The 57,671-nt window shown below is 70.2% G+C and carries 42 protein-coding genes and 1 tRNA gene (1 of these 43 running past the window's edge); 26 read left to right on the top strand and 17 right to left on the bottom strand.

Going from position 1 to position 57,671, the window contains the following annotated elements:
• From EGM46_RS10070 to EGM46_RS10060, 3 genes are all read left to right on the top strand, one after another.
• Positions 1–704 carry the 3' portion of a multidrug effflux MFS transporter gene (locus tag EGM46_RS10070; RefSeq protein ID WP_125100023.1) on the top strand. The gene continues 484 nt to the left of window position 1, outside the view, so the window shows 704 of its 1,188 coding nt (coding positions 485–1,188); the start codon falls outside the window, past its left edge; its stop codon occupies positions 702–704.
• Positions 705–880: 176 nt separating this feature from the next.
• Positions 881–2,293, top strand: coding sequence for an aldehyde dehydrogenase family protein (locus tag EGM46_RS10065; protein ID WP_125100022.1), 1,413 nt, complete (start codon positions 881–883; stop codon positions 2,291–2,293).
• A 69-nt stretch (positions 2,294–2,362) separates the two neighbouring features.
• The gene (locus EGM46_RS10060) at positions 2,363–2,749 is read left to right on the top strand and encodes a nuclear transport factor 2 family protein (RefSeq protein ID WP_125100021.1); all 387 of its coding nucleotides are present in this window, start codon (positions 2,363–2,365) and stop codon (positions 2,747–2,749) included.
• Between the two features lie 812 nt (positions 2,750–3,561).
• Here EGM46_RS10060 and EGM46_RS10055 read toward each other — a convergent pair.
• The 5 genes from EGM46_RS10055 to EGM46_RS10035 all read right to left on the bottom strand — a co-directional run bounded on the left by EGM46_RS10055 (position 3,562) and on the right by EGM46_RS10035 (position 11,084).
• The gene (locus EGM46_RS10055) at positions 3,562–5,727 is read right to left on the bottom strand and encodes a DEAD/DEAH box helicase (RefSeq protein WP_125100020.1); all 2,166 of its coding nucleotides are present in this window, start codon (positions 5,725–5,727) and stop codon (positions 3,562–3,564) included.
• An 87-nt stretch (positions 5,728–5,814) separates the two neighbouring features.
• The gene (locus EGM46_RS10050) at positions 5,815–6,639 is read right to left on the bottom strand and encodes an ABC transporter ATP-binding protein (RefSeq protein WP_125100019.1); all 825 of its coding nucleotides are present in this window, start codon (positions 6,637–6,639) and stop codon (positions 5,815–5,817) included.
• Complete coding sequence (locus EGM46_RS10045; RefSeq protein WP_125100018.1) at positions 6,636–8,507, bottom strand: dipeptide/oligopeptide/nickel ABC transporter permease/ATP-binding protein; 1,872 nt, start codon at positions 8,505–8,507, stop codon at positions 6,636–6,638. The genes EGM46_RS10050 and EGM46_RS10045 overlap by 4 nt, the downstream gene beginning before the upstream one ends.
• Positions 8,504–9,445, bottom strand: coding sequence for an ABC transporter permease (locus tag EGM46_RS10040; protein WP_125100017.1), 942 nt, complete (start codon positions 9,443–9,445; stop codon positions 8,504–8,506). Before EGM46_RS10040 ends, EGM46_RS10045 begins: the two co-directional genes overlap by 4 nt.
• Before the next feature lie 100 nt (positions 9,446–9,545).
• Entirely contained in the window at positions 9,546–11,084 is a 1,539-nt protein-coding gene (locus EGM46_RS10035) for an ABC transporter substrate-binding protein (RefSeq protein ID WP_125100016.1), read from the bottom strand.
• A 303-nt stretch (positions 11,085–11,387) separates the two neighbouring features.
• Between EGM46_RS10035 and EGM46_RS10030 the strand changes: the two genes are divergently transcribed.
• The 7 genes from EGM46_RS10030 (at position 11,388) to EGM46_RS10000 (ending at position 19,745) form a co-directional block, all read left to right on the top strand.
• Positions 11,388–12,173: a fumarylacetoacetate hydrolase family protein gene (locus tag EGM46_RS10030; protein ID WP_125100015.1), complete on the top strand. Its 786-nt coding sequence runs from the start codon at positions 11,388–11,390 to the stop codon at positions 12,171–12,173.
• Complete coding sequence (locus EGM46_RS10025) at positions 12,158–13,009, top strand: HpcH/HpaI aldolase family protein (protein WP_125100014.1); 852 nt, start codon at positions 12,158–12,160, stop codon at positions 13,007–13,009. The genes EGM46_RS10030 and EGM46_RS10025 overlap by 16 nt, the downstream gene beginning before the upstream one ends.
• A gap of 103 nt (positions 13,010–13,112) precedes the next feature.
• On the top strand, positions 13,113–14,609 hold the full coding sequence (locus tag EGM46_RS10020) for a fumarylacetoacetate hydrolase family protein (RefSeq protein WP_125100031.1): 1,497 nt from the start codon (positions 13,113–13,115) through the stop codon (positions 14,607–14,609).
• Position 14,610: 1 nt separating this feature from the next.
• Positions 14,611–15,285: a GntR family transcriptional regulator gene (locus EGM46_RS10015; protein ID WP_125100013.1), complete on the top strand. Its 675-nt coding sequence runs from the start codon at positions 14,611–14,613 to the stop codon at positions 15,283–15,285.
• Between the two features lie 71 nt (positions 15,286–15,356).
• Complete coding sequence (locus tag EGM46_RS10010) at positions 15,357–16,853, top strand: aldehyde dehydrogenase (protein ID WP_125100012.1); 1,497 nt, start codon at positions 15,357–15,359, stop codon at positions 16,851–16,853.
• 126 nt (positions 16,854–16,979) lie between these two features.
• A complete protein-coding gene (hpaD, locus tag EGM46_RS10005) occupies positions 16,980–18,122 on the top strand; it encodes a 3,4-dihydroxyphenylacetate 2,3-dioxygenase (RefSeq protein ID WP_125100011.1) in 1,143 nt (380 codons plus the stop codon).
• 228 nt (positions 18,123–18,350) lie between these two features.
• Positions 18,351–19,745, top strand: a complete 1,395-nt coding sequence (locus tag EGM46_RS10000) for an HNH endonuclease (protein ID WP_125100010.1) — start codon at positions 18,351–18,353, stop codon at positions 19,743–19,745.
• On the opposite strand, the gene EGM46_RS09995 is transcribed toward EGM46_RS10000, so the two are convergent.
• Both EGM46_RS09995 and EGM46_RS09990 read right to left on the bottom strand, forming a co-directional pair.
• On the bottom strand, positions 19,733–20,407 hold the full coding sequence (locus EGM46_RS09995; RefSeq protein ID WP_241156283.1) for a TetR/AcrR family transcriptional regulator: 675 nt from the start codon (positions 20,405–20,407) through the stop codon (positions 19,733–19,735). The genes EGM46_RS10000 and EGM46_RS09995 overlap by 13 nt on opposite strands.
• 5 nt (positions 20,408–20,412) lie before the next feature.
• Positions 20,413–21,966, bottom strand: a complete 1,554-nt coding sequence (locus EGM46_RS09990) for an APC family permease (protein WP_125100009.1) — start codon at positions 21,964–21,966, stop codon at positions 20,413–20,415.
• 129 nt (positions 21,967–22,095) lie between these two features.
• Between EGM46_RS09990 and EGM46_RS09985 the strand changes: the two genes are divergently transcribed.
• The gene (locus EGM46_RS09985; RefSeq protein WP_125100008.1) at positions 22,096–23,286 is read left to right on the top strand and encodes a P1 family peptidase; all 1,191 of its coding nucleotides are present in this window, start codon (positions 22,096–22,098) and stop codon (positions 23,284–23,286) included.
• 192 nt (positions 23,287–23,478) lie between these two features.
• Entirely contained in the window at positions 23,479–25,017 is a 1,539-nt protein-coding gene (locus EGM46_RS09980; protein ID WP_241156282.1) for an APC family permease, read from the top strand.
• 139 nt (positions 25,018–25,156) lie between these two features.
• On the opposite strand, the gene EGM46_RS09975 is transcribed toward EGM46_RS09980, so the two are convergent.
• The 3 genes from EGM46_RS09975 to EGM46_RS09965 form a co-directional block, all read right to left on the bottom strand.
• Positions 25,157–26,134, bottom strand: a complete 978-nt coding sequence (locus tag EGM46_RS09975; protein ID WP_125100007.1) for a ribose-phosphate diphosphokinase — start codon at positions 26,132–26,134, stop codon at positions 25,157–25,159.
• A 46-nt stretch (positions 26,135–26,180) separates the two neighbouring features.
• The gene (glmU, locus tag EGM46_RS09970) at positions 26,181–27,617 is read right to left on the bottom strand and encodes a bifunctional UDP-N-acetylglucosamine diphosphorylase/glucosamine-1-phosphate N-acetyltransferase GlmU (RefSeq protein ID WP_125100006.1); all 1,437 of its coding nucleotides are present in this window, start codon (positions 27,615–27,617) and stop codon (positions 26,181–26,183) included.
• A gap of 74 nt (positions 27,618–27,691) precedes the next feature.
• Positions 27,692–27,763: transfer RNA gene (locus EGM46_RS09965), tRNA-Gln, on the bottom strand.
• Positions 27,764–27,844: 81 nt separating this feature from the next.
• On the opposite strand from EGM46_RS09965, the gene EGM46_RS09960 reads away from it, so the two are divergent.
• Complete coding sequence (locus EGM46_RS09960; protein WP_125100005.1) at positions 27,845–28,372, top strand: MarR family winged helix-turn-helix transcriptional regulator; 528 nt, start codon at positions 27,845–27,847, stop codon at positions 28,370–28,372.
• 28 nt (positions 28,373–28,400) lie between these two features.
• On the opposite strand, the gene EGM46_RS09955 is transcribed toward EGM46_RS09960, so the two are convergent.
• The 3 genes from EGM46_RS09955 to EGM46_RS09945 all read right to left on the bottom strand — a co-directional run bounded on the left by EGM46_RS09955 (position 28,401) and on the right by EGM46_RS09945 (position 35,177).
• Positions 28,401–31,193: an Ig-like domain repeat protein gene (locus tag EGM46_RS09955; protein WP_125100004.1), complete on the bottom strand. Its 2,793-nt coding sequence runs from the start codon at positions 31,191–31,193 to the stop codon at positions 28,401–28,403.
• 65 nt (positions 31,194–31,258) lie between these two features.
• Positions 31,259–33,229: a hypothetical protein gene (locus EGM46_RS09950; RefSeq protein WP_125100003.1), complete on the bottom strand. Its 1,971-nt coding sequence runs from the start codon at positions 33,227–33,229 to the stop codon at positions 31,259–31,261.
• Positions 33,230–33,476: 247 nt separating this feature from the next.
• Entirely contained in the window at positions 33,477–35,177 is a 1,701-nt protein-coding gene (locus tag EGM46_RS09945) for an amidase (RefSeq protein ID WP_125100002.1), read from the bottom strand.
• A 97-nt stretch (positions 35,178–35,274) separates the two neighbouring features.
• On the opposite strand from EGM46_RS09945, the gene EGM46_RS09940 reads away from it, so the two are divergent.
• From EGM46_RS09940 to EGM46_RS09920, 5 genes are all read left to right on the top strand, one after another.
• Positions 35,275–35,832, top strand: a complete 558-nt coding sequence (locus EGM46_RS09940) for a TetR/AcrR family transcriptional regulator (RefSeq protein WP_125100001.1) — start codon at positions 35,275–35,277, stop codon at positions 35,830–35,832.
• A gap of 265 nt (positions 35,833–36,097) precedes the next feature.
• Positions 36,098–37,531, top strand: a complete 1,434-nt coding sequence (locus EGM46_RS09935; RefSeq protein ID WP_125100000.1) for a hypothetical protein — start codon at positions 36,098–36,100, stop codon at positions 37,529–37,531.
• A 191-nt stretch (positions 37,532–37,722) separates the two neighbouring features.
• Positions 37,723–38,838 (top strand): mandelate racemase/muconate lactonizing enzyme family protein, encoded by a 1,116-nt coding sequence (locus EGM46_RS09930; RefSeq protein WP_125099999.1) that lies wholly within the window; start codon positions 37,723–37,725, stop codon positions 38,836–38,838.
• Entirely contained in the window at positions 38,835–40,256 is a 1,422-nt protein-coding gene (locus EGM46_RS09925; RefSeq protein WP_125099998.1) for a YfcC family protein, read from the top strand. Before EGM46_RS09930 ends, EGM46_RS09925 begins: the two co-directional genes overlap by 4 nt.
• Positions 40,253–41,407, top strand: coding sequence for an amidohydrolase (locus EGM46_RS09920; protein ID WP_125099997.1), 1,155 nt, complete (start codon positions 40,253–40,255; stop codon positions 41,405–41,407). The genes EGM46_RS09925 and EGM46_RS09920 overlap by 4 nt, the downstream gene beginning before the upstream one ends.
• A 190-nt stretch (positions 41,408–41,597) precedes the next feature.
• Here the strand turns inward: EGM46_RS09920 and EGM46_RS09915 are convergent, their stop codons facing one another.
• Positions 41,598–42,503, bottom strand: coding sequence for a LysR family transcriptional regulator (locus EGM46_RS09915; protein ID WP_164512858.1), 906 nt, complete (start codon positions 42,501–42,503; stop codon positions 41,598–41,600).
• Positions 42,504–42,591: 88 nt separating this feature from the next.
• On the opposite strand from EGM46_RS09915, the gene EGM46_RS09910 reads away from it, so the two are divergent.
• From EGM46_RS09910 to EGM46_RS09900, 3 genes are all read left to right on the top strand, one after another.
• Positions 42,592–44,124, top strand: coding sequence for an aminotransferase class I/II-fold pyridoxal phosphate-dependent enzyme (locus EGM46_RS09910; RefSeq protein WP_125099996.1), 1,533 nt, complete (start codon positions 42,592–42,594; stop codon positions 44,122–44,124).
• Positions 44,125–44,205: 81 nt separating this feature from the next.
• Entirely contained in the window at positions 44,206–45,672 is a 1,467-nt protein-coding gene (locus tag EGM46_RS09905) for an amino acid permease (protein WP_125099995.1), read from the top strand.
• Between the two features lie 218 nt (positions 45,673–45,890).
• Positions 45,891–47,321 (top strand): amino acid permease, encoded by a 1,431-nt coding sequence (locus EGM46_RS09900; RefSeq protein WP_125099994.1) that lies wholly within the window; start codon positions 45,891–45,893, stop codon positions 47,319–47,321.
• Between the two features lie 40 nt (positions 47,322–47,361).
• Here EGM46_RS09900 and EGM46_RS09895 read toward each other — a convergent pair whose 3' ends face one another.
• A complete protein-coding gene (locus EGM46_RS09895; protein WP_125099993.1) occupies positions 47,362–48,774 on the bottom strand; it encodes an MFS transporter in 1,413 nt (470 codons plus the stop codon).
• Between the two features lie 60 nt (positions 48,775–48,834).
• On the bottom strand, positions 48,835–49,722 hold the full coding sequence (locus EGM46_RS09890; protein WP_125099992.1) for an arginase family protein: 888 nt from the start codon (positions 49,720–49,722) through the stop codon (positions 48,835–48,837).
• Positions 49,723–49,836: 114 nt separating this feature from the next.
• On the opposite strand from EGM46_RS09890, the gene EGM46_RS09885 reads away from it, so the two are divergent.
• Positions 49,837–51,399 (top strand): PucR family transcriptional regulator, encoded by a 1,563-nt coding sequence (locus EGM46_RS09885; protein WP_125099991.1) that lies wholly within the window; start codon positions 49,837–49,839, stop codon positions 51,397–51,399.
• A 232-nt stretch (positions 51,400–51,631) separates the two neighbouring features.
• Here EGM46_RS09885 and EGM46_RS09880 read toward each other — a convergent pair whose 3' ends face one another.
• Entirely contained in the window at positions 51,632–52,861 is a 1,230-nt protein-coding gene (locus EGM46_RS09880) for an acyl-CoA dehydrogenase family protein (RefSeq protein ID WP_125099990.1), read from the bottom strand.
• A gap of 168 nt (positions 52,862–53,029) precedes the next feature.
• Between EGM46_RS09880 and EGM46_RS09875 the strand changes: the two genes are divergently transcribed.
• The 4 genes from EGM46_RS09875 to EGM46_RS09860 form a co-directional block, all read left to right on the top strand.
• Positions 53,030–53,728: a TetR/AcrR family transcriptional regulator gene (locus EGM46_RS09875; protein ID WP_125099989.1), complete on the top strand. Its 699-nt coding sequence runs from the start codon at positions 53,030–53,032 to the stop codon at positions 53,726–53,728.
• 13 nt (positions 53,729–53,741) lie between these two features.
• Positions 53,742–54,455, top strand: coding sequence for a FadR/GntR family transcriptional regulator (locus EGM46_RS09870; protein WP_125099988.1), 714 nt, complete (start codon positions 53,742–53,744; stop codon positions 54,453–54,455).
• 129 nt (positions 54,456–54,584) lie between these two features.
• Entirely contained in the window at positions 54,585–55,838 is a 1,254-nt protein-coding gene (locus EGM46_RS09865; protein ID WP_125099987.1) for an alpha-hydroxy acid oxidase, read from the top strand.
• Between the two features lie 223 nt (positions 55,839–56,061).
• Positions 56,062–57,671, top strand: a 1,610-nt coding sequence (locus EGM46_RS09860) for a fibronectin type III domain-containing protein (protein ID WP_206427550.1), incomplete at its 3' end; no start/stop codon positions are given.

The raw sequence follows: 57,671 nt of genomic DNA, 5'->3' as shown, positions 1-57,671 counted from the left end.
TCCTCGTGCTCGCCGGGATCGGCGTGGTGCTCGTGGTCGTCGCGCAGTTCGGCCTCCGCGAGACGCTCACCGCGGGCAGGCACTCCGGCGGGGCGCTCCGCACGACCGAGAGCCACGCCGCGGCGGTGCTGCGCGATCCGCTCTTCGTCGCCCTCATGGTCGCCGCGTGCCTCGGCGGCGCGGCGTTCTTCTCCTACCTGTCGATGTCGAGCTTCGTGCTGCAGGGGCAGTTCGGCCTCACCCCGCAGCTCTTCAGCGTCGTGTTCGCGGTGAACGCGCTCGCGCAGCTCGGTGGGGCGCAGCTCAGCCGCGTCTTCGTCGCGCGCGTCGGCCCAGCTCGCATGTACCTCGCCGGGCAGCTCGCCGGCGCGCTCGCCGCGCTCCTGCTCGCGGTGGCGACGATCGCCGGCGCGAGCGCGCTCACCGTGATCGTGCTGCTCGCGCTGTTCCTCGGCGCGGCCGGGCTCGGCGGGCCGAACGGTACGACGCTCGCGCTCGGCGGGCACGGTTCGCGCGCCGGCACAGCGTCGGCGCTGCTCGGCATGGCGACGTTCACGGCCGGCGCCGTCGCGGCGCCCATCGTGTCGGCCCTCGCTGGCACCTCAGCGCTCACCATGGTGCTGAGCATCGCGGTCGGGGCGACCGCGGCCGCCCTCGTCGCCGCGCTGGCCGTGCGCAGGCTGGCCCCGGGGTACGAGGCGTGAGCCGGGGCGCTGGCGCCGCGTGCGCCGAGGTGCCGCGTGCACCGAGGTGCCGCGTGCGCCGAGTGGTCACGCACAGACAACCGGACTACCGTCCGAGTCAAGCCCCCCGATACGGCGCCCCCGTAGCCTGAGAAGACCTAATCGGACGCGAAGTTCGGACTCGAAGTGGAGGAGCAATGGAAACCTACGACAGCTTGCTTGCGGCAATCACCCCGACCGGGGGCGAGACGCGCGAGGTGTTCGACCCGGCGACCGGCGAGAAGATCGGCGACGCCCCGTTCCAGGACGTCGCGGCGCTCGAGGCCGCGATCGACACCGCTGCGGCAGCGCAGCCGGCCTGGGCAGCTCTTCCCGACGCCGAGCGCAGCGCGTACCTCCACAAGGCTGCCGACGCGATCGAGGCCTCGGCCGAGGCGCTCGCCGAGCTCCTCTCACGTGAGCAGGGCAAGCCGCTGAGCGGCCCGAACGCGCGCTTCGAGGTGGGCGGCTGCGTCGCGTGGACGCGCACCCCGGCAGACACCCCGCTCCCCGTCGAGGTGCTCGTCGACGACGAGTCCGGCTACGCGGAGATGCACTACCGCCCCATCGGCGTGGTCGGCGCGATCTCGCCGTGGAACTGGCCCATGATGATCTCGATCTGGCAGATCGTCCCGGCCCTCCGCATGGGCAACACCGTGGTGATCAAGCCGGCGGAGACCACCACACTGTCGGTGGTCGCGCTCGTCGCGGTCATGAACCAGGTGCTCCCCGCAGGCGTGCTGAACGTCGTGCCCGGCCCGGGCAGCACCGTCGGCGACGCGCTGACGCGGAGCCCGAAGATCGGCAAGATCATGTTCACGGGCTCGACCCCCGTCGGCAAGCGGATCATCGAGGCCTCGGCCCCGAACGTCACGCGCCTGACGCTGGAGCTCGGCGGCAACGACGCAGGCATCGTGCTCCCCGACGCCGATCCGAAGGCGATCGCTGAGGATCTGTTCTGGGGCGCGTTCATCAACACCGGGCAGACGTGTGCGGCGCTCAAGCGGCTCTACGTGCACGACTCGATCTACGACGCCGTCGTCGAGGAGCTCGCGGCGGTCGCCGCCGCGGTCCCCATGGGCGTCGGCCTCGACGAGCAGAACGTGCTCGGCCCGCTGCAGAACCGCGCGCAGTTCGACGTGGTGGATCGCCTCGTCGAGTCGGCGAAGGCCTCGGGCGCACGCGTGGTGCTCGGCGGAAACCCGGACCGCGAGGCCGTCGGCAACTTCTACCCCGCGACGCTGATCGCCGACATCGATCCCCACCAGGAGCTCGTGCTGGAGGAGCAGTTCGGCCCCGCGCTGCCGATTATCCGTTACTCGGACGTCGACGAGGCGGTGCGCCTCGCGAACGAGCTCGAGGTGGGCCTCGGCTCCTCGGTGTGGTCGAGCGATCGCGCGCAGGCGCTCGCGGTCGCCGCGCGGCTGCAGGCGGGCACGACCTGGATCAACTCGCACGGCGGGCTGCACCCGATGATCCCCTTCGGCGGCGCGAAGCAGTCGGGCTACGGTCGCGAGTTCGGCGTCGAGGGCCTGAAGGCCGTCGCCGAGCCGCACGTCATCAGCGGCTAGTTCCCCGTCGAGGTGCGGGTGCGGCCGGGTGGCCGCACCCGCACCGAGGTTTTCTACACAGGAGCGGCAATGTCCCCAGAGAATGAGCGCGCGCACGACGCGTCCGTGGACGCCGTGCGCGCCGCCGTGCAGCGCTACGTTGACGGCTGCGTCGCCGCGGATCCCGCCGTCGTGCGCGACGCGTTCACGAGCGACGCCGTCATGTGGGGCTATCTAGGCCCCGACTACGTCACGATGAGCGGTACCGACTTCGCCGCGAACGTGGTCGGCACCGCCCAGCCCGCCGGTGCGGAGTACGCTGCGGAGATCCACGGGATCGTCGTGACGGGCAGCGTCGCCCACGCGGTGCTGGAGGAGCGCCAGTTCCTCGGCGCCAACTTCCGCAACGAGTTCGGGCTGATCCTGCGGGACGGCGCCTGGCGCATCGCGAGCAAGATCTTCACCACGGTCGATTGAGCCGCGCGTGGCAGAGCGCCGGGCGCGCCCCCGCCCGCCGATCGAGTACTCGAGCCGGTAGATCTCCGCGGGCGCGGCGGTGAGCACGCGCTCCTGCATGAGCTCCTCGAGCTCGGCGAGCTGCTCATGCTCAGCGGCCGATCGGTGCGTCCGCTGGCTGAGCTCCAGGTACTCGGGGGCGATGGCGAGATCGGCGCGCAGCACGCACGTCACGTGCGCGTCGCCGGCGCTCACTTCGAAGATGTAGCGCGCAAACGCCGGGCCGAGCTCGGCGCGCGCGAGCTCCGAACGTTCCGCGTAGCGCCCGTCGGACACCGCGCGGGTCACCAGCTCGATGGTGTCTCGCGCGCCGGGGTCCGCGAAGGGAGTGTGCACTCGGATGCTGCGCCGGTCCACCCTGCCGCCCGGGGTGCGCGCCGCGAGCTCGGGCAGCGCGCGAGCGAGCGCGGCGAAGGCGTGCGCGACCCCGCCGGGATGCGCCGGCCCGTGGTAGCGCATGCAGTCGGCGAAGCTGTAGCGCAGTTCGACGTCGCCGTCCCACACGATGAGGACGCGGTGCGGCTTCGGGCTGAGGGTCATGCCGGCCGGCTCCCGCCGCGAGCGCCAGGGCGCCGCGCCGCTGACCCGCAGCACTGCGGCGTCCGAAGACGCCGAGGCGCCCGAAGACGCCGAGGCGCCCGGCGGGAAAGCCCGCCGGGCGCCTCGTCAGCGCACGGAGTGCGCGGGCGGGAGGCTGCACGGAACTCGGCCACGTGCTCCGCATCGTGTCCGGCCCCGTGATGCCCCCGCATCGCCCCCGCACCCCCCATGTGCTACCAGCGCGGCTTGCGCTTCCCGTCCGCCCGGTTGCCGCCCTCGTCGCGGCGGTCCGAGCCGTAGCCCCGGTCGCCGCGGTCGTAGCCCCGGTCGCCGCGATCGTACCCGCGGTCTCCCCGGTCCGAGCGGCCGTAGCCGCCACGGTCGCCGCCCCGGTCACCGCGATCGCCGCGGTATCCGCCGCGATCGCCGCGGTCGTAGCCACCACGGCCGCCACGATCGCCCCCGCGATCGCCGCCGTAGCCGCCGCGATCACCACGGTCACCGCGGTCGTACCCACCGCGGTCACCGCGGTCGTAGCCGCCACGGCCGCCACGATCGCCCCCGCGATCGCCTCGGTCGTAGCCGCCCCGGCCCCCGCGGTCACCGCGGTCGTAGCCGCCACGGCCGCCACGATCGCCCCCGCGATCGCCGCCGCCGCGCGGTCCGCGGTCTTCCTTGAGCTCGATCAGCTTGCCGCTGATCCGGGTCTCCGAGAGCTTCCCGAGCGCCTCGCCGGAGAGATCCGCCGGCAGCTCGACCAGCGAGAAGTCGTCGCGCACCTGGATGCGGCCGAAGTCGTCGCGGGTGAGCCCACCCTCGTTCGCGATCGCACCGATGATTTGGCCCGGGTTGATCTTCTGCCGGTGCCCCACCTCGATGCGGTACGTCTTGAGGTCGGTGCGACGCTCGCGCGGGCCGCGATCCTCACGGGCCGGACGGTCGCCGCGGCCACCGCTCACCCCCTCCTCGAGGAAGCGCGCCGCCTGCTTGCGGTCGCGCTCGAACTTGCGGTCGTCCTCCTCGGTGAGCAGCAGCGGGGTGTCCCCCTGCGCCACGACCGCGAGCGCGGCGGCCACATCGGGCTCCGGCACGTCGTGGTTGCGCACGTAGTGGGCGATGATGTCGCGGAAGCGATCGATGCGCGCGGTCTCGCCGAGCGCGGTGGTGATCGCGTCGTCGAAGCGCGAGAGACGGGTCGCGTTGACCTCGTCGACGCCGGGCAGCGGCATCTGCGTCAGCGGCTGCTTCGTGGCCTTCTCGATCGCGCCGAGCAGGCGGCGCTCGCGCGGGGTGACGAAGCTGATCGCGTCGCCCGTGCGGCCGGCGCGGCCGGTGCGGCCGATGCGGTGCACGTACGACTCGGTGTCGATCGGCAGGTCATAGTTGATGACGTGGCTGATGCGCTCGACGTCGAGGCCGCGGGCCGCGACGTCGGTCGCGACGAGGATGTCGAGACGCCCATCCTTCAGCGACTGCACCGTGCGCTCACGCACGTTCTGGGCGATGTCGCCGTTGATCGCGGCGGCCGAGTAGCCGCGCGCACGCAGCTTCTCGGCGACCTGCTCGGAGTCACCGCGCGTGCGGGTGAAGACGATGAGGCCGTCGAAGTCCTCCACCTCAAGGATGCGGGTGAGCGCGTCGAGCTTCTGCGTGTAGGAGACGACGTTGTAGCGCTGCGTGATGTTCGAGCTCGTCTGCGTCTTCCCGGCGATCTTGATCTCCTGCGGGTCGCGCAGGTGCTGCTGGGAGATGCGCCGGATCTGCGCGGGCATCGTCGCGGAGAACAGGGCGACCTGCTTCTCCGTCGGCGTCTCGGCAAGGATCGTCTCGACGTCCTCCGCGAAGCCCATCTTGAGCATCTCGTCGGCCTCGTCGAGCACGAGGTACTTGATCTCGCTGAGGTCGAGCGAGCCGCGCTTCAGGTGATCCATGATGCGGCCGGGGGTGCCGACCACGATGTCCACGCCGCGGCGCAGCGCCGACAGCTGCTGGCCGTAGGCCTGGCCGCCGTAGACGGGGAGGAGGTGCACCTCGGGGAGGTGGGTGGCGTAGCTCTCGAACGCCTCGCACACCTGGAGCGCAAGCTCACGGGTGGGGGCAAGCACGATGGCCTGGGGCACGCCCTGGCCGGGCTGAATACGGGAAAGGACGGGAAGCGCGAAGGCTGCGGTCTTGCCGGTGCCGGTCTGCGCGAGGCCGACAACGTCGCGCCCCTCCAGCAGTACCGGGATCGTTGCGGCCTGAATGGCCGACGGCGTTTCGTAGCCAACCTCGGTCACGGCGCGGAGCACCTCGGGTGCGAGGCCCAGCTCGGCGAAGGTGATGCGCTCGCCCTCGGTGGTGTCGGGGGTTGCGGTCGCGCCGGCTTCGGGCGCGGCATTCTCAGAAGAGGTCATCATATTAGTCTACCCCGGGAAAACGTGGTAGCGTACCGCCCCGCCGCAGTGACCTGAGACGGGGCGGCGACACCGGCCGTCAGCCGGCGCTCAGCCGGCGCGCAGCTCGAGCCACGCGGCGCGGCGCGCGGCCTGCCTGCCAGGATCCGCCACCGGGGACGCCGCGAGCAGCCGCTTGCTGTACGGGTGCTGCGGGGCGCGGGTCACCTGCTCCCCGTCGCCCACCTCGACGAGCTCGCCGCGCGTCATCACTGCGACGCGGTGGCAGATCCTGCGCACCACCCCGAGGTCGTGCGACACGAAGAGATACGCCACCCCGGTGTCGCGCTGCAGCTCGATGAGCAGTTCGAGCACGGTGGCCTGCGTGGTGAGATCGAGCGCGCTCACCGGCTCGTCGCAGATGATGAGCCGCGGCTCGCGCACGAGCGCACGAGCGATCGCGATGCGCTGCCGCTGACCGCCGGAGAACTCGCGCGGCAGGCGGTCGATGACGCTGCTCGGCAGGCGAACGCGGTCGAGCATCTCGGTGACGGTACGGCGCGCGGCCGCGCGGTCGACGCCGCCGACGGTCAGCGGCTCCGCGAGAATCTCACCGATCGTGAGCTGCGGGTTGAGCGAGCCGTACGGGTCCTGGAACACCACCTGGATGTCGGCGGCGAGGGCGCGGCGCTCCGCGCGGCTCGCGTGGGTGATGTCCCGTCCGGCGAACGTGATCGAGCCGCTCGCGACGGGCGCGAGCCCGAGAATCGCCTTCCCGAGCGTTGACTTGCCCGAGCCAGACTCGCCGACGAGGCCGACGCACTCCCCGGCGCCAACATCGATGGACACCTCGTGGAGCACCGGGTTCGGGCGGCGCTTCGTGCCGTAGTCGACGACCACGTCGCGGGCGGACAGGAGCGGAGCAAACTCGGTCATCGGGAGACCCCCTCGTGCGGCGCGACGTCGACCGTCGCTGCGGGTGAACTGGGTGCTGCGCCAGCGTGGCGCTCCGCCGCGGTCGCCGCGGCGTCGAGCTCCGCGCGGCTCGCGGCGGTGTCGAGCGAGGCGGCGATGAGCTCGCGGGTGTACGGCTGCTCGGCGTGCGCGAAGATCGGGCCGACGTCGTCGATCTCCACGATGCTGCCGCCGCGCATCACGACGACCCGGTCGCAGATGTCCGCGACGACGCCGAAGTTGTGCGTCACGATCACGAGCGCCATATCGCCCTCGCGCTGCAGCTCGCGCAGCAGCTCGAGCACCTCGGCCTGCACCGTGACGTCGAGCGCCGTGGTCGGCTCGTCGGCGACGAGCACGGACGGCCGGCCGGCGATCGCACCCGCGATCAGGACCCGCTGCGCCATGCCGCCGGAGAGCTCGTGCGGGTAGCGCTGCATCACCCGCTCGGGATCCACGATGCCGACCCTGCCGAGCACCTCGAGCGCACGCGCACGCGCCTCGGTCTTGCTCATGCCGTGCACGGCGCGCAGCGGCTCGGTGAGCTGGAATCCGATCGTGTACGAGGGGTCGAGGTTCGTCATCGGCTCCTGCGGGATGTAGCCGATCTCGTGCCCGAGCAACTGCGCGCGCTCTCGCCTGGACAGCGTGGTCACGTCCTCGCCGCCGATCCAGATCGCGTCGGCGGTGTAGTAGCCGGACTTCGGGAGGAGATCCAGCATCGAGAACACGGTCTGCGACTTCCCCGAGCCCGACTCGCCGACGATACCGACCACCTCGCCAGGCGAGACGTCGAGAGTGATGCCGTGCACCACCTCCACCTCGCCGGCCTGGGTCTCGTAGCTGACGCGCAGGTTCTCGATGCGCACGGCCGAGTCGACCGCGGCGACCGAGATCGAACCGGTCGTCGTGGTGGAGGCCCCCGCAGGCAGCTTCGCGGCGTTCTCCGCCGCGATCCTGCGCCGCTCGCGGCGCGAGAGGGTGGGCGTCTGCACGCTGATCACGTCGGCGAGCGTCGAGCCGAGCACCGCGAGCGCCGCGATCGTGATCCCGAGCGCGAGCGACGGCCAGAGCAGCAGCAGCGGATCCGTGCGCATCACCTTGAAGCCCTCGTTCATCGCGGCGCCCCACCCCGGGGTGGTGCCGCCGCCGATGCCGAGGAACTGGAGGCCCGCCTGCATGCCCATCGCCATGCCGGCCGTGAGCGCCGACTGGATCACGATCGGGGCGGTGACCTGGGTGATGATATGCCTGCCCATGATGCGGATGTCGGAGAGGCCGGCGACGCGCGCCGCGTCGATGTATGCCTCGCCGCGCACCGCGCGCACGGTCGAGCGCGTCAGCCGGAAGTAGCCGGGCGCCATGAACACGCCGACGGTGATCATCAGCAGAGTGAAGTTGTTGCCCGTGTTCGCGCCAACGATGAGCAGGATCACCATGCCGGGGATCGACTGCAGACCATCGCTGATCCAGGTGCCGATCCGATCCATGCGGCCGCCGAAGTAGCCGGCAGCGAGCCCGGACGGGACACCGATCGCGAGCGCCGTGCAGATCGCGATGAGCGCACCCCAGAGCGTGATCTGCGTGCCCCAGATGAGGCGACTCGCGACGTCGCGGCCGGTGGTGTCGCCGCCGAGCCAGTGCGCGGCGCTCGGCTTCGCGCGTGTGATCGAGAGGTCGACGAGATTGGGATCGTAGGGCGCGAGCCAGGGCGCCAGCACGCCGACGAGCACCACGAGCGCGAGCACGCCGAGCGCGATGGCGCCGGCCGGGCGCTTCACGAGCCTGAGGAACACGGCCTCGCGGCGGCCGCCGCGCGTATCGATCGGAGCTTCGAACGAGGTGGTCATTTCGCACGCGCTTTCGGGTTGATCCAGCCGAGCAGGATATCGAGCAGGAAGTTGACGATGACGACGAACACGACGGTGATCACCGTGATCCCGAGCAGCATCGGAATGTCGCCGTTCTGGGAGGAGGCCTGCGTGAGCGGGCCGATGCCCGGCAGCGCGAAGATCTGCTCGACGATGATCGCGCCGGAGAGCAGACCGACGAACATGAGCGCGAGCACGGTGAGCGAGGCCGGGGCCGCGTTGCGCAGGAGGTGCAGCACGACGCGCCAGGAGGGGAGGCCGCGGCTGCGGAGCGTCCGCACGTAGTCGTGCGAGTCGGCCTGGATGATGGCGTTGCGCAGTTGCTCGGCGATCATGACGATCGCCCCGAGCGCGAGCGCGATCGCCGGCAGGGTGATCGACTGCACCCAGCCGCCCACCGACTCCGTCGGCGCGACGTAGCCGACGGCGGGGAACCAGCGCAGGTTCACCGCGAACGTCATGACGAGCACGAGCGCCACCCAGAACCCTGGCAGCGCGAACAGGATCACCGCCGCGGCCTTCACGATCTTGTCGAGCCAGGTGTTCGGTCGGAGACCAGCGGCGACGCCGAGCACCGCACCGAGCAGCGCGGAGAGCAGGATCGCGACGGAGACCACCGAGAGCGTGACGGGGAGCTTCAGCGCGAGCTGGGAGCCAACGGGCTGGAAGTTCTTCCAGGAGACGCCGAGGTCGCCGCGGAAGAGCCCGCCGAACCACTCGCCGAACTGGACGAGCAGCGGGCGGTCGGTGCCGATGCGCTGCGCGAGCGTGGCCTGCGCCTCAGGGGTGGCCGCGCTGCCGAGCAGCCCGAGCGTGGGGTCGGGGATCGCGGCGTGCGCGAGGAAGAACGTGCCCGTCGCGACGGCGACGAGGAGGATCACGCCGGACAGCAGCCGTTTGAGGGTGAAGGTGAGCATCGGGTCTCCGAGGGCTGGGATGGCTGGGATCGCTGGGATGGGTGGGCGATGGTGGCTGGGTGGGGCCACCGGTGCGGCACCGGTGGCCCCACCCGAGCGCTTACTTCGAGAGGGAGATCTGTCGAAGCGTGGGGAACATCATGCCGGTGACCGGCGTGACGGTGAACTCCGCCGCGGAGACGTACGTGTTCGTCGACTGCGCCCACACGGAGAAGAACGCGTTCTCGGTGACGAGCTCGTTGAGCTTCTCCACCGCCTTCGTCTGTTCCTCGCCTGGCGCCGCGGTGAACACGGTGTCGACCTGCGCCTTGACCTCGGGGAACGCCTCAAGGCCCGGGGTCGGGTTGTACCACTGCGGCTTCGCGATCTGGCGCTCGACCGTGGCGATCGGGTTCGAGTCCATCGCGATCACGCCGACGAACATGGGGTACTCCGGGGCGACCGACATGTACTGCATGAAGTCGGTCTCCTTCCAGGTGACCCCGATCCCGAGCTCCCCGAAGGTCTGCTCGACGATCGCCTGCCAGGGCTGGAAGGGCGGCGCCATCGGCATCGTGACGTCGAAGCCGTCGGCGTAGCCCGCCTCGGCGAGCAGCTGCTTCGCAGTCTCGATGCTCGGCTTCGTCTTGCCCGTGAGCGCGGGGACGTAGCCCGGCGTCCCCACCGGGAACACCTGGTTCGTCGCCTCGCCGACGCCCTGCGCGATGGTCTCCACCATCTCGGGGCCGTTGAACGCGACGTTGAGCGCCTGGCGCACCTTCAGCTCGCCGAGCGGCTTGCCCATCTCGGTGGCGCCGGCGCGATCGCTGAACTGGAGCCCGACCCACATGGAGAGCCCCGTGGCCACGTTCCACCCGCGATCCGGCGCCAGATCCATGGCGGTCTTGTCGCCGTAGATCACGTTGAACTGACCGCTCTCCATGCCGTTGAGCATTGCCGTCGCGTCAGACAGTGGGCTCACCGAGAGCGGATCGAAGGGGAAGTCTGCTGCCGCCCAGTGATCGGCCACCTTGTCGAAGCGGTACTCGGCACCCGGCACCGAGTCGGCCGAGAGCGTGTACGGCCCCGATCCCACTGGAGTCTCCGCGAGCGTCCCGGCGTCGATCGCGTCGGGCGCCATCATGTAGCTGCGGCCGAGCCCCATGAAGTAGAGGATCGTGTCGTCGCGCTGCGTCAGGTGGATCGCGATCGTGTCCTCGTCGACCGCCTCGAAGCTCTCGACCTTCTGGTAAGCCTCCTGCGAGCGCGCGCCCTGCTGCAGGTACTCGAGGCTCTTCACCGCGGCGGCGGCGTCGAACGTCTCGCCGTCCGAGAACTTCGCGTCGGTGCGGAGGTCCATCGTGATGGTCTTGAAGTCGTCGGAGATCTCCCAGCCCGTTGCGAGCGCTGGCTGCGGCTCCCCCGCGCCGTCGATCGTGACGAGCGGGTCGTAGATGGCCGACAGGTAGGGGCCATCGAAGCCGACGTCGGCGAGCGAGGGATCCCAGGACGTGAGGTCAAGGAAGTTGCCAATGCTGAGCGGCTTGGCGGCGGCATCGTCGCCGCCGCCCGCGGCCGCCCCGCCGCCCCCGCCCGAGCAGGCAGTGAGCGCGAGCGCCGCTGCGGCGAGCGCTGCGATCCCCGTGAGTGTTCTCTTCATCGTGTCTACTTCTCTCGGTAGTCGGAACTGGTGCTGATGGGATGAGGCGCCGTTGCGTTGCCATCGCTTTTCCGCCGTGAACTCGCGTCCCCCGCGTGGTGATGGACGTCACTTCGGCGTGCCGTCGGTTTCATTCTACGAACGTTGACTAAAAAAGCAAACTTTCGTCTACGGTCCGAGAATAACGATTTTGCGACGGGAAAAACACGCGCCGCACCGGCGGTGTTTTCGGGAATCCGAGCGCAGCCATTGGCCGCGACTCCGGGATCGTATACGATTCGATGTACGACCAAAGGAGGCCACGTGCTCGACCAGACCCAGATTGACGCCATCGCCGAGGAGCTTGTCCAGGCGGATCGCGACCGCGCGGTGCTGCCCAAGCTCACCAGTCGCTACCCCGGCATGGTGATCGAAGACTCGTACGCGATCCAGAAGGTGTGGTCGGACCGGCGCATCGCGCAGGGCGCCAAGCTCGTCGGCCACAAGATCGGGCTCACCTCCAAGGTCATGCAGCTCGCGACCGGCATCTCCGAGCCCGACTACGGCGTCATCCACGACGACATGGTGTTCGAGTCCGGCTCCGTCCTCGAGTTCGATCGCTACTCGAACGTGCGCATCGAGGTCGAGCTCGCCTTCGTACTCGACAAGCCGCTCGCCGGCCCGGGCACCACCATCTTCGACGTGCTCGACGCGACCGCGTACGTCGTGCCGGCGCTCGAGGTGCTGAACTCGCACCTCGAACTCGAGGGTCGCACCATCGTCGACACGATCAGCGACAACGCCGCGATGGGCGCCATGGTGCTCGGCGGCCGCCCGGTGAAGGTGGACGAGGTGGATCTCAGCTGGGTCCCCGCCCTCCTTTACCGCAACGAGACCATCGAGGACTCCGGCGTTGCCGGCGCGATCCTCGGCCACCCGGCGATGGGCGTCGCGTGGCTCGCCAACAAGCTCGCACAGCACGGACAGACGCTCGAGGCCGGCGAGATCATCCTGGCCGGCTCGTTCACGAAGCCGATGTGGGTGGAGCGCGGCGACACCGTGCACGCCGACTACCACGAGCTGGGATCGGTGACATGCCGATTCGTGTAGAGCTGCCGGCAACGCTGCGCGCGCGGCTCGACGCCGCCAAGCGCCCGCTCATCGGCCTGTGGGCCTGCGCCGGCAGCCCGGTGACCGCCGAGATCGTGGCCGGCAGCGGCTGCGACTGGGTGCTCCTCGACGCCGAGCACTCCCCCAACGGGCTCGAATCGGTCCTCGCGCAGCTGTACGCGATGTCCGCATACCCGGTGGCCCCGCTCGTTCGCCCGCCGTACGGCGACACGGTGACGATCAAGCAGTTCCTCGATCTCGGCGCGCAGAACCTCCTCATCCCGATGGTGGACTCCGCGGAGCAGGCCGAGCAGATCGTGCGGGCGGTGCGCTACCCGGACGGCACGGCGGGCGGCGGCGTCCGCGGCGTCGGCTCGGCGCTCGCGCGCTCGGCGCGCTGGAACCGCGTCGAGGGCTACCTGGGTCGCGCGAACGAGACGATCAGCCTGACCGTGCAGATCGAGTCGGCCGCGGCGGTCGCCGACGTCGAGCGGATCGTCGCGGTCGACGGGGTCGACGCGATCTTCGTCGGTCCGTCCGACCTCGCGGCGTCCATGGGGCTCCTCGGCCAGCAGGGCCACCCCGACGTCGTCGAGAACGTGCTGCGCGCGATCCGCGCGGGCGTGGCCGCCGGCACGCCGGTGGGCGTGAACGCGTTCGTACCGGCGGACGCCGAGCGATACCTCGCCGCTGGCGCGTCGTTCGTCGCGGTCGGCGCCGACGTTGCGCTCCTCGCGCGGCAGACGGAGGCGCTCGTTGGGCGCTTCGCGGGTGACGCGGGCGCTGGTGGCGCTGGTGACGCTGGCGCGGCGGCCGAGCCACGCGCCTCCTACTAGCAGACCGGGCGGGGACCGAGGCACGAGCCCCCTCCCCGGCGGTCTTCACAAAGCCCACCAGATCGTATACGATAAGAAATATAAAGAGATGAGCGAGGGAGCCATGACCTACGGAATCGAGACCCCAGGCAAGATCATTGCCGTGCACCTCAACTACCCGTCGCGCATCGCGCAGCGCGGCCGCACACCAGCATTCCCGTCCTACTTCTTCAAGCCGGCGTCCTCACTCGCCCCGACCGGCGGCACCATCGAGCGCCCGGCAGGCACCGAGCTCCTCGCGTTCGAGGGCGAGATCGCGCTCGTCATCGGCACGACCGCGCGCTGGGTCTCCCCCGAGGACGGCTGGAGCCACGTCGCGCAGGTCACCGCCGCCAACGACTTCGGTCTCTACGACCTCCGTGCTGCCGATAAGGGCTCCAACGTGCGCAACAAGGGCGGGGACGGCTTCACCCCCATCGGCCCGGCCGCGATCGAGACCGCAGGGATCGGCCAGGACGACTGGCGCGTGCGCACCTGGGTCAACGGCGAGCTCGTGCAGGACGACACGAGCGACACCCTCGCATTCCCGTTCGGCCAGCTCGTCGCCGACCTCTCGCAGCACATGACGCTCGAGCCGGGCGACGTGATCCTCACCGGCACCCCGGCCGGCTCCTCCGTGGTGCTCCCCGGCGACGTCGTCGAGGTCGAGGTCGACGCCCCGAACGCGCCAGGCGCCCCCACCACCGGCCGCCTCGTGACCACGGTCACCCAGGGCACCACCGCGTTCGGCGACTTCGGCAACACCCCGAAGGTCGACGACCTGCAGCGCGTGGAGGCCTGGGGCAGCGAGGCCGAGCACGCCGCCGCGGTGGCCGCAGGCCGCGCGACGCCGCTCGCCGGCGACGGCACGGATCCCGCGCAGATTCTCACCCCCGAGATCCGCGCGCAGCTCTCCGGCGTCGCGGTCGCGACGGTCTCTGCGGCGCTGCGCAAGCGCGGCTACGTCGACATCTTCATCGACGGCGTGCACCCGAACCACGAGGGCGACACGATCCTCGGCACCGCGAAGACCCTTCGCTTCATCCCCTTCCGCCCCGACTTGTTCAAGGCGCACGGGGGCGGCTTCAACGCCCAGAAGCGGGCCTTCGACACCGTGAACGAGGGCGAAGTGCTCGTCGTCGAAGCGCGCGGGATCCCCTCGACCGGCACCGTCGGCGACGTGCTCGCGCTGCGCGCGCAGGTGCGCGGCGCCGCGGGCATCGTCACCGACGGCGGGGTGCGCGACTTCGCCGCAGTGCAAGCCTTCGACATTCCCGTCTTCTCGCAGGGTGCCCACCCGAGCGTGCTCGGCCGCCGCCACGTCCCGTGGGAGACCGACGTCACCATCGCGTGCGGCGGCGCCGCGGTGCAGCCCGGCGACATCATCATGGGCGACCGCGACGGCGTCATCGTGATCCCGCCGTTCCTGCTCGCTGAGGTGGCCGCCGAGGCCGCGGCCCAGGAGCAGGCCGATGCCTGGGTGGCAGACCGCGTCGCGGAGGGCCACGCCGTCGACGGCCTCTTCCCCATGAACGCCGAGTGGCGTGCACGGTACGACGCGTTCCTCGCCGAGGGGGCGTGAAATGACCGCCGAGTCGAAGTCCGAGCGCGCTTACCGCCTGATCCGAGCGAGGATCGACAGCGGTCAGTACGTGCCGGGCTACCGCCTCGTGCTCGCACCGATCGCGGCCGAGCTCGACATGTCGGTCGTGCCGGTGCGTGAGGCGATTCGTCGCCTCGAGGCCGAGCAGCTCGTCACGTTCGAGCGCAACGTCGGCGCGCAGGTCTCGCTCGTCAAGGAGACCGAGTACCTGCACACGATGCAGACGCTCGCGCTCGTCGAGGGATCGGCCACCGGCCTCGCCGCGCCGTTCATCACCGCGGATCAGATCGCTCGCGCGCGCGCCGTCAACGAGACGATGCGCGAATCGCTCAGCGCGTTTGACCCGCAGCGCTTCACCGAGCTGAACCTCGAGTTCCACAGCGTGCTGTTCGAGACGTGCCCCAACCCGCACATCCTCGACCTCGTGCACCGCGGCTGGAACCGCATGAAGGTGCTGCGCAACTCCTCGTTCAGCTTCGTGCCCGGTCGCGCCAGCGAGTCGGTTGCCGAGCACGAACGACTCCTCGAACTGATCGAGCAGGGGGCCTCCCCGCTCGACATCGAGCTCACCGCACGCGAGCACCGCACCGCGACGCTCGACGCGGTGCTCGCCCACTCCGAGGAACAGCACCGGCACGCGGCGCCAGCCGCGTAGCCGCCAGCGGTTCCCCGCCGCTCACCCCACACACTCACCCCATTCCACCCGATTTCACCACTGGAGGAAGCATGACGCACCAGAAGCCCGAGGGCCTGCCCGAGAAGATCCAGCTCTTCATCGACGGCGAATTTGTCGACGCGCAGGACGGCGCGACGTTCGACGTCATCGAGCCCGTGTCCAACGAGGTGTACATCACCGCAGCGTCCGCGAGCAAGGCCGATGTCGACCTCGCCGTCGCCGCAGCGAAGCGCGCCTTCGACGAGGGCCCGTGGCCCAAGATGCTGCCGCGCGAGCGCTCGCGGATCCTGCACAAGGTCGCCGACATCGTCGAGTCGCGTGACGAGCAGCTCGCCCTCATCGAGAGCTGGGACTCCGGCCTCCCGATCACCCAGGCGAAGGGCCAGGCACGCCGCGCCGCGGAGAACTTCCGCTTCTTCGCCGATCTCATCGTCGCCGAGCACGACAACGTCACCAAGGTGCCCGGCCGCCAGATCAACTACGTGAACCGCAAGCCGAAGGGCGTCGCCGGGCTCATCACGCCGTGGAACGTGCCCTTCATGCAGGAGTCGTGGAAGCTGGCCCCCGCCATCGCGACCGGCAACACGGTCGTGCTGAAGCCCGCGAGCTACACCCCGCTGTCGGCGGCGCTGTGGCCCGAGATCTTCCGCGAGGCCGGCGTGCCCGAGGGCGTCTTCAACCTCATCCTCGGCTCCGGCGGCGTCGCGGGCGATGCACTCGTGAAGCACCCGGATGTGCCGCTCATCTCCTTCACCGGCGACAGCTCGACCGGCGCGATGATCTCCACGAACGCCGCGCCGTTCCTGAAGGGCCTCTCGCTCGAGCTCGGCGGGAAGAGCCCGTCGGTCGTGTTCGCCGACGCGGATCTCGACGAGGCACTCGACGCCACCGTGTTCAGCGTGTTCAGCCTGAACGGCGAGCGCTGCACGGCAGGCAGCCGCGTGCTCGTCGAGCGCTCGATCTACGACGACTTCGTTGCACGCTACGCCGAGCGCGCGAAGAACATCGTGATCGGCTTGCCCTCGGATCCCGCGACCGAGGTGGGCGCACTCGTGCACCCGAGCCACTTCGAGAAGGTCATGAGCTACGTCGAGATCGGCAAGGGCGAGGGCCGCCTCGTCGCCGGCGGCGGACGCCCCGAGGGCTTCCCCGAGGGCAACTACGTCGCGCCGACCGTCTTCGCCGACGTGAAGCCCGACGCGCGGATCTTCCAGGAGGAGATCTTCGGCCCGGTCGTCGCGATCACCCCCTTCGACACCGACGAGGAGGCGCTGGAGCTCGCGAACAACACGAAGTACGGCCTCGCCGCATACGTCTGGACCTCGAACCTGAAGCGCGCGCACAACTTCGCGCACGGCATCGAGTCGGGCATGGTGTGGCTGAACTCGAACAATGTGCGAGATCTGCGCACCCCCTTCGGCGGCGTCAAGGCGTCGGGCCTCGGCCGTGAGGGCGGCTACCGCTCGGTCGACTTCTACACGACCGCGCAGTCGATCCAGATCACGCTCAACGAGGCGCACTCGCCCCGTTTCGGCGCAGGCAAGTAGCCACCACCGCGGGATCCGGATCGGCGTGCAGCGCCGCGCTGATCCGGATCCCCAGCAGACCCTTTTCCCCCGCCGCGCTCCGTCGCGTGGCACCACCCGCAAGATTCACGAATGAAGGACAACGACATGTCTGAACTCACCGGTCGCGAAAAGACCTCCTCCGGCTTCTACGTCACCAAGGAAGCCCCGATCAAGACCGACAACCCGATCCTCACCCCCAAGTCGCCCGCGCCCGACATCCTGCGCTGCGCGTACATGGAGCTCGTGGTCACCGACCTCGCGGCGTCGCGCGCGTTCTACGTCGACGTGCTCGGCCTCACCGTGACCGAGGAGGACGAGAACACCGTCTACCTCCGCTCGCTCGAGGAGTTCATCCACCACAACCTCGTGCTGCGACAGGGCCCCATCGCCGCGGTGGCTGCCTTCTCCTACCGCGTGCGCACGCCGGAGGATCTCGACAAGGCGGTCGCCTTCTACACCGAGCTCGGCTGCCGCGTTGAGCGTCGCGCCGATGGCTTCACCAAGGGCATCGGCGACTCCGTGCGCGTCGAGGATCCCCTAGGCTTCCCCTACGAGTTCTTCTACGACGTCGAGCACGTCGAGCGGCTCGCGTGGCGCTACGACCTCTACACGCCTGGCGCGCTCGTGCGCCTCGACCACTTCAACCAGGTCACCCCCGACGTGCCGCGCGCCGTGCGCCACTACCAGGACCTCGGCTTCCGCGTCACCGAGGACATTCAGGACGAGGAGGGCACCGTGTACGCGGCGTGGCTGCGTCGCAAGCCCACCGTGCACGACACCGCTGCGACAGGCGGCGATGGCCCCCGCATGCACCACGTCGCGTTCTCGACGCACGAGAAGCACAACATCCTCGCGATCTGCGACAAGCTCGGAGCCCTGCGCATGTCCGATCGCATCGAGCGCGGCCCCGGCCGCCACGGCGTCTCGAACGCGTTCTACCTCTACATCCTCGATCCGGACGGGCACCGCGTCGAGATCTACACGCAGGACTACTACACGGGCGATCCCGACAACCCGGTCGTCACGTGGGACGTGCACGACAACCAGCGCCGCGACTGGTGGGGCAACCCCGTTGTCCCGTCCTGGTACACGGACGCGTCGCTCGTGCTCGACCTCGACGGCAACCCGCAGCCCGTCGTGGCGCGCACCGACGCCTCGGAGATGGCCGTGACCATCGGCGCCGACGGCTTCTCATACACGCGTGACGAAGAGGGCGAGAAGGGCTTCAAGCTCGGCAACACGCTGTAGCGAGCCTCCGGTGGGAGCGTGCGGCGGGAGCCTGCGCGCTCCCACCGCACGCGGAGCGGGGGTGGATCCCATGGGATCCGCCCCCGCTCCGCGTTGTGTGGGAGCCGGTGGCGGGCTTTGTTGAGGACCCGACAACGTTTCGGTCCAGTTGTTGAAATCTCGGAGAATCCGCGCGATCTCGCCGTTCTCGGGCCTCCGAGTGTCCGAGGTGCATGGTGTGATGGACGCATGTCAGACACCACCCCAGCGGCCTATCTTCGCGCAGCGAATGCTCGGCTCGACACGTCGGTCACGCGTGTCGAAACGCTCGAGCGCCGCAAGCGCGCGCTGGACGCGGATCGAGCGAGAGAGCTCGCACGGGTCCTCGATATTGTCGCGGAGAGCGGGCTGCGCGGTGGTGAGCGGGAGCTCCTGCGCCGCTCCATCGTTGCCGAGTGTGCGACCGCGCTCGGGCTGAGCGAGGAACAGATCCTGTCGGAGATGTCGCGCGCCGCCACCCTCGTGCACCACTTCCCTGAGGCGCTCGCGCGGCTCGCCTCGGGCACCATCGGTGCGGAGCATGCGCGGGTCATCGTTGCTGCCAGCGACATCATCGGCTCCGGCCCCGACGCGGAATCCGCCGCGCGGCGCGCGGCATACGAGCGCGAGGTCATCGTGGTGGCCGAGCGCGAGACCCCCAACCGCCTGCGGCCCACCGCGCGTCGCATCGCCGAGAAGTACGCCGAGTCCGGCATCGACGAGCGCCACACTGCCGCGGCGTCGGCGCGGCGGGTTACCGTGATCGATCGCGAGGACGGCATGGCCGATCTCCTGGCGTTCCTCCCGTCGGCGGAGGCGCACGCCATCTACGACCGGCTCACCCGCATCGCGAAGCACGTGCACGGCGCGGCGGGGCAGGTCGACGGCGCAGCAGGGCAGGGACAGCGCACATCACCGCCCGCCACCGATCACCGGAGCCGCGACGAGGTGCGGGCCGACACGTTCGCAGAGCTCCTGCTGAGCAGCGACCCGGCGACGCTCACCGCGGGCGCACCGGAGGAGTCATTCCGCGCGCGGGTGCAGGTGGTGCTCACCGCCACCAGCTCCCCGGACGGCACGCTCGACGAGGCCTCGTTCGCGGTCGTGACCGGCGAGCTGCAGGGAGCTGGCCCCATCGGCCCGCGCGCCGCCGGCCGCATCGCGGCGAGCGCAGACGCCTGGGAGAACGTCGTCACCACCTTGGGCGGGGTGGTGCGGTCGGTGGACCGCTACCGCCCGAGCCCGGAGATGCGTCGAAGGCTCGGCGCCCGCGATGGGCACTGCAGATTCGCCGGGTGCCGGGTCCCGCTCCCCCGGTGCGATCTCGACCACACCGTCGATGCTGCCCGCGGCGGGCGCACCACCGAGACCAACCTGGCGCACCTCTGTCGCCACCACCACACCCTCAAGCACCACGGTGGCTGGGACCTCACGCAACACCCGTCGAACGGCACGCTCACCCTCGTGAGCCCCACCGGCAGAGTGCACACCGACGTCCCCGAGGGCCTGGCCCGCGGCGCCGCGACGGGTGTGAAGCCCGGGCCGGGTGTGCGATTCGTACCGGCGGACACGGAAGCTCCGTCAGACTCCGATCACCCGTTCTGAGCGTCGGCCTCCGTGACCAGCTCCTGGGCCGCCGGCCCAGGCGTCTCAGCCGCCGGCCCGAGCGTCCCGGCCGCCAGGCCGAGCGCGAGCTCCGCGTAGCTCCGCACCGCCTCCCGGCACTCCTCGCGCGGGGTTCGGTCGCCGATGAGCGGGTACAGGTCGTAGGCGTCCTCCAGGGCGACGAGGTTGCGCGCGATCACGCCGGGCGGAGAGGCGAGCTGGAACTCGCCGGTGCCGGCCCCGATCTCCACGAGCGTGCGGTAGAGCATGATCTGCCGCTCCACGAGCGCTCGGTGCGCCGGCCGGTACTCCGGATGCTCCGTGAGGATCTGCACGCTCTCGTACACGTGCCGCAACTCGTCACTGATCTCATCGGGCACCCCGGCCTCGATCATCGCCGAGATACGGGCCGCCGCGCTCTCCCGGCGATCGAGGATCGCCTGGCGCCGCTCCGCGAACTCCTCCATCGCGCCGGCGAGCGCGGTGAGCTGCAACTCGTCCAGGCTCCCGAAGTAGTGCAGCACGTTCGCCGGGCTCATCGTCGCCTCGGCGGCAACCGCGCGGACGTTGACGCCGCCGCGCGGTCGCGTTCTGGCCACACGCCAGAACGCCCGCACGATCTCGTCTCGGCGTTCCAAGCGGCGGCGCGCGGTCGCATTCATGTCGCTCAGCCTAGAGGATGCGCCCCGCGCTCACCGGGCGGCGCGGCGCTCGGCGCAGTGTTCGCAGACTCCACCGGCACCCGGACGGACTCGGTGAGCCCGGCGTAGTACTCGGGGCGGCGCGCCTTGATGATCAGACCGACAATGATGCCGCCGATGAACAGGATCGGGGTCGGCAGCAGGAGGATCTGATTGATGGGCCCCTCGAGCCCCGTCACCACCTCGAAGTTCGTGACGATCAGCGTGAAGCCGACCACGAGACCGAGCGCGCCGAGAATCGGCGCGATCACCACGCGGAAGACGCTGTGCCCCCGACGATCCCGCAGGAAGTACCAGACCACCGCAATCGCCGCGAGCGCCTGCGCGAATACGAGTCCCTGCACGCCCGTCGCATACGTCCAGAGCGCGAGCCCAAGGAACGGGTCAGCGCCGAGCAGGATCGCGACCAGCACGCCGATCACGGAGAACACCGACAGGGTGAGACTCGCGATCGCCGGCGACTGCGTACGCGCCGTGGTGCGGCCGAGCGCGCGCGGGAGCAGCCCCTCGCGGCCGAGCGCGAAGAGGTACCGTGTGCTCGCGTTGTGGAACGACAGCACACACGCGAAGAAGCTCGTGACGATCAGGATCTTCATCACCCAGCTCGCCCACGCCCCCGCGACCTGACCAGTGCCGTCGATGACCATCGTCTCGAAGGAATCGCTCGCGGCAAGCTGCAGGATCCCGTCGACGCCAAACGCGACGGTCAGGATCCAGAATGTGAAGCCGTAGAACACGGCGAGGAACACGACCGCGATGATCGTGGCGCGCGGCACGGTGCGCTCCGGCTGCTTTGCCTCCTCCGCGTAGATGGCGGTGCTCTCGAAACCGAGGAACGCGCCGAACCCCACCACGAACAGCGCTCCGGCGGTCGGCGCGAAGAACACGTTCTCGAGGCTGAACGGCGCGGCGCTCCAGGGTTCGGGACCGCCGTTGGCCAGGGTGGCCACCGCCAGCACGAGCAGGATCCCCACCTCAAGCGTGAGCAGCACCGCGAGCACCTTCGCACCGACGTCGATCTTGCGATACCCGAGGAACGCGACGATCGCAACCGCGAGGAGCGACCACACGCCCCACGGCAGGTCGATGCCGAGTAGCTCCGCGAACGTGAACTGGGCGAAGAACCCGATGAAACCGTAGAACGAGATCACCAGCGCGACGTAGGCGAAGACGGTGACCGAGGAGGCGCCGAGCCCGAACGGTTTCCCGAGGCCGCGCGACACGTACGCGTAGAACGCACCGGCGTTTCGCACGCTCTTCGACATCGCGGTGAACCCCAGCGCGAACAGGATCAATACGATTCCGCTGAACACCATCGCGCCCGGCGCACCGAGGCCGCCGAGCCGGAACGACGTCGCGGCCCCGCTCACCACCACGGTCAGGGGAGCCGCCGCCGACACCACGAAGAAGATGATGTCCCAGGTGCCGAGGCGGCCGGCGGCGAGCTGGCCTGAGCTCGCCTCCGGTCGCGATGCGCGCGCAGCGCCGCTCTGGGTGGGTGGGGCTGACGAAGCGGACATGGGACTCCTTTGTCTGAACACGCGATCCGGGTATGATTCCAACTACGACCAGGCTCCTTGAACAACGATCAAGGATTGCTCGGTCATCACTGCATTCCGTAGTTTAGACACAAGTGAACGGATGAAACAATGTTCAATGTTGAGCACCCCACGCCCCGCGCCCGGGACCTCGGCGTCCCATTCGACGGCGCACCGGGCACGTGGAACGCCATCACCGACGTGCCGGGCCTCGAGGTGGGCTACGAGACGCTCATCAGCGACACCCCAGCGGTCACGCGCACCGGCGTCACCGCGATCCTGCCGCGCGGACGAGAACTGGCCGGCAGCCCGTGCGCCGCTGGCATCGCGGTACTGAACGGCAACGGCGAGCTCACCGGGCGCAGCTGGATCGAGGAGTCCGGGCAGCTCCAGACCCCCATTGCGATCACGAACTCGCACGCGGTCGGCGCGGTGCATCGCGGCGTCGACGCGTGGCTCGCGGAGCACCACCCCACCAGCGCCGCGGCCTGGATGCTGCCCGTCGTCGGAGAGACCTGGGACGGCTACCTGAACTCCATCAACGCCGACACGGTGCAGCCGACCCACGCGCGCGAGGCGCTCGACGGGGCACGATCCGGCCCGCTCGCGGAGGGAAACGTCGGCGGCGGCACCGGCATGAACTGCTACGGCTTCAAGGGCGGCACCGGCACCGCGTCCCGGGTGGTGCGCTCGGGCGACGCAGCCTGGACCGTCGGCGTGCTCCTGCAGGCCAACTTCGGCGGCCGCGCCGAACTGCGCGTGCAGGGCCGGCCGCTCGGGCGCGACTCTGCGGCGCCGAACCCCATGGAGACTGAGCCCTGGTTTGCGGCGGACCTCGCCGCTGCGGGATCCGGGGCGGGCACGGGATCCGGGGCAAGCGCGGGACCCGGTGCAGGTGCGGGATCCGGGGCTCACGCGGTCCCCGGCGCCGGGAGTGTCATCGTCATCGTCGCGACCGACGCCCCGCTGCTGCCGGACCAGTGCCGGGCGCTCGCGCGGCGCGTCCCACTCGGCCTCGCGCGCACCGGCACTACGGGGAGCCACTTCTCCGGCGACATCTTCCTCGCTTTCTCGACCGCGAACACCGGCAGCCTGAAATCGGCCATGGGCCGCGGCGAGGTGCGCACCGAAACCATCGAGCACATCGCGTGGGGCAGCATCGACCCGTTCTTCGAGGCCGTGGTGCAGGCCACCGAGGAGGCCGTGGTGAACGCGCTCGTCGCGGCGCGCGACATGACCGGCCGCGATGGGCACGTGAGCTATGCGCTCCCGCACGAGGAGGTGCGCGCGGCCTTCCACTGACCGGGAAAGCCCTGATCACGCGGCTCGGGACTATCCAATTGGAAAGCCGTGCGCTCGCGGTCATGCCCCGTGCGCGCAGTGCACAGCTTTTCGCTACTGATCACGGATTCTCGAACCTAGACTCGCTCACATGTGCCGCCAGCGCCGAAGCTGGCTTGGTCGGCAAGGAAGCGAGACCGGGAGGGAACCCACATGACCACCACCGCACCGACGCCCGAAACGGCGCACGATCCGGGACTGAGCCGCAGAACGCTCGGCGTGCCCGCGATCACGCTCATGATCATTGCGGCGTCCGCGCCGCTCACTGTCGTCGCCGGCGGCGTCACCACGTCGTTCGCCGTGACCGAGTCGCTCGGCGTGCCGCTCGGCTTCCTTCTGATCGCCGTGATCCTCACCGTCTTCGCAGTGGGGTACACCGCGATGGGTCGGAACATCACGAACGCCGGCGCCTTCTACGCATACATCGCGCAGGGCCTCGGCCGCCCGCTCGGCGTCGGCGCCTCCCTCGTCGCGCTCGTCTCGTACAACGCGATGCAGATCGGCATCTACGGCTTGTTCGGCTTCCAGCTCTCCATGTTCCTTGAGGCGAAGTTCGGCTTCGCCTCACCGTGGTGGCTCTGGATCCTGCTCTGCATCGTGCTCGTCGGCGTGCTCGGCGTGAACCGCGTCGACCTCTCGGCGAAGGTGCTCGGGGTGCTCGTCGGCCTCGAGTTCCTCGTCGTGATCATCTTCGACATCGTCGCGATCGCCGCCGCCCCGGAGGGCGTGTCCACCGCGACCCTCAACCCCGGCGCGCTTTTCGGGCCAGCGCTCGGAATCATCCTCGTGTTCGGCGTCGCTGCGTTCATGGGCTTCGAGGGCGCCGCCATCTACGGCGAGGAAGCGAAGGATCCCAAGCGCACGGTCCCCCGCGCCACCTACGCCGCCGTCGCGATCATCGGCGTCTTCTACGCGTTCAGCGCGTGGGCGTTCTCCGTGGGCATCGGCCCGGGCCAGATCGTCGGGGCCTCGCAGGAGTTCGGCCCGGACCTCATGTTCGTCTTCATGACCGACCAGGTGGGCGTGCTCTTCGCCGACATCATGACGCTGCTGTTCCTCACGAGCCTGTTCGCGGCGCAGCAGTCGTTCCACAACGCCGTCGCGCGCTACTTCTTCTCGCTCGGACGCGAGGGGGTACTCCCCGCGTGGTTCGCGCGCACGAGCCGCGCCGGCGCCCCGTGGGCCGGCTCCGTGACCCAGACCGCGATCGCGCTCATCGTGGTGGTCGGCTTCGCCCTCGCCGGTGACGTGTTCGGGGGCGCGGCCGCGCTCGGCGACTCGGCGTTCCTCTACCCGGTGCTCACGATGTTCACCTGGCTGACGAACACCGGCGCCATGGGGCTCGTGCTCCTCATGGCGGTGATCGCCGCCGCCGTGATCGGGTTCTTCCGCGGCAACCGTCGCGGCCTGAGCGTCTGGACGACGGTCATCGCGCCCATCATCTCCGGCGTGGCGCTGCTGTGGGTGTTCATCATGATCCTGCAGAACTTCCAGCTCATGCTCGGCCAGACGGAGCCCGACGCCTCAACGTTCGCGCTCCCCGGCATGATCTTCGCCGCGGGGATCATCGGCATCGTGTGGGCGCTTGTCATCCGGGCCAAGCGGCCAGCGGTCTACCGCCAGATCGGCCACGGCACCGAGCCCGGCGCATACGGGACCGAACTACTTGATGTGGTGAGCGACGAGGTCTAGCCGCGAAACCCAGCACCGCACCCACGCACGACGACAGAGCCCCGCCCCCTTCACGCGAAGGGGGCGGGGCTCTGTTTTTCGGCGGGGCTCTGTTCCGCAGCGGGGCTCTGTTTTTCGGCGGCGCCGCGCGCGAGGCGAACTAGGCCGCGCCCTCGAACATGCTCGTCACCGAGCCGTCCTCGAACACCTCGTGGATGGCCTTCGCGAGCAGCGGCGCGATCGAGAGCACCGTGAGCTTCTCGAACTGCTTCTCCTCCGGAACGGGGAGCGTGTCCGTGACCACAACCTGGTCGATGAAGTCCTGCGACAGGTACTCAACGGCCTTGCCGGAGAAGATCGCGTGCGTCGCGGCGATCGTCACGCCACGGGCGCCGGCCTCCTTGAGCGCCTCAGCGGCCTTCGAAATGGTGCCGCCGGTGTCGATCATGTCGTCGACCATGAGGCACCAGCGGTCCTTCACGTCGCCGACGATGCCGTGCACCGAAGCCTGGTTCGCCACGGAGGGGTCGCGACGCTTGTGGATGATCGCGAGCGGCGCACCCAGCCGGTCGCTCCAGACGTCGGCAACGCGCACGCGGCCCATGTCGGGTGACACGACGGTGAGATCGTCGCGATTCAGGTGCTTCTCGAAGTGCTCGAGCAGCACCGGCATCGCGAACAGGTGATCGAGCGGGCCGTCGAAGAAGCCCTGGATCTGAGGCGCGTGCAGGTCGACCGACATGATGCGATCGGCGCCAGCGGTCTTGAACAGATCCGCGATGAGGCGCGCGGAGATGGGCTCGCGTCCGCGACCCTTCTTGTCCTGGCGGGAGTACGGGTAGAACGGCGCAACCACGGTGATGCGCTTCGCCGAGGCGCGCTTCAGCGCGTCGACCATGATGAGCTGCTCCATGAGCCACTCATTGATCGGGTTCGTGTGCGACTGGATGACGAACGCGTCGGAGCCACGAACACTCTCGTCGAACCGGGCGTACAGCTCACCGTTCGCGAACGTGCGCGCGTCAGTGGGAACAAGTTCGGCGCCGAGCTCGGCAGCCACCTGCTCAGCGAGCTCGGGGTATGCCCGGCCCGAAATCAAGACGAGCTTCTTCTGCCCCGCCATCTCGATCTTGCTCATCAGTGCTGGTGTTTCCTCACTCTTTGGTTTTCCCGCTGTTCCGCGCTCACTCGGCAGTCGTGTCGGTCGAACGCTGCGCCGCTTCCGCGGTGCTCGTGCCCGGCCGATGCTCGGCCACCCATCCCTCGATGTTGCGCTGCGGCGCCACATTCAGCGCCAGTGCACCCGAAGGAACATTCTTCCGCACGACCGTACCCGCTGCCGTGTACGTGCCATCTTCAATGGTAACCGGAGCGATGAGCACATTCTTCGATCCGACGCGAACTGCGTCGCCGACCGTCGCCTGGTGCTTCTGCACGCCGTCGTAATTCGCAAAAATGGTGCCAGCGCCGATGTTCGTGCCGGTGCCGATCGTGGCATCGCCAACGTAGCTCAGGTGCGGCACCTTGCTGCCGTCGCCGATCTTCGCGTTCTTCGTCTCGACGAACGCGCCGATCTTGCCAGCCTCGCCGAGCTCCGTGCCCGGGCGGATGAACGCAAAGGGCCCCACCTCGACGCGTGGCGCGAACACCGCGAGGGTCGCCTCGCTGCGGCGGATGCGCGCGTCTGCACCCACCTCGCAGTCGATGAGCGTCGTGTCCGGGCCGATGATCGCGCCCGCGGCGATCGACGTCGCACCGTGGAGGAACGTGCCTGGCAGGATCTCGGCGTCCGCCTCGATCGAGACGTCGGCGTCGATCCACGTCGTCGTCGGATCCTGGATCGTCACGCCGGCGCGCTGATGGGCCTGCACGATGCGGGCGTTGAGCTCGCGGCCAGCCTGCGCGAGCTGCACGCGGTCGTTGACCCCGGCGATGAGCCACGGATCATCGGTGGCGACGGCCTCGACGACGCCGCCCGAGCTGAGGATGCGCGCCGCGGCGTCGGTGAGGTACTTCTCGCCCTGGGCATTGTTCGTGTCGATCTGCGCGAGCGCTTCGGTGACCGCGCGGCGCGCGAACACGTAGATTCCGCCGTTGATCTCGGTGACGCGGCGCTGCGCCTCGCTCGCATCCTTCTCCTCGACGATGCCGGTCACCGCGCCGTCGGCGGCGCGGAGGATGCGGCCGAGACCGGTCGGGTTCGCGAAGATCGCGGAGAGCATCGTCATCGCGCGGCCGCCGTCGAGGTGGCCGGTCACGAGACGCTCAAGCGTTGCGGTGTCGACGAGCGGCACATCGCCGGAGAGCACCACGACCGAACCGTCGAAGTCCGCCGGCAGCGCCTCGAGCGCCTGCTCGACCGCGCGCCCGGTGCCCGGCACCGCGTCCTGGTCGACGATCACCGTGTCGGGCGCGTGATCCAGAATCGCGGCCGCGACGCGCTCGCGATCGTGGCGCACCACCGCGACCACCTGCGTCGGCGACAGCCCTGCCGCGGTGTCGAGCACGTGGGCGATCAGCGAGCGGCCGCCGATCGGGTGCAGCACCTTCGGCAGCGCCGACTTCATACGAGTGCCCTGACCCGCCGCGAGAATCACGACCGCAAGTGAGCGTTCAGCCATGTGCGTTTCCTTTCTCCCGGCCGCTCGGTACGGCCGTGTGCGCGCCGCGAGGATCCCCCGCACGAGCGCACCAGTTCCGCCTCCAGGATTCGAACCTAGACCTCACAGCTCCAAAGGCTGTCGTGCTGCCATTACACTAAGGCGGACCGTGCCGAAACAGCACGGGACTAGTCTGCCAGAATCCGAGGCGGCTCGTGACACCCGCGCGCACGCGAGATAATGGGTGGATGAAACACGAGGACGAGGTCGATCGGATCATCGCGGACTGGAGTTCGGCGCGACCGGATTTGGATCTCGCGCCGCTCGCGATCTTCTCGCGGCTGTGGCGCATCACGAAGCACCTGGACCGCGCACGCGCGCACGCCTTCGAGCGCTCGGGACTCGCCTCGTGGGAGTTCGACGTGCTCGCGGTGCTGCGGCGCGGCGGCGAACCGTTCCGGCAGAGCACCAAGGTGCTCGTGCAGCAGACCATGGTCTCGAGCGGCACGATGACGAACCGCATCGACCGGATGGTGGATCGCGGCCTCGTACTCCGCCTCACCGACCCGAACGACGGCCGCGGTGTGCTTGTGGAGATGACCCCGCTCGGCCTCACACTCGTCGACGCGGCGATGACCAGGCTGAGCGACGCCGAGGAGCGGCTGCTCGGCGGGATCCCGCGCTCCGAGCGCGACCGGCTCTCCGTGCTGCTGCGCCGCCTCGCGCTCAGCGTCGACCGCTTCGAGCCCGAGCCGCTCCCTGGCGAGGCGGACTAGCCGCCTCCCCAGGGAGCTCCCTCCCCCGCTACTTCTTCGGCTTCGCGGCGGGCTTTTTGGCGACCTTCTGGGTCGCGCTCGCCTGCGTCGCCGCGATGTTCTTCGAGCCCGGGTAGCTCGCGGTCACCTTCACGTTCCCCGTGAGCGCGCGCGGGGCCTTCACCGTGATCACGCCGCGGTGATCCGCGCGCAGCGTGACCGTCTGCTTCGCGGAACCGAAGCTGACCCGCAGCGATCCGGTGGGGTACGCGCCGTTGCTCAGCTTGCCGAGCTTCACCGTCACCGAGGGCCGCGAACCGTACTTCGCCTGCGTGGTGGAGACGCGCGCGGACGACACGGTCGCCTGCACGACGCTCAGCGCGCGCACCGAGACGCGCTTCGGGGTGTCAGCGTGCGTCTCGTCCCCGATGTACTCGGCGGCGACGCGGTAGCTGCCAACGTTCAGCACGGGGAGACGGAGCGTCGCCTGCCCGCCGCTCACGCGGGCCGTGCCCAGCTCGCGCGACCCTGCGGTGAAGAGCACCGTCCCGGTCTTCGCGCCGGTGACCCGCACCGACGCGCTCGGCCGCACGCCGTAGCTCACCTTGGCTGCGTCGACCGTCACCGAACCGAGCGTCACGGGGATCAGCCCGATGGTCACCCGGCGCGGCTTCGAGGTGGAGGGCGCGGTGCGCGCGTCTCCCGCATACCGCGCGGTGAGCTGGAAGGTCGTCGCGACGGGTGAGGCGTACGCGAGCGTCGCGACGCCCGACTGGACCGGCGCAGCGCCGAGCTCCTCGTCGCCAGCGAAGAAGGTGACCTCGCCGCTCGCATCGCCCGGCACCGTCGCGGTGAACTCGAGCTCATCCTGCGCGAACCCTGAGGTGTCACCGCCGACGCGGGTGGTGGACGAAAGGCGGGCGACCTCGGCGACGAGCTCGGCGCTCGACGCGGCGAAGCTCCCGCTCTCGCCGCTGAACTCGGCGCCGAAGGTCTGCGCGCCCCCTGCCGGGAACTCCGAGGGCGCGCACACCGCGCTACCCTCGACGACCGGTACCGCCGCGCAGCCGGGCACCGCAGCGCCGCCCTGCGTGAACGCGACCACGCCGCTCGGCGATCCCGCGCTGGCGCGCGAGGCGGTGACGGTCGCGGTGAGCGTGCCGCCGGCGCCGACGCTGAGCTCCCCCGCGGTCAGCGCGAGCGCGGTCTTCGCAGCGCCGAGCAGGTAGACGGACGCGTAGTCGGTGCCGTTCGCGCCGCCGACGAGATCCGGCACCCCGTTGCCGTCGAAGTCGCCGATGCCGCCGACCGACCTGCCGAGCTGGGCGCCGGCGCCCGCGCCGTCGATCCGGAAGCCGTCGGCAGCGCTCAGCGCCGCCGTGGCGACCGTGCCGGAGAAGCCGGGGCGCGCGTACACGACGTAGACGGCACCGGCGTTCGCGCCGCCCGAGTCGTGCCCCCACGCACCGAGCACGGTGTCGGGCAGCCCGTCACCGTTCACGTCACCAACGCCGGCGGAGGCCCAGCCCAGTTTGTCGTCGGCGGCCGCGCCGTCGATCCAGTAGCCGCGCGGCGTCTCGCCATCGCTGCACACCCCGTTCGTGCGCGGCTCGGCGTCCGCGCACTCGTAGACCGCATTCGCCGCGGCCCCAGGGCGCGTGAACACGGTGCCCGTGGCGTCGGAGCCGAGGACCACCGCGGCGCCGCCTGAGCGCGGACCGGTCGCGGCGTTCGTCACGCCGTCACCGCCGACGATGAAGTCGGCCTTGCCGTCCCCGTTGATGTCGCCGAGTGCGGCGATCGACGTGCCGAGCCGGTCGCGCCCGCGCTGCGGGCCGGTGACCGTGAAGCCGTGCTCGCCGAGGGCGCTCACGTCAACGCTCTGCGGGGTCTGTGACCCAAACACGGCGTACGCGGCGCCCGGCACCGCGGTGCCAGCCCCCCACGGGGTTGCGCCGTAGCTCCCGACCACGACGTCGGCGAGCCCATCACCGTTCACGTCGCCGACGTTCTCCGCCGACGTGATCTGGCCGCCAGCGCCATCGATCGTGAAGAGCACGCGCGCGGCGCCCGCGGCCGACGCGACGTCGATCGTACGCACATCCTCGGATCCAGCGATCACCCAGACGCGGCCGACCTTCGCGGCCGCCGGGGCCCCGGTCTCGGGGTTCGCTGGCTTGCTGTAGAGGTTGTCGGTGATCGCGAAGTCGGCGAGCCCATCACCGTTCACATCGCCGAGGCCAGTCACCCAGAACCCGAAATTGGCGGCGCCGCCGGGCGCAGCGTTCTCGGCGACCGCGGCGGAGTTGGTCACCTCGAAGCCGCGCGTGCCGAGCGTGGCGACATCGACCGGCTCAAAGTCGGCGGCGCCGAGCACCACCCAGGTGCGCTGCGTGCGGTTCGAACCGACGATCACGTCGTCGAGGCCGTCGCCGTTGACGTCGCCCATGCAGGAGACGCTCATCCCGGCGAACGCGTTCGGGATGTTCGGTCCGTCGATGCGCACCGCCCCGACGGCGCTCCCCGTGCCGATCGGGCCACCAGCGGGATCCTGGCCGCCGAGGAGCACGTACGCCGCCCCCGCGTTCGCGGTGTTCCCGCGCTTCCACCACCAGTCGCCCACCACCGTGTCGGCGAAGCCATCGCCGTTCACATCGCAGGAGGCGCGGCTGGCGCCGTAGCCGAGGTCTCCCCCGGCCTCTCCGGTCCAGCGCAGCTCGGAGACGGGCGGGGCGCCATCGCTCACGGCGGCGGCCGGGGTCGCGCCGAGCCCGCCGGCGGCCAGCCCGAGCGCGATGGCCCAGCCGAGTGCCGCGCGGGCGCGCGTAACTGATCTGTTCACAGTGTTCCTGTTTCTCTCAGAGGACGCGGGTTCTCGGCATGGTGCCGCCCGCTCGACGGGACGCGTCAGTTCGGCGCGTGCACCCCGTTGTTCTTGCCGAAGTCGGCCTTCGCATCAAACTTCTGCCGACTGAGCTGCACCTCGCCGAGCACGCTGCCCGGCCGGATCAGCTGGCGGATCGCGCCGACCGTGCGGTCCGCGCGCGCGGACCCACCGTAGGGGTCGCTGTAGACGATGCCGCTCTGTGCTGCGCCGCTCGCCAGCTGCAGCTCGCCCAGGTAGAAGTCGCGCTGGGCGCCGTTGAACGGCGAGCGCGGGTCGGCGTAGTCAAAGCGCTCGGTCCCCGCGAGCCCCGCCCAGAGGTAGTCGGTTGCCGGGCGGTCCGAGTACCAGGCGAAATCGAGTGGCCGGCTGATGGCGTTCGTCGTCGCGGTGCTCGCCGCACGATCGTAGACGCGGCTCGGGTTGCGGATGCCGAACCAGGGGTCGAAGGCCGCGAGCACCGTGCCGTCGGCCGTCGTGATCTTGCTGTCGCTCTCCCAGAGCTCGTAGAGCGTCCAGTCGGTGGGGTTCGCGCGCACGCAATCGGTCGTTGGGATGATCCGGCGGCCGCCGTCCCCGGCTGGCAGCACGCTCCCGACCGTGGGAATCGGCTCGTCGGGCGCGCACGTGCCAAACATCTCGTTCGCGTTCCCGAAGCGGGTGAGGATCGAGGTGATGAGCTCGGTTCCGTCGGTACAGCGCGCTGCGAACTCGCTCTCGTGCGCGTTGTTCGAGGTCGCGTCGGCCGACCAGCTGCCCTGGTGCTGCTTGATGAGCACGTCGCAGAGCACCTGATTCCCCGCGGCGTCGCGGAGCCAGTTCCGATCCGCGTCGAGCATCTTCACGCCGTTCGCCACGAACACCTTGTGCCCGGCGTTGTCCTCGTGCCGCATGGCCATGCCACCGTGCTCGTGTCCGTAGTTCTCGAGCTCCTCGCTCGTGTACCCGAAGGGGATCCCCACGGGCTCGCCGGCCGCGAGATCGCTCGGCGCGTAGAACGCCGCCACCCAGTCAAAGATGTTAGAGCTCCGTGGATCCGCGCCGTGCTCGTGCCCGAAGCTGCAAAGCCTTCCCGTCGCCGGGTCGGTCACCTGCGCGGGATGCCAGGTTGGATAGATCTTCCCGTCCGGGCCGATCGTCTGGTACGACTCATGGAGCGCGACCGGACACGTGTCCACCGCGGCCGGCGTCCAGTTGCGCTCGACGTACGCCTTCGACGCGGTGCGCACCGGGGCCTCCGGCTCGGGTTCCGGCGTGGTCGCTGGCCGCGCGAGCGTGAGCGCGGTGGTGCGCTGCGTGGCCGCCGGCTTCGTCTCGCGCACGGTGAGCGCGTAGGCCGCCGGCTTCTCCGTGAGCGCGCCGTACTGCGCCGCGGTGAGCTGCATGGCGACGGCGTGCGTCCCCTGCTTCAGCTGCACCGACCGGGTGACGAGGACCGATCCGCCGCGGGCGAGCTGCACGGACGCCGTGCAGCCACCGGCCGCAGCGCACTTCAGCGAGAGCTCGAACTTCCGACTCTGCGGCACCGTGTAGCTCGTGCCACGCACGCTCAGCTGCGCGGCCGCGGGCTTCAGCGTGGCACGCTGCGTGAAGGAGGCCTTGCTCGGCTTCGTGGCCTTGCCGGTGACCGTGAGGGTCGCGCTGCCGCGCGCGGTGAGGGCGCGGTACTGCGCCGCGGTGAGGGTCCACTTCAGCGTCTTCGAGCCGCGCGCTTTCGCCTCGTACTTCACCGTCTTCGACCCGCCCGTGCTGAGCTTCAGCCCGAGCGATCCCGCGCACGCACGGGACCCCGTGCACGCGACGGCAACGGAGACCACGCGGTCGGTGCCGACGCTCGGGGTGACCGTGACTTTCTGCGGTGCTGCCGCGAGTGCGGCGGTCGGCGCGGTCACCAGGAGACTCACCGGGAGCAGCGCCGCGCACGCGAGGAGCAGCGCACGGCGCGCGACTGACCCCCGCGCTGAGGCCGTGCGGCGCGTGGTCGTGTGGGTCATGTGTGCTCCTCGTCTCCGTGTGGATCTGTGTGCATGGGCTGGTCGCTGCGCGGCGGTGCCGCTGCGCGACTGTATTGGTCGCTGCGCGGCGGTGTTGATCGCCCACCAGGCCAAAAACAGTTCATCCTACCTAGCTAAGGTTCCCCTAAGCAAGATCAGATGTGTGGATCTCCGCACACAAAAACCCCTCCCGCGTCTCGCTCGGAGACACGGGAGGGGCCGGTGATGCGGCGCGCGGGCGCCGGCGTTAGCTCGCCGGGGCATCCTCCGGGAGCGCGGGGGTCGACGCCGGGGCGACGCGCATGCTGCCGGGCGCCTCGAACGCCGCCGCGTAGCCGAGCAGCGTCGGATCCGAGTACGCCGCACCCGCGAAGGTCAGCCCGACGGGCATCCCGATGTCGGACATGATCCCCATCGGCACCGTGACCGTCGGAATCCCGAGGTGGCGCAGCGCGTAGTTGCCGTTCGAGAAGAACACGCCGTTCGACCAGGCGTGATCCGCAGCAGCAGGATCCCGCTCGGCATCCTCGCGCCCCACATCGGCGTTCGCGGGGAACACCACGCCGTCGAAGCCCTCCTCGCGCAGCCAGCGCTCAAACAGCTCCTCGCGGAGCTGCACGAGGGCGCGGAGCCCCGGCGCGAAGTCGGCGCGCTCGCGCGGATCCGGCACCCCACCGGGGGTCTGCGCGAGCGCGACCGTCGCCCGGTAGCGGTTCGGGTAGTCCTCGACCTCCTCGTAGCGATCCGGCAGGGTCCCCTCGGGCTGCGGGAAGATCTGATCCGGATCGACGACCCCGAGGTTCGGGATCGCCGGGTCGGCGTTGGCGCGCAGGAAATCATCCCAGCCGAACGCGAGGAAGTCGTTGAATTCGGTGTCCATCCAGCCCGCGGGCAGCACGCCGAGCGCGTCGACGTTCTCCTGCCCCGGCCGGTCGCCCTCGTACTGCTCGATGAGCGGGAAGCCGGTCACCACGACCTCCGCGCCGAGCTCCTCGAGCCGCGCGCGTGCGGCGGCGAACCGCTCGATCACGCTCGGGCGCACCGCGATCGGGAACTTCGGATCCTCCCCGAGGTACATCGCCGGGACCGCGAAGCGCTTGCCACGAAGGGCGTCGGCGTCGGCGACATCACGGTAGCTCGCCGGGCGGTGCTCGCTCGGCTTCGGCAGCGCGACGACGCTCTGGTTGCGCCAGAAATCGCCGCGCGTGTTCGCATCATCCTGAACGAGCACGTCGAGCAGGCGGAGCATGTCTGGCATCGTGCGGGTGTGCGGGACGACCACGTCGCGCGCGGGGAAGAGCGGCCAGTTGCCGCGGATGGAGAGCACGCCCCAGCTCGGCGTGTACGCGCACAACCCGTTGTTCGAGGCCGGGCTGCGGCCGGAGGACACGGTCTCCTCCCCCATCCCGAACACCGCGAGGTTCGCCGCGGTCGACGCTCCGGAGCCGTTCGACGAGCCGGACGCGTACGCCGCGGCGAGGTAGTCGCGGTTGTACGGGCTCTCGGCGCGCCCGTAGACGCCGCGCTGCATCCCGCCATCGGCCATGGGTGGCATGTTCGTCTTGCCGACGAGCACCGCGCCGGCCTCGAGCAGCTGCTCGACCGAGAACGCGTCCCACTGCGCGACGAGGTGCTCGAACGCCGGCGAGCCGGAGGCCACGGTGAGCCCCTGCACCATGTACGAGTCCTTCACCGTGAAGGGCACCCCCTCGAGCGGGCGCGCGGTGCCGGCAGCCCAGCGCCGGTCCGACTCCTCGGCTGCGGCGAGCGCGTGCGGGTTCGGCACGACGATCGCGTGCAGGCCGGCTGGCCCCTGATCGTAGACCGCGGCGCGTGCGAGGTAGCGCTCGGTGAGCCACACGCTCGTGATCTCGCCGCGCGCGAACGCGCCGAGCACATCCTCGATCGTGGCTTCGATCAGCTCAAACTTCTCGGTCGGGTCGCTCATGCACTTCCTCGTTCCTGTTCCGAACCGGTATCCTGAAAATAGTTTCAGTTCTGCGGCGCGCGGTGTCAAGCTCGCCGCGCCACACGAGAGGGGTCGCATGTCAGCGGACGCCCGCGCACGCATTCTCGCCGCCTGTGCCACCGTGATCGCGCGCGGCGGGCTCACGCACTTCCGCATGAGCGACGTTGCGCGCGAGGCCGGCGTCTCGATCGGCCTCCTCCCCTACCACTTCGGCGATCGCGATGGACTCCTCCAGGCCGCGCTCGACGAGGTGACCGCGAGCGCGAGCCGCCGAGCCGAGCAGGTGCCGGAGGCGCAGACACCCGCGGCTCGGCTCGCCGCCCTCCTGTCCTCGGAGTTCGGCGACGCGGACGACATCCGCGCGGGATCGACCGCGTGGAACGAGCTCCGCGCCGCCGCGGTGTTCGATCGGGATCGGGCACTCGCCGTCGCACGCTCCACCGCGGCATGGCAGCGCGACGTCGCCGCGCTCATCGCCGAGGCCCGGCCCGAGGCCGACGCTGAGGCGCTCGCGCTCACGCTCACCGCGCTCGTCGAGGGGCTGTCGGGGCGGTGGCTCACCGGCCAGCTGACGGCCGGCGAGGCGCAGGCGTCGGTGCGCGCGACGCTCGCGACGCTGGGCCTCGCGGACTGAGCTGCGCGGGGCCGAGTGCATTCGAGCGCGGGGTGAGCCGCGCAGCCGCAACACGCGGAGAAATCCGAAATCTCGGTGCGTTTCGCGGGATACCCTCCGAGCTTTCCAATTTCTCCGGCGGGATGTGGTGCTGCGTGTGCCCGGGCACAGGTGTGGGTGCGGGCACAGGTGTGGGTGTAAGTGTGGGTGCGAGCACAGACACGCAAGCCCGGCGCGCGGGCGCGCAGCGCCGCCAGAATCCGCCCCACTGTGCCACACTCGACGTGTGACCGTGCGCGTAGGATTCATCGGCTCGGCGCACTCCGTTGCCCGCCTCGCGGGGACCGAGGCGCAGCTGCCCGGCATCGCCCTGCGCTGCTACCCGTACACGGATCCGCACGACACCGCGGAGCAGTACCGGAGCGCGCTCGCCGAGAACGACGCGGTCTGCTTCTCCGGCACGATCTCGCACTACCACCGCGTGCGCGCGCTCGACGGCGACACCCCAGTGCTCGTCGGCCGCTTCTCCGACTACACGCTCGCCGCCTCGCTGCTCGCCGCGACCGCGGGCCCGCGGCCCGAACCGGATCCCGCGCCGCGCACCCCACTCACGATCCCCGAGATCTCCATCGACATGCCGAACCCCGAGGTCGCCGCGGCGGTCGCCAGGGACACGGGCATCCGGTTGGATCCCGCGCAGGTCACCGACTACCGGTGGGTGTACGAGTCGCGGTTCTCGCGCCCGGTCGACGTCGGTGAGATCGTCGGCTTCCACGAGGATCGCGCGGAGCGCGCGGGCGCCAGGCTCGCGATCACGAGCGTGCACGCGGTCTACGACCGGCTCCGCGCGGCCGGGCGGCCGGTGATGTTCATGATCGACTCGCTGCAGCACGACCTCGACCTGATCCGCACCGCGCAGCAGCGCGTGTCCGTGCAGCGCCTCGAGGGCGGACTCCTCGCCGTGGTCTACCTCACCGCGGAATCGTCCGCCACCGACGGACCGGCCGCGGCGCTGCGCGCACGCCTCGCGACCGAGCTGACACGCTTCGCCACCCCCGTGCAGCACCGGCTCGCCGCCTGGCAGCGCGGCGGCCTCGACATGTTCTACACGACGCGTGGCGAACTCGACGCCCGCCTCCCCGCCCTCACCTCGGCGATGCAGGACGCCGGGCCTGGCGAGCGCGGCGTCTCGCTCGGCGCCGGGGTGGGCAGGCACCTGTACGAGGCCGAGGATCGCGCACTGCAGGCGCTGCGCCGGGCCCTCGCGGAAGCGGGCACCGCGGCCTTCCTCGTCGACGAGGACACGCGGGTGCACGGGCCGCTGGGCGCGGCTGGCGCGGCCGAGCCCGGCGCGGAGAGCCGGCACACCGAGCCGTGGCTCATCGAGCTCGCAGCGCGTGCCGGCATGCAGGCCCGCACGGTGACCCGCCTGATGGCGTTCCTCGCCGGGCGCGACTTCGCCCCGTTCACCGCCGCGGAGTGGGCGGCCGCGAGCCAGACCTCGCCCCGCACCGCGGAGCGCGCGGTGCGCAAGCTGCTCGACGCTCGGGCGCTCGACGTCGCCGGGCAGGAGCAGCCGCTCGATGCCGGCCGACCGAGGACGGTCTACGCGCTCGCCGAACCGCTCGAGGCCGCGGCGCGCCAGCACCGCGCGAGCGCTGGCGCGGCCGACTCGACGCACGCACGCGCCTCGTTTCACCCGCGCGACACCGGCGCGTGACGCGGCTGGCTCTGCCAGGCACGACGCACCCCCGCGGGATCCCGCACCGCTTCGAGCGCCAGTCACTCTCTGGAGCGCAACAGTCAGCTCGGGGTGGCCGCCGCTTTGACAGCGGCGCGGCGCGCCCCCTACTCTCTCGTATTACCGACACTCAAACGACACAATCAACGACGAGGTGGGTTTTCCCAAATATGAGAATTGTCAGCGCCGACATCCGAGTGATCGAGGCACCGCTGAAGGTACCGTTCATCGTCTCCTACGCCCGCTACGACGTGATGCCGAGCGTGATCCTCACGCTCCGCACCGACACCGGCCTGATCGGGATCGGCGAGGCGGTCCCCGACGAGCACGTCACCGGCGAGACCGTCGAGTCCGTCGTCGCGGCGCTCACGCAGCACCTGCTGCCCGCGCTCCGCGACACCGACCCGCGCAACCTGAACCAGGTACACGAGCGCATGAACACCGCGCTCGTCGCGAACGGCGCAGCAAAAGCCGCCATCGACATCGCCTGCTGGGACCTGCTCGGCGCGCACGCTGGGCTCCCCATCCACGCACTCCTCGGCGGGCGCAAGCCCGAGCAGCCGATGATCGCGAAGGTGCTCAGCATCCTCCCGCCGGCGGAGGTCGCCGCGCAAGCAAGCACGGCCATCGCCGACGGCTTCACGCACCTGAAGATGAAGCTCGGCACCGATCCCGCGCAGGACATCGCGCGCGTCGCCGCGGTGCGCCAGGCCGTCGGATCCGACATCCGCATCCGCGTCGACGCGAACCAGGGCTGGCAGGACGTCGCCACCGCGCGCCGCATGATCGCCGCGATCGAACCCTACGACATCGACTGGATCGAGCAGCCCATCGCCGCAGACGATCTCGACGGCTTCCGCCGCCTCCGCCCGCACACGAGCGCCGTGATCATGGCCGACGAGGCCGTCATCACCACGGGCGACCTCGCCCGCCTCATCCGGGACGAGTCGGTCGACATGGTCAACCTGAAGCTCATGAAGTCGGGCGGGATCCTGCCCTGCCAGCGTCTCGCAACGCAGGCGGCGCTCGGCGGCCTCGCCGTGCAGATCGGCTCCATGCTCGAGACGAGCGTTTCCTCAGCCGCGGGCTACCACCTCGCGCTCGCCCACCCGAACATCGTCTCAACGGAGCTCTCCGGCCCCGTCGCGTTCGCCGACGAGCCCGGCGACCTCCACTTCCCACTCCCATACGTCGACATCACCGACCGCCCCGGTCTCGGTGTCACCCTCGATCCCGCGGCGCTTGACCGCCTCACCGTCTCAGCGAAGGAGCTGATCGTCGAATGACCACGATCACCGAACCCCCGAAGCGCCGCCTGCGCGACCGCCTCTCGATCCCGCACACCTACGCGATCATCCTCACGATCGTGGTGCTCGTCGGCATCCTGTCGTACGTCATCCCCTCCGGCGAGTTCGAGCGCGTCGACGTCGACGGCCGCCTGATGGTCGTGCCAGGGACCTTCGATACGGTCGCAAAGACCCCGATCCCGCTCTTCGACATCTTCACCGCGATCCCGCGCGGCATGCAGGCCGCCGCGCAGATCGTGTTCTACATCTTCCTGGTGGGCGGCGCGTTCGGCGTGATCCGCGCGACCGGCGCGATCGACGCGGGCATCAACCGGCTCGTGCAGAAGATCGGCACGAGCGAGCGCTTCATCATCCCGCTCGTCATGATCGTGTTCTCGGTGCTCGGCTTCACCACCGGCATGGCCGAGGAGTGCATCATCTTCGTGCCGATCGGGATCGGCATCGCGCTGTCCCTCGGCTACGACGCGATCGTCGGCACCGCGATGGTGGCCATCGGCGCGGCCTCCGGCTTCATCGGCGGCATGATGAACCCGTTCACCGTCGGCGTCGCGCAGGGCATCGCCGAGGTGCCGCTGTTCTCCGGCATCTGGTTCCGCACCGCCGTCTACATCCCGATCCTCGCCTTCGCGATCTTCTACGTGATGCGCTACGCCGCGCGGATCAAGAAGAACCCGGAGACCTCGATCCTGTACGGCCGCATCGGCGGCGTCGGCTCCACCGAGTACGCCGTGAGCGAGGAGATCCCGCCGCTCACCGCACGCCGCAGCATTGTGCTCATCCTGCTCGCGCTCGGCATCGCCATCAACATGTACGGCGTGTTCAACTGGGGCTGGTTCCTCGACCAGCTCGCCGCGAACTTCTTCATCGTCGCCATGCTCTCCGGTATCATCGGCGGGCTCGGCGTCAACGGCTCGTTCACGAACCTGGTCGAGGGTATGCGCGCGGTCGTCTTCGGCGCGCTCGTGGTCGGCTTCGCCCGCGCGATCCTTGTCGTGATGCAGGACGGTCAGACGCTCGACACGATCGTCAACTTCATCGCCGATGGCATCTCGCACTGGCCGCCAACGCTCACGGTGCTCGGCATGTTCGTGTTCCAGGCCATCCTGAACTTCTTCATCCCCTCGGGCAGCGGCATGGCCGCGACGACCATGCCGCTCATGGTGCCGCTCTCGGATCTGCTCGGGATCGACCGGCAGGTCGCCGTGCTCGCGTTCCAGTACGGTGACGCGATCACGAACTCGATCATCCCCACCTCGGGCGCGCTCATGGGCTACCTCGCGGTCGCGCGGATCCCGTACGAGCTGTGGGTGAAGTTCATCTGGAAGCTGATCGCGGTGTGGCTCGTCGTCGCGGCACTCGCGCTCGTCGCCGGCGCCATCTGGGGCGTGCCGGCGTGATCGAGCCGGGCGGCACCGGCGGGGCGGCTGGCGGGGTGGCTGGCGGGATGGCTGGTGGGGTGCCGCGGATCATCCGGATCCGCGAGCACCTCGCCGCCCACCCGGAGCCCAGTTGGCAGGAGCACGGCACCGCCGCGTACCTCGCCGAACTCTTCGAGGAGGCTGGGCTGCGGCCCCAGCGCTTCGCGGACTTCCCCGGCTTCACGGTCGACGTCGGGCCAGGTGAGCCCGTGGTCGGGCTCCGCGGCGATCTCGACGCGCTCGCGCACGAGACCGAGGCTGGCCCGATCCTCGCGCACTCCTGCGGGCACGACGCGAACCTCGCGATCGTCGCGGAGACCGTGCTGCAGCTCCACGAGCTCGGCGACGCGCTTCCGCACGGGGTGCGCGCCATCTTCCAGCCGGCCGAGGAGCAGGGCAACGGGGCGGCGTCCGTCGCGGCGCTCGGGGTGGCCGACCGGCTCGACACACTGTTCGGTGTGCACCTTCGCCCCGGCAGCGAACTGCCAGCGCCGCGCTTCGCGCCGGCGATCTCGCACGGCTCGTGCTGCTTCGTGCGGGGCCGGATCGCTGGCGCCGACCACCACGGCGCCCGGCCACACCTGGGGGTCAACGCGATCGAGGTGGCGACGGAGTTCGCTGGCATGGTCGCCGGGCTGCGGGTCGACCCGCAGGTCGCCTCTTCGGCGAAGTTCACGGAGCTGCGCGCCGGATCGGGCAATCTCAACGTGATCCCGGGCTCCGCAACTTTCGGGATCGACCTGCGCGCGCAGACGAACCCCGTGATGACGGCGCTGCGCGAGGGGGTCGCGCGCATCGCGCGGGCGCTCGAGCTGCGCTACGGCGTGACGATCACGCTCGCGGAGGAGGACTTCGTGCCCGCCGCGATCGTTGGTGATGCGGCGGAGGCGCGGCTCGCGCGGGCGGTCCGGGAGGTCGCCGGTGAGGCGGCGCTCGCGCCGCGTGCGGTGACCTCCGGTTCGGACGACTTCCACTGCTACACGCTGCACCGCCCGGCGCTCCAGGCCGCGATGCTCGGCGTTGGGGCTGACGTCACGCCCGGCCTGCACGACCCGGCCATGCGCTACGACGTGTCCCGGCTGGCGCCGGCCGCGGCGGTGCTCGTGGCGGCGTGCCGCGCGGAGGGGTGAGGGGCCGCTCGGGTGACTCGGTGATCTGAGCGCATGGGTGGCTGGGCCCCCACTTTCAGCCGGAGAAATCTGATATTTCGGAGGCAAACGCCAGTTTTCGCCCGAGAAACCTGATTTCTCCGGCTGGATTGGGTTGGGTGGAGTGAGCTGCGGGGCATCCGGGTGGGGTGGGCACCTCGGGCGGGGCCGGCTACCGCGCGACCCGCTCCGCGGCCAACCGCCGCAGGATCCCCTCGAGCCAGTGCACGGCAGGCGGCACCGGACCACGCCGCGTCACGAACGACACGCGCCGCTCCCCGAGATCCTGCACCGCGGGTCGCAGCACCACGTCGAAGTCCGCGTCGACGGCCGCTGCGGTCGTGAGCGCGCAGCCGAGGCCCTCCGCGACCAGGCCGTGGATCATTGTGAGATCGTCGGTGCGCATCACCTCGCGCACCGGGCGGCCGAGCGAGTGATACACGCGCCGCAGCACCCGATCCGACGCCTCATCGGGGTTGCGGCTGCACACCCACGCCGTTTCGGCGAGCTCGGCGAAGTCGACCTCCTCCCGGTCGCCGAGCGGCCCGTGCTTCGCCACCATCACCCGGTACGGCTCCGACAGCAGGGTCGTGCGCTCAACGTCTGGTACTTCGAGCGCGAGGTCATCAGACACGTCGTAGATGAGTCCGGCGTGCACCTCGCCTCCGCGGAGCAGGCGGAGCACCTCGGTCGGCTCGGCCTCCACCACCTCCACCCGCACCGAGGTGCGCTGCTGCAGCTGCGCGATCGCGGCGGGCATGAGCCGCGCACCGAGCGACGAGAACGTGCCAACGCGGAGCGTCACGACGCCGGCGTCGCGCTGATCCGCCACCGATCGTTCCGCGCGCTCGATGCGGGTGAGCACGGGAGCGATCTCGGCGGCGAACGCGGCACCGAGCGGGGTGAGGCGCGCACCGCGCCGATCCCGCTCGACGAGCCGCACGCGCAGATGAGCCTCAAGCGCGCGCAGGTGGTGCGTGACCGTCGGCACCCCGTACTCGAGCGCCTCGGCGGCCTGCGTGAGGCTGCCGTGCTCGCGGATCGCGAGCAGCACGCGGAACTGCTGAAGCGTCATCATGCGCCCAGTTTACGACATAGCCACTATGAGACCACGCGCGAAAACATGATACGTGGCATAGGATCGCGCGGAAACCTACGCTGGTGCCATGCAGATCGCCCCCGTTTCACAGGCCGCTCCCGAAACGCCAGCCGCGGCATCGGTTGTCCCCCCAGCGCACCAGTACGAGACCCCGTACGCCGACGCGATTCGCGCGCTCGCGCAGCACGACTGGCAGCGACTGCACGTGCCAGGCCACCAGGCGAACCCCGAGAACGCGCCGGGCGTCGCGAGCCTGGTCGGCGAGGCGGCCCTCGCGGTCGACTTCCCGATGCTCTTCAGCGGCGTCGACCAGGAGACCTGGCGACTCGTCACGCCCGGCCGCGTCACGCCGCTCATGCGCGCGCAGGAGCTCGCAGCCGAGGCCTGGGGCGCGAGCCGCACCTGGTTCATCACGAACGGCGCGTCGGGCGGCAACCACGTCGCTACCACCGTGGTGCGCGGCCTCGGCACCGAGCTCGTCGTGCAGCGCAGCGTGCACTCCAGCGTCATCGACGGCATGACCCACGTTGGCCTCACGCCCCACTTCGTCACCGGCTACGTTGACACCGGATTGGGATCCGCGCACGGCGTTACCGCCGAGCAGGTCGAGGCGGTGCTCAGCGAGCACCCCGACAGCTCCGCCGTGTACATCGTCTCCCCCAGCTACTTCGGCGCGGTCGCCGACATCGCGGCGATCTCGCGCGTCGCGCACGACCACGGCGTCCCCCTCATCGTCGACGAGTCGTGGGGCTCGCACTTCGGCCTGCACCCGAGGCTGCCCATCAACGCGGCGCGGCTCGGCGCCGACCTCGTGGTCTCGAGCACGCACAAGGCGGTCGGCTCGCTTACGCAGTCGGCCATGATCCAGCTGGGCCACGGCTCCTTCGCTGAGGATCTCGCCCCGCTCGTCGACCGCGTCGTGCGCTCGCACCAGTCGACGAGCTGCAGCGCGCTCCTCCTCGCCTCGCTGGACGAAGCGCGCAAGAACATCGTGACGCGCCCCGAGCTCGTCGAGCGCGCTATCGACACCGCCGAGGAGATCCGCCGCCGCGTGCGCGCCGACCGTCGCTTCCGCGACGCCACCCCCGACATCCTCGCGAGCCCCGACGCCGTGACGAACGACCCGTTCAAGGTCCTCATCGACACCCGCGGCGCGGGCATCACCGGCAGCGACGCCCACTACCAGCTGCTGCGCGACCACAAGATCTACGCGGAGCTGTCAACCCCGTCGGCGCTACTGCTGCTCGTCGGGGCGATCTCCCCCGTCGACGTCGACCGGTTCTGGGACGCGCTGCAGGCGCTCCCCGAGGCGGCCATCGAGCCCGAGCGGCCCATCGTGCTGCCCGCCCCGTGCGAGCGCGCCATGGGACTCGGCGAAGCGTTCTACAGCCCCGTCGAGATGGTGCCGTTCGATCAGGCGGTCGGCCGCGTCTCCGCGGACTCACTCGCCGCATACCCGCCCGGCGTGCCGAACGTGCTGCCCGGCGAGATCCTGAGCGCCGAGGTCGTCGACTTCCTCCGCGCCACGGGCGCAGCCCCATCCGGCTACGTCCGCGGTGCAGCAGATCCCGCGCTCGCCACGTTCAGGGTCGTGGCGTAGCGACCACTACAATCACCTGGTCACCCTTCGAATACCAGCGCCGCATCCTGGCGCGCCAGAAAACCCACACAAGGGAGTGTCATGTCAACGACAGCCACCAGCTCGCCGACCGGCGGGATGCAGCGCGGCCTGAAAAACCGCCACCTGCAACTCATCGCGATCGGGGGTGCGATCGGCACGGGCCTGTTCCTCGGATCGGGCAAGCTGATCAGCGTGTCCGGCCCGGCGATCATCTTCGTCTACATGGTGATCGGCTTCTTCGTCTTCTTCATCATGCGCGCCCTCGGCGAGCTGCTGCTGTCGAACCTGAACTACCACACCTTCGGGGACATCGCGAAGGACATGCTCGGCCCGTGGGCCGGCTTCTTCGTGTCGTGGAACTACTGGTTCTCGTGGGTGATCGCGTGCGTGGCCGACATCATCGCCATCACCGCATACGTGCAGTGGTTCAACCCCGAGATCCCGAGCTGGTTGCCCGCACTCATCACCGCCGGCGTGCTGCTCATCCTCAACCTGCAGCCCGTGAAGTGGTTCGGTGAGACCGAGTTCTGGTTCGCGATCCTGAAGATCGTCGCGATTCTCAGCCTGATCGCCGTTGGCCTCATCCTTGTACTGACCGGCTTCACGAGCCCCGAGGGCACCCAGGCCTCGTTCGCGAACCTGTGGGAGCACGGCGGCATGTTCCCGATGGGGGCGAGCGGCTTCGTGCTCGGCTTCCAGATGGGCATCTTCTCCTTCATCGGCGTGGAGATGGTCGGCACCGCGGCCGCCGAGACCGAGAACCCCCGAAAGACCCTCCCGAAGGCGATCAACTCGATCGTGCTGCGCATCCTCATCTTCTACGTTGGCGCCCTCGCCATCATCATGAGCGTGACCCCCTGGAACCAGATCGAGGCGGACAAGAGCCCGTTCGTCACGACGCTCGCGCTCGCCGGCTTCGGGCTCGCCGCGGCAGCGATCCAGCTCGTCGTCCTCACCTCTGCGGCGTCGAGCGCGAACGGTGGCCTCTACTCGGGCACCCGCATGCTCTTCGGCCTGTCGAAGGACGGGCACGCGCCGAAGTCGTTCGCGCTCACCGACGCGCGCGGCGTGCCGCGCGGCTCCGTGTTCTTCACGAGCGTGTTCCTGTTCGCGGCGATCCCGCTCCTGTTCGCCGGCGATGGCGTGGTGGCAGCCTTCACGTTCGTGTCGTCGATGTGCGCGACGATGATCCTCTTCACCTGGGGCTCGATCGTGGTGAGCTACATCGTGTACCGCAGGCGTTTCCCCGAGCGCCACGCCACCTCGGGCTTCAAGATGCCGCTGTCGCGCATCATGCCGTGGGCCGTGCTCGCCTTCTTCGTGTTCATCGCCGGCACGCTGCTCTACGGTGAGGACACCCGTCCCCCGTTCCTCGCGACGCCGTTCTGGTTCCTCCTGCTCGCCATCCTGTGGCAGCTGCGCAAGCGGAAGCTGCTCCGCGAGGGGCGGCCGCTGACCGCGGCGATCGCGCTGCCGGATGTGGCTGAGGGTGAAGCTGAGGCTGAGGCTGAGGACGCGCGGCGCTAGGCGCCTCACTTTCACGCGGAGAAATTCGGGATCTCGGACCCGATCCCCAGGGATCACCCGAGATTTCGAATTTCTCCGCGTATTGCGTTGCGGACGCCCGCCCGCGCACGCGCCCCCGCCCGCGCCCCCGCCCGGGCACGCACGTCTCGCCTCCCCCGCTCCGCACCCCCGCGCAGCTCACTACAATCAGAATTGCACCCCTCGGGATGGGAGAAATCATGAGCGAGACCACGTCCGGCGCGCACGAAGAGCTGCAGCGCGGGCTGAGCAACCGTCACCTCCAGCTGATCGCCATCGGCGGCGCGATCGGCACCGGCCTGTTCCTCGGCTCGGGCAAGGTGATCAGCCTCACCGGCCCCTCCGTCCTCTTCATCTATGCCGTGATCGGCTGCATGATGTTCCTCCTCATGCGCGCCCTCGGCGAGCTCCTGCTCTCGAACCTCAACTACAAGACCTTCGGCGACATCGCGAAGGACCTGATCGGCCCGTGGGCCGGCTACTTCGTGTCGTGGACCTACTGGATCACCTGGGTGGTGATCTGCGTTGCCGACATCATCGCGATCACGAGCTACGTCTCCTACATCAACGCGTCGATCCCGCCGTGGCTGCCCGCCGCCATCACCGCCGCCGTGCTCATGGTGCTCAACCTGCAACCGGTGCGATTCTTCGGCGAGTTCGAGTTCTGGTTCTCCCTCGTGAAGATCATCGCGATCCTCGCCCTCATCGCAACCGGAATCGTGCTGCTCACGACCGGATTCCAGAACCCGGACACCGGCACGCAGGCCGCACTCTCCCATCTCTGGGATCACGGCGGCATGTTCCCGTTCGGCGCGAGCGGTTTCCTGCTCGGCTTCCAACTCGGCATCTTCTCGTTCATCGGCGTCGAGCTCGTCGGCACCGCGGCCGCCGAGACGAAGGATCCGCACCACAACCTGCCGCGCGCGATCAACTCGATCGTGGTGCGCGTGCTCATCTTCTACATCGGCGCACTCACGGTGATCATGGCGATCACCCCGTGGGATCAGCTCGATCCGGAGCAGAGCCCCTTCGTCACGACGTTCGCGTACGCGGGCTTTGGGGCGGCCGCGTTCGCGATCAACCTGGTGGTGCTCATCTCGGCCGCCTCGAGCGCGAACTCCGGGTTCTACTCGGGGACGCGCATGATGCACGCGCTCGCGCACGACGGTCACGCGCCGGGCAGCTTCGCGCTCACGGACTCGCGCGGGGTGCCCCGCCGAGCGGTGTTCTTCTCGGCGGTGTTCGTGTTCTCGTCCGTACCGATCCTGCTCCTCGGGGACAGCGTCATCGAGGCGTTCACGTTCGTCACCTCCGTCGCATCGACGTTCATCCTCTTCATCTGGAGCATGATCGCCATCTCCTTCATCCAGTACCTGCGGAAGCATCCGGAGCGCCACGCGAGCTCCGCGTTCAAGACCCCGCTGCCTCGCATCGTGCCCTGGATCGTGCTCGCCTTCTTCGCGTTCATCCTGGTGACACTGTTCCTCGCGGAGGACACTCGGCTGCCGCTGCTCTTCACGCCCGTGTGGTTTGTCGGGCTCGCGATCAGCTGGCAGTTCACGAAGCGCCGTCTGCTGCGCAACGGCCAGCCGCTCACCGCTGCCGTCGAGCTGCCGAGCACCGGCCACTAGTGCGTGGTGCCGGCGGGACTCCCCCGCCGGCACCACGCGATCAGCGCGCCGCGGCGATGCGCGCCGTGTGCAGCTGGTGCGCTTCGAGTTCGGTCTCGACGTTCGGCTCCGAGCCGGCGAGCGGCTTGCCCGAGGTCTCCGGGATGAGGCGGATCGCGATCAGGCCGATCACGGACATCCCCATCAGGTAGAAGGCCGCGGCAGCCGGGTTGCCCGTCGCACGCACGAGCGTGTCGATGACGAGTGGCGCAGTGCCGCCGAACAGGGCGATCGAGATGTTGTACGAGACCCCGAGGCTCGTGTTCCGCGACGCGGTCGGGAACAGCGCGGGGTACGTCGCCGCGAGGGTGCCCATGTACAGCGCGACCGGGATCCCGATCAGCGCGAGCCCGGCGATGATCGCGAGCGGCGCATCGGATCCGATCAGCACGAATGCCGGGAAGCTGAGCAGCACGATCCAGATCGCGGCCGCGGTGAGCACCGGCTTTCGCCCCACGCGGTCAGAGAGCATCCCGACGAACGGCATCAGGCAGGCCATCAGCAGCATGAGCGGCAGGGAGAACAGGTTGCCCTGCACCGCGTCGTGCTCGAGCACCGTCGAGAGGTACGTCGGCATGTACGAGGTGAACGCGTAGCCCGCGGTGTTGGCCGCCGCGACCAGCATGATGACGAGCAGCATCGGGCGCCAGTTCGCGGCGAACACGCGCAGCGGGTTGACGCGCAGCGCAGCCTGCCCGGTCGCGGCGTGCTCGGCGGCGAGCGCCGCGAAGTGCGGGGACTCCTCCACGCGCATGCGCAGGTAGACCGCGACGAGGCCGAGCGGGCCCGCGATGAGGAAGGGCACGCGCCAGAGCCCCTCCTCCATGGCCGACTGGCCGAACATGACCTGCATCGCGGTGACGATCGCTGCGCCGAGCACGAAGCCGAGGTAGCTGCCGCCGTCGAGGAATGCCGCGTAGAACCCGCGCTTCTTGTCCGGCGCCGACTCGGTGATGAACGTGAGCGCGCCGGTGAACTCGCCGCCGGCGGAGAAGCCCTGCAGGATCTTCAGTGCGACGAGCAGCACCGCCGCGAGCGATCCGATCGCCGCGTGGCCGGGCAGCAGGCCGATCAGGAACGTCGCGACCGCGACGAGGGTGAGCGTGAGGAACAGCACACGCTTGCGCCCGATCTTGTCGCCGAGCCAGCCGAAGAAGAGCCCGCCGAGCGGGCGGAAGAGGTAGGTGCTGGCGAACGTGCCCAGCATGAAGATGACCTGGGTCGCGCGGTCGGCGTCCGGGAGGAAGACCGGGCCGAGCGTGACGATCAGGTACCCGAACACCCCGACGTCGTACCACTCCATCACATTGCCGACGAAGGTGCCGCGCACCGCCCGCCGCAACTCCTGCTTGCGGACCACATTGATGGTCCCGGTATCGAGGCGCGCGGGGGCCGCGTCGCGCTGTGTCGTCATCGCATTCACTCCTTTGTTCATGGTCTCACGTGGCGCTGCCGTTGGCCGGCAGCGCGCAGGTCACTTCGCCGCGGGCTCCTGGCCGAATACCGCGAAGTAGTAGCAGAGGTATGCCGCGAGGGTCGCGGTCATGTCCTGGTGGTCGGTCATCGGGTTCACCTCGGTCACGGCGAACGAGTCGCAGTGCGGGGCGAGCGCCGCGATCGTGTCGATCGCCTGGCGTGACGTGATCCCGCCCGGTTCGAGGGCGCCGGCCCCTGGCGCGTGCGCGGGATCGATGGCGTCGATGTCGAAGGACAGGTGCACGTGGTCGGCTCCCGCGATTCGATCGAGGATCCTGGCGACCGCGGCGCCCGTGCCGATCTCGGTGAACTCCGCCGCGGTGATGCGCGCAAGCCCGGAGTCCGCGAGGTAGTCGTGCGACGAGGGGAAGTTGAAGTGCCGGAGCCCGACCTGGATGCTGTGCTCGGTGCTCGCGCGCGGGAGTTCGAGCGAGCGTCGCATGCCGCTCGACTGGCTGTGCGTGCCCTGCTGCACGTTCTCATCCATGACGTCGAGGTGCGCGTCGAAGTGGATCACCGCGACCGAGCCGCTCGTTGCGTCGTGCAGGCCCTGGGTTCCCGCGAACAGGAAGCAGTCGTCGCCCCCGAGCAGGATCGGGACGTTGCCGGCGCGCACGCTCTCGCTGACCCGCGCGCTCGTGTTGGCGAGCGTGGTCATCAGGTCGTGGGCGACCACCTCAGCGTCGCCGCCGTCGCTGAGCTTCGGCGCCGCGTGGAGCGCCCCCGTTTCGAGGGAGAACACCTGCTCGTTCTCCACGCGCTGCGTGATCCAGCCGAGCGCGTGCCGAATCCGCTCTGGCGCGAAACGCGAGCCGGGGAAGCCGAGCGTTGACGCACCGTCGAAGGGGGCGCCGATCAGTTCGAAGCTGCGTGCGGATGCGGACATGGTGGGACTCCTCGTCGTGGCGTGCGGGTGGGAGTTCCAGCATGGCGAGCGGGGAGGCGACGCTCAATCACGGAAACCGCGAATGCTCGATCAGAGTTCACTAAGATCGTGATCATGGCCCCCACGCTCGCCGACCTCCTCGCGGAGCCCAGCCTGTCGCTCACCTGCGCGGCCGGGCACCAGCAGCTCCACCGCCCCGTCTCCCAGGTGCACGTCGCCGAGATTCGCGATCCCAGTCCCTGGCTCGCGCGGGATCTCCTCCTCCTCACCACCGGGCTCGTCGAGCGCAGCGACGCTGAGTTGGATCAGTACTTCGCCGCGCTCGCGGCGCGGGGGGTCGCCGCGGTGGGCTTCGGCGTCGGCCTCACCGTCCCGGACATCCCCGCCGCGTGGCTGGCCGCCGCCGACGCGCACGCGATCCCGCTGCTGCGGATCCCACTGTCGACGCCGTACATCGCGGTGTCGGAGTACGTCGCGCGCCGGCACGCCGACCGGCAGCTCGACCAGGTGCGGCAGATGCTCGATGTGCAGCAACGGCTCGCGTACTCGGACGCGACGCCCGCGCAGCAGGAGCAGGGGCTCGAGCGGCTCGGCGCGGAGCTCGAGGCGGCGGTGCTCTGGGCCGCACCCGACGGGATCAGGCAGCTCGCTGCCCCCGGCGCGCGCCTCGACCAGGCTGAGGTCCGCACCGTCGCAACCGAGCTGTCCAGGCACGTCGCGTCGGGCCGCAGCACGGCGAGCAGCTCGATCGGCCAACTGTACGTCCATGTGGCGAGCACCGCGGGATCCCCGATCGCGGTCGTGCGGCGGCGACGCTACACGCCCCTCGAGCAGGGCCTGATCGGGTCGATCGCGACGTTCATCGATCTCTCGCGCGATACGGTGGCGCGCGCCGGCCTCGCCGCGTCGCTCCGCGAGCAGCTCATCGCGGAGGCGGTGTCCGGCAGGATGCAGGCGGACGGCAGGCTCTTCGAGCTCCTCTTCCCCGGCGCCGCCGAGTGCACGGTCGCGTTCTTCGGGCCAGCCGCGCACGCGAGCCAACGCGCGCGGCGCGAGCCGGCCGCCGGGCTGCTCCTCAAGTCCGCGCTCGCGGCGTCACTCACGGCCGGCGTCCCCGCAGCCACTCCGCTCCTCGCCAGCGCGGACGATGGCTTCCTCGTGGTGCTCCCCGCGACGCACGCCGACGCGGCAGCCGCGGCCATCGATCGCTTCATTCGCGCGGAGCGCGGCTCGCTTGCCGAGTGGCGTGCCGGGGTGAGCCGCACCGCCGCGCCCGCCCGCACGCTCGAGCTGTGCGACGAGGCGCGGCGCGCCCACCGCGCGAGCGCCGGCTCCCCCGATCTCCGCGTGCTCACCGTGGCCGACCTCGGCACCGAGGACGAGCTTGCAGACTGGCTGCTCGGGAGCGACGCGCCGCCCGTGTTCAGCGAGTGGCGCGCGCGGCTCGACGGACTAAGCGGCGCGGCACGCGCTCGGGTGTGCGGCGCGCTGCACGCGTTCCTCGCCGCGAACGGCGCGCTCGAACGCGCCGCCGAGGCGCTCGGGGTGCACCGCCAGACGCTCAACGCGCGGCTGCGCGAGGCGGAGCTCACGCTCGGCGTGTCGCTCGACGCTCCGACGGAGCGCGCGCTGCTCTGGCTGGCGTTCGAAACGGGGGCGCTGCCGGGGGCGACCTGAGCGCTGGGAGAGGCTGAGCTCTGGGAGAGGCTGAGCCCTGGGAGGGCCTGAGCGCTGGGGCGACGCGGGACCCCGGAACCACACACCCCACCGGAGAAATCTGATTCCTCGGGCCGATTCTGCATCAGCGCTCCGAGAAACCAAATTTCTCCGGTGGGTTGTGGGTTTGAGGTGCGGGTTGGGGTGCGGGTTGGGGTGCGGGCTGGGGTGTGGGTTGTGGGCGCGAGCCGCCCTACGCGAAGGCCGAGAAGCCCGTGATCTCGCGCCCGATGATGAGCGCCTGCACGGTCTCCGTTCCCTCGTACGTGTGCAGCGCCTCAATGTCGGCAAAGTGCCGGGCAACGCGGTTCTCGAGCAGGATCCCATTCCCACCGAGCAGGTCGCGCGCATCGCGCGCCAGGTCGCGCGCCGTGCGCGTCGCCGTGTACTTGCCGAGCGACGCGCCGGGGCCGGAGAGTTCGCCGCGCTCCTCCGCGCGGGTGAGCTGCATCAGGAGCGTCTGCAGACCGGTGAGCTTGCTCAGCATTTCCGCGAGCCGCGCCTGCACGATCTGCGACGCCGCGAGCGGCCGCCCGAACTGGACGCGCTGCTTCGCGTAGTGCACCGCCGACTCGTACACGGCGGTCGCCTGCCCGAGCGCGGCCCACGCCACCCCGAGCCGCGTGGCCTGCAGCACGCGCGCGGTGTCCTTGAACGAGTTCGCGCCGGGCATCTTCGCGTCGGCGTCGAGTCGCACCCCGTCGAGCTCAATCTCCGCCTGCCAGATGGCGCGCAGCGACATCTTGCCTTCGATGGTGCTCGCGCGGTACCCCGGAGCGTCCTGCGGTACGACGAAGCCCTGCACTTGGCCGTCGTCACCGCGCGCCCACACCACCGCAAGATGGCCGACGCTGCCGGACCCGATCCACTTCTTGTGCCCGGTGAGCACGTAGCCCCCGTCCGCCGCGGACTCGGCGCGCGTCTCGAGGCTCACCGAGTCCGAGCCGTGCGTCGGCTCGGTCAGCGCGAACGCGCCGAGCTCCGAACCACGGGCGAGCGGTTCGAGCCACCGCTCACGCTGGGCCTCGGACCCGCACCAGGCGACCGAACGCAGCGCGAGCCCGCCCTGCACGCCAACGATCGTTGCGACGGAGCCGTCGCCGCGCGCGAGCTCCATCGTGGTGAGGCTCGCGGCGAGCAGGCTCTGTTCGGGGAACCCGGGCACGTCGACGCCGTCGCGGAGCAGGTCGAGCTCACCGAGCCGCACCGCCAGGTGCAGCGGGTACTCCGCGCGATCCCAGATCCCGGCGATGACGGGGCGCACCTCGTCCTGCACGAACGCGCGCGCACGGTCCCGGTATGCGAGATCCTCGGCGGAGATATTGCGGAAGACCCCGGCCACATCGGGATCGATCGGCTCCCACAGCTCGTACTCCGGCTCTTGCGTGCCCTGCGGGGTGGGGCCCGTCCCAGGTTTCGACATGTCGACGTCCTCTCCGCACCGCCCTGGTGCCTGCTCTCGAGCCTGCCTGAGACGCGGTTTCAGGTCAAGCGCCACCGGCACCGCTCTCGGGTTCACACAATTCGTGCGCATCGATCCCGATCAAATGAAACGGAGTCCCACAACCTCGTTGTGTGCTAGCTTCGGCGTATGACTTCGAAGGCAGTGCGTCAGGTCGCGGCACCGGCGAGCGCGGCGGCGGCGATCCGGCGCCTCGCCGAGCGCGGGTACGAGGCGACCACCGCGGAGGATCTCGCCGACGCGGTCGGCATGAGCCGCAGCACCTTTTTCCGCCGCTTCGGCAGCAAGGACGACGTGATCTTCGCGGATCACGACCACGCGCTCGCGCAGCTCGACGCGTTCCTCGGCAGCACCCAGCTGCCGCCGGGCGAGGCGCTCGTGCAGGGCACCGCAGATGTGCTGCGCCTGCTCACCCGGGATCCGGAAGCCGCGCAGCTCCGCTTCGAGCTCATGCGACTCACGCCGGCCCTGCGCGACCGCGAGCTGGTCATCACGCACCGCTACGAGCGGGTGTACGCGCGGTTCATCCGCACGGCGACGCCGCACACGGCGCCCGACTGGGTGGCCCCAGCGCTCTCCGCCTCGCTCGTCGCGGTGCACAACGCGACGCTGCGCGCGTGGCTGCGCGGCAGCGTCACGGACGCCGCCGGCGAGGTGACGCAGGATCTCCGCCGCGTCGCGGGGCTCTACGCGCCATGGCTCGATCCGGCGGGGGCCGGCGCCCCGCAGCGCGTCGTCGTCGCCGTGTACGACGCGATCGGCTCGCCCGACGCCGTGCTCGACGCGGTGGCCGCGCAGCTCGCGCAGTGCCAGCACGCGCGCAGCTGAGATAATCGGTGCCATGAAAGCCCACGAAGTCGTGATGAACTGGGTCACGTCGGAGCTCGCGAGCGGGCGGCTCCACATCGGCGACCATCTGCCCGGCGAGCGGGCACTCGCCGAGACCCTGCAGGTGTCACGCAGCTCGCTGCGCGAGGCGCTGCGGGTCCTTGAGGCGCTCGGCACGATCACCACGGCAACGGGATCGGGGCCGCGCTCCGGCACCATCATCACGGCGGCGCCGGAGCAGGCGTTCGCGCTGTCGCTCAACCTGGAGCTCGCGACGCAGCGCGTTGAGCACGTGCACGTCACCGAGACGCGACTGCTGCTCGAGCACTGGGCAGCACTCCACTCGGCCCCGGAGCAGGTGGACCAGGCGGCGGCGAGCGCGCTGCTCGCGCGCATGGACGAGCCGGGGCTCAGCATCGAGGAGTTTCTCGCACTCGACGCCGAGTTCCACGCGACGCTCTCGCGCGCGGCGGGGAACCCGCTGATCAGCACACTCATGGAGGCGCTCAGACTGGCCATCGCCGATCACACGGCGATGCTCGCACGCGCGCTCCCCGAGTGGCAGTCCACCGCGCAGCGCTTGCGCTCGGAGCACCGGGCGATCCTCGCGGCACTCTCGGGCGGCGACGGCGCCGGCGCCGGCGAGCTGCTTCGCGAGCACATCGCCGGCTACTACTCGGAGACCACCGCCGCCGCGCCACTGCCGGAGGCCGGCGCGCACGCCTGATGGGCGCACGCCGGATCGGCGCACACGCTTGACGGATGCCGGGCGCGCGTCGTACACTTCCTGTGGTCGGACCACACGGTCGGACCACAGGAGGCGCGGCGCACGCTCGCCGCCCGCGATTGGAGTCCAATGGTGCAGCGCCAGTTCCCACGCCCCGCCGAGCTGTTCGAGCTCATGCGATTCAAGGCACCCGAGCTCAACGGCCGCACGCGCCGACTCGACCGCGCACTCACCACCTACGATCTGCGCAGGATCGCCCAGCGACGCACCCCCAAGGCCGCGTTCGACTACACCGACGGCAGCGCGGAGGCGGAAATCTCGCTCGCGCGCGCACGCCAGGCGTTCGAGGACGTCGAGTTCCACCCGGACATCCTGCGCCCGGCGAACAACGTCGACACGTCCACCGAGATCCTGGGCGGCAGCTCCGCGCTCCCCTTCGGCATCGCGCCGACCGGCTTCACCCGCCTCATGCAGACCGAGGGCGAGATCGCCGGCGCCGGCGCGGCGAACGCGGCCGGGATCCCGTTCACCCTCTCCACGCTCGGCACCACCTCGATCGAGGACGTGCGCGCCGCGAACCCGAACGGCCGCAACTGGTTCCAGCTCTACGTGATGCGGGATCGCGACATCTCGTACGGGCTCGTCGAGCGCGCCGCGGCTGCGGGCTTCGACACGCTCATGTTCACGGTCGACACGCCGATCGCCGGCAACCGCATGCGCGACAAGCGCAACGGCTTCTCGATCCCCCCGCAGCTCACCGCGGGCACGATCCTGAACGCGATCCCGCGCCCCTGGTGGTGGTTCGACTTCCTCACCACCCCGAAGCTCGAGTTCGCGTCGCTGTCCACCACGGGCGGCACGGTTGGCGAACTCCTCAACTCGGCGATGGATCCCACGATCTCCTACGACGACCTCGCGGTGATCCGCGAGCTCTGGCCGGGCAAGCTCGTCGTGAAGGGCGTGCAGAACGTCCCCGACGCGGTGCGGCTCGTGGAGCACGGCGTCGACGGCATCGTGCTCTCGAACCACGGCGGACGCCAGCTCGACCGCGCCCCGATCCCGTTCCACCTGCTCCCCAACGTGGTGCGCGAGGTGGGGCGCGACGCGAACATCATGGTCGACACGGGCATCATGAACGGCGCCGACATCGTCGCGTCGATCGCGCTGGGCGCGAGCTTCACGCTCGTGGGGCGCGCCTACCTCTACGGCCTCATGGCCGGCGGACGCCAGGGCGTCGACCGGATGATCGCGATCCTGCAGAGCGAGATCGAGCGCACGATGACGCTGCTCGGCGTCTCCTCGCTCGCGGAGCTCGAGCCCCGGCACGTGACGCAGCTCACGCGCCTCGCGCCTACACCGGTGACGCCGCCCGAGCGGGCGTAGCTCCCCCGCTACCGCCTCCCCCATACTCCCAACGCCCGTCCGGAACCGCCCACCCGGATGGGCGTTGGTGACACGCGGGGGTCTTACGCGCGCAAATTGGCAAGGAAGGGCACTCAATACGACAACGAATGCGCTCAGCGCTCAAAAGGTGCCTCCGGCCGGGTCGTAGCCTGATCCCCGCGTCTCCCATCCGGCCGACGCTCCGACGCACGGAGAGGAACTGATGCGCTCCCATGCACGCACCGCCGGCACCATCACCGCAACACTGATCCTGGGGGCAATCGCCATCCCCGCACTTCCCGCGGCGGCGCTCGATCCCCCGCCGCCGGGCAAGGCCGAGGGCAGCGGGGAGTACGGCCTCATCGGCGACAGCGGGCTCACGGTTCCCGGCATCTACGGCGTCGCGCTCAACACGGACGGCAGCATCTGGCACACCGTCACCGAGGGACCAGAGCGCGGGATCGTGGAGTACCGCCCGCGCCCGTACTCCCCCGAGGACGGCGACTACCTGGGCGGCGGCGCATACGCCGACGGCACCGGCTACCTCGGGGCAGGCTGGGAGTCCCCCGTCCGTTACACCCACCGCGACAGCACCGCGGCCGATCCAGCAGGCGGCACCGAGATCTGGGCCGAACCGCGGGGCATTGAGGCCCTGCCTGGCGGCGGCATCGCGGTGAGCGACACGAACGGCACGACGAGCACGCCGCCCGGCACCATCCTCTTCTACGACTCGGCGCACGAGCAGGTGCTCGGCAACGCCGGTGTGGGTGGGGACGAGGGGTGCACGCAGCTCGCCGCAGGTGAGCTCGCATGGGGCCCCTACTTTGCGGTGCTCAACGACGTGCTCTACGCGCCCTACCAGGGCTGCAACGTGGTGAGCGTGTTCTCCGCGCCCGACGGTGAGCCGCTCTTCCGACTCACCGGAACCGGGCAGACCGCTGGGCTGCAGCCCAATCCGCCGACGACGGACGGACCAGGCGGGCTCGCCGCCGTCTACGGAGTCTCCACCGACGGGGCCGCGATCTACACCTCCGACCTCGGGCTCGACCGCACCACCCAGGTTGGGCTCGTGCAGCGCTGGTTCCCCGATCCGGAGACCGAGTCCTGGCGCATGGACACCGAGTTTGGCCAGGACGGCGCGATCGCGTTCCCCGGCGAGCTGATCTACGAGACCATTCCGGCCGGCGATGAGCTCTTCGTGATCCCGCAGAGCGGGCCGATCCACCGCGTCGACCGCAGCGGCGCGGCGCTCGGCGACGTCCAGGTGCGCGACGTCCCCTACACCTCGGCGCGCGACCTCCAGGTCACTCCCGAGGGCTGGCTCGTCATGACCGCGAAGGGCGAGCACAGCCTCCGCATCCTCGCGCTCAGCCCGGAGCCGCTGGAGCACCTCAGCGCGGAGCCCGCGGCGGAGGGTGGGAGCGTCGAGCTCGCGTGGGATCCGATTCCCACCGAGTACGGGCACGCACCCGTGCTCGACTACGTGATCGAGATCGCCGAGGCCGGGAGCGATGACTGGCGCGTCATCGATCGGGATCCGAGCACGGCCACGACCGCAACGCTCTCGGACCTCACCCCGGGATCCCACCAGTTCCGGGTCACGCCGTACAGCGAGGCTGGGGCGGGCGATCCGCAGATCGTCGAGGCCGAGGTGGGCGAGCCCACCACGCCGGAACCGCCGACGCCGCCGGGACCATCGACGCCGCCGCCGACCGACCCGCCAACGACCACCACGCCAGGCCCCACGCCGCCCGAACCGGCCGAGCCGCGCGCACCCATCACGAGCGGCACCACGGAGCCCGGGGCGGACGGGGCTCCTGGCGCGCCGCTCGC

Origin of the sequence: Leucobacter chromiireducens (assembly GCF_003917135.1) — a bacterium.
GTDB classification, from domain to species: Bacteria; Actinomycetota; Actinomycetes; order Actinomycetales; family Microbacteriaceae; genus Leucobacter; species Leucobacter chromiireducens_A.
This window is presented reverse-complemented; position numbering and strand designations above follow the sequence as displayed.

What these genes read in the sequence shown, in the direction of transcription:
- EGM46_RS10065 (WP_125100022.1), top strand. Translation starts at nt 881, where the DNA reads ATGGAAACCTACGACAGCTTGCTTGCGGCAATCACCCCGACCGGGGGC.
- EGM46_RS10060 (WP_125100021.1), top strand. Translation starts at nt 2,363, where the DNA reads ATGTCCCCAGAGAATGAGCGCGCGCACGACGCGTCCGTGGACGCCGTG.
- EGM46_RS10055 (WP_125100020.1), bottom strand. Translation starts at nt 5,727, where the DNA reads ATGATGACCTCTTCTGAGAATGCCGCGCCCGAAGCCGGCGCGACCGCA.
- EGM46_RS10050 (WP_125100019.1), bottom strand. Translation starts at nt 6,639, where the DNA reads ATGACCGAGTTTGCTCCGCTCCTGTCCGCCCGCGACGTGGTCGTCGAC.
- EGM46_RS10045 (WP_125100018.1), bottom strand. Translation starts at nt 8,507, where the DNA reads ATGACCACCTCGTTCGAAGCTCCGATCGATACGCGCGGCGGCCGCCGC.
- EGM46_RS10040 (WP_125100017.1), bottom strand. Translation starts at nt 9,445, where the DNA reads ATGCTCACCTTCACCCTCAAACGGCTGCTGTCCGGCGTGATCCTCCTC.
- EGM46_RS10035 (WP_125100016.1), bottom strand. Translation starts at nt 11,084, where the DNA reads ATGAAGAGAACACTCACGGGGATCGCAGCGCTCGCCGCAGCGGCGCTC.
- EGM46_RS10025 (WP_125100014.1), top strand. Translation starts at nt 12,158, where the DNA reads ATGCCGATTCGTGTAGAGCTGCCGGCAACGCTGCGCGCGCGGCTCGAC.
- EGM46_RS10020 (WP_125100031.1), top strand. Translation starts at nt 13,113, where the DNA reads ATGACCTACGGAATCGAGACCCCAGGCAAGATCATTGCCGTGCACCTC.
- EGM46_RS10015 (WP_125100013.1), top strand. Translation starts at nt 14,611, where the DNA reads ATGACCGCCGAGTCGAAGTCCGAGCGCGCTTACCGCCTGATCCGAGCG.
- EGM46_RS10010 (WP_125100012.1), top strand. Translation starts at nt 15,357, where the DNA reads ATGACGCACCAGAAGCCCGAGGGCCTGCCCGAGAAGATCCAGCTCTTC.
- hpaD (WP_125100011.1), top strand. Translation starts at nt 16,980, where the DNA reads ATGTCTGAACTCACCGGTCGCGAAAAGACCTCCTCCGGCTTCTACGTC.
- EGM46_RS10000 (WP_125100010.1), top strand. Translation starts at nt 18,351, where the DNA reads ATGTCAGACACCACCCCAGCGGCCTATCTTCGCGCAGCGAATGCTCGG.
- EGM46_RS09995 (WP_241156283.1), bottom strand. Translation starts at nt 20,407, where the DNA reads ATGAATGCGACCGCGCGCCGCCGCTTGGAACGCCGAGACGAGATCGTG.
- EGM46_RS09990 (WP_125100009.1), bottom strand. Translation starts at nt 21,966, where the DNA reads ATGTCCGCTTCGTCAGCCCCACCCACCCAGAGCGGCGCTGCGCGCGCA.
- EGM46_RS09985 (WP_125100008.1), top strand. Translation starts at nt 22,096, where the DNA reads ATGTTCAATGTTGAGCACCCCACGCCCCGCGCCCGGGACCTCGGCGTC.
- EGM46_RS09980 (WP_241156282.1), top strand. Translation starts at nt 23,479, where the DNA reads ATGACCACCACCGCACCGACGCCCGAAACGGCGCACGATCCGGGACTG.
- EGM46_RS09975 (WP_125100007.1), bottom strand. Translation starts at nt 26,134, where the DNA reads ATGAGCAAGATCGAGATGGCGGGGCAGAAGAAGCTCGTCTTGATTTCG.
- glmU (WP_125100006.1), bottom strand. Translation starts at nt 27,617, where the DNA reads ATGGCTGAACGCTCACTTGCGGTCGTGATTCTCGCGGCGGGTCAGGGC.
- EGM46_RS09960 (WP_125100005.1), top strand. Translation starts at nt 27,845, where the DNA reads ATGAAACACGAGGACGAGGTCGATCGGATCATCGCGGACTGGAGTTCG.
- EGM46_RS09950 (WP_125100003.1), bottom strand. Translation starts at nt 33,229, where the DNA reads ATGACCCACACGACCACGCGCCGCACGGCCTCAGCGCGGGGGTCAGTC.
- EGM46_RS09945 (WP_125100002.1), bottom strand. Translation starts at nt 35,177, where the DNA reads ATGAGCGACCCGACCGAGAAGTTTGAGCTGATCGAAGCCACGATCGAG.
- EGM46_RS09940 (WP_125100001.1), top strand. Translation starts at nt 35,275, where the DNA reads ATGTCAGCGGACGCCCGCGCACGCATTCTCGCCGCCTGTGCCACCGTG.
- EGM46_RS09930 (WP_125099999.1), top strand. Translation starts at nt 37,723, where the DNA reads ATGAGAATTGTCAGCGCCGACATCCGAGTGATCGAGGCACCGCTGAAG.
- EGM46_RS09925 (WP_125099998.1), top strand. Translation starts at nt 38,835, where the DNA reads ATGACCACGATCACCGAACCCCCGAAGCGCCGCCTGCGCGACCGCCTC.
- EGM46_RS09915 (WP_164512858.1), bottom strand. Translation starts at nt 42,503, where the DNA reads ATGATGACGCTTCAGCAGTTCCGCGTGCTGCTCGCGATCCGCGAGCAC.
- EGM46_RS09910 (WP_125099996.1), top strand. Translation starts at nt 42,592, where the DNA reads ATGCAGATCGCCCCCGTTTCACAGGCCGCTCCCGAAACGCCAGCCGCG.
- EGM46_RS09905 (WP_125099995.1), top strand. Translation starts at nt 44,206, where the DNA reads ATGTCAACGACAGCCACCAGCTCGCCGACCGGCGGGATGCAGCGCGGC.
- EGM46_RS09900 (WP_125099994.1), top strand. Translation starts at nt 45,891, where the DNA reads ATGAGCGAGACCACGTCCGGCGCGCACGAAGAGCTGCAGCGCGGGCTG.
- EGM46_RS09895 (WP_125099993.1), bottom strand. Translation starts at nt 48,774, where the DNA reads ATGACGACACAGCGCGACGCGGCCCCCGCGCGCCTCGATACCGGGACC.
- EGM46_RS09890 (WP_125099992.1), bottom strand. Translation starts at nt 49,722, where the DNA reads ATGTCCGCATCCGCACGCAGCTTCGAACTGATCGGCGCCCCCTTCGAC.
- EGM46_RS09885 (WP_125099991.1), top strand. Translation starts at nt 49,837, where the DNA reads ATGGCCCCCACGCTCGCCGACCTCCTCGCGGAGCCCAGCCTGTCGCTC.
- EGM46_RS09880 (WP_125099990.1), bottom strand. Translation starts at nt 52,861, where the DNA reads ATGTCGAAACCTGGGACGGGCCCCACCCCGCAGGGCACGCAAGAGCCG.
- EGM46_RS09875 (WP_125099989.1), top strand. Translation starts at nt 53,030, where the DNA reads ATGACTTCGAAGGCAGTGCGTCAGGTCGCGGCACCGGCGAGCGCGGCG.
- EGM46_RS09870 (WP_125099988.1), top strand. Translation starts at nt 53,742, where the DNA reads ATGAAAGCCCACGAAGTCGTGATGAACTGGGTCACGTCGGAGCTCGCG.
- EGM46_RS09865 (WP_125099987.1), top strand. Translation starts at nt 54,585, where the DNA reads ATGGTGCAGCGCCAGTTCCCACGCCCCGCCGAGCTGTTCGAGCTCATG.